We start from the raw sequence: 57,671 nt of genomic DNA, 5'->3' as shown, positions 1-57,671 counted from the left end.
TTAATATCCTGCTCCAGGACGAACTACCCCGCAGTGCCAAGACTTTTTACGAGAAAAGGGATTCAGAAAAATATGCACTTACGCTGCCCTTTGATAATTTTAATATTAGTTTCCCGTCTGCGCTTTCAAGGGGGCAAAATGTCTACAACCTCATGTCTAAGCTAACGCTGCATTTGGAGGAAAATCAGGATTTTGAGGCTTTGCCTATTCCTTTTTTCGCTGTTGCTGCCAACATTGAAACGGGGAAGGAAGTTTTGCTTGATGAGGGGCATCTCCCGCAGGCCATTTCGGCAAGTGCAGCCATCCCAAGCCTGTTCAGTCCCGTGATCATTGACGGACAATTGCTGGTAGACGGGGGAGTTGTAAATAATTATCCGGTAGAAGAGGTGAAGCGCAGGGGGGCAGATATCATTATTGGTGTCGACGTGCAGGACACCCTTATGAAAAGGGATGAACTCAGGTCGGTTTTTGATATCCTCACCCAGGTAAGTAACTTCAGGACCATCACCGATATGCGCGACAAAATTGAAAAGACAGATGTTTATATAGATCCTGACATCAAACCTTTCTCTGTAGTTTCTTTTGAAAAAGGCCGGGAGATCATTGATGAAGGCGAGGCCGCTGCGCGGGCAATGTTACCCAACCTGAAGGAGATCGCGGCCAGGCAGAAAGAAAAGCCGGCACCGCAGAATTACATTTCACCTGTAGAATCTTTGTACATCACCGGGGTACAGATAGAAGGGAACACATCTTATCCCAGGGCGTATATTATGGGGAAATTGAAAATTCAGTCGCCCGATACTATTACCTACAGAGATTTAAACCTTGGCATCAATAACCTTTCGGCCACCAGGAACTTTAACCGGATAAATTACCGGCTTGCCCCTTCAAACGGAGGTCATGCCCTTGTGCTGCAGCTCGAGGAAAATTCAAGTAAAACCCTTTTGAGAATGGGTGTGCATTATGACAACGTCTATCACAGCGGTGTACTCCTTAATATCACCCATAAAAGCTTTCTTGTGGCTAATGATGTAAGTTCCCTTGATGTGGTCCTGGGAGATAACTTTAGGTATAACTTCAACTACTATATTGATAAAGGCTACTATTGGAGCGTGGGGTTTAGATCAAGGTACAATAGCTTTAGCAAAGGAGTTTCGTTTGACCTCGCTAACGAGAATTCGGGGTTTGAAAGCGAAGGGATCAATAAACTGGAGATAGACTATGAAGATCTTACAAATCAGCTTTATTTAGAGACGCTTTTTCAGCAGGTATTTTCTTTTGGGGTAGGGCTGGAGCACAAACATCTTAGTGTAACTTCAGAAACGCTTAATACCTCAGGTCCTGCACAGCCGTCAAATGGAGAGTTTGATGACAGCTCTTATTATGCTCCTTTCGGATATTTGCTTTACGACAGCAGGGATTCTAAATATTTTCCCACACGCGGGGTTTATTTTGAAAGTGATTTTCACTGGCACCTCCTGTCGTCGAGAGATAATTTTTCACCATTTTCTGTCACAAAGGGAACTCTTGGAACTGCTTTTTCTCCTGTAGATCAGTTGGCGGTAAGAATTTCTTCGGAAGCGGGGTTCAGGATTGGTAGTCGTTCGAATAATATTTTTGACTTCTTTTTGGGCGGTTACGGCAATGACTTCATAAACAATTTTACCTCTTTTTACGGCTATGAATTTATAAACCTTTCGGGAGATAGTTTTACTAAAGGTTTGCTGGAGCTTGATTACAAATTTCTGGAAAACAGCCACCTTATTCTTAGCGCTAATTTTGCTAATGTTGAAAATGAACTTTTTGAAGGAGGGAAATGGATCAAGTGGCCGGAGTATTCGGGATATGCTATAGGATACGGCCTGGAGACCTTTTTAGGTCCTGTTGAGGTAAAATATTCTATTTCCCCCGAAAGGAAGGAAAGTCAGTGGTATTTTAGCCTGGGCTTCTGGTTTTAGAGGTCCTTTAACGGATATTTAGCTAAAAATTGTTCATATTTGTAGCTGTTCCTTCAGGAGTTTTGAGACTCATTACGGAAATTTACGAAAACGTTTTCATTAAAATAAACAACATGCCTTTTTATCACACCCTCGGAAAAATTCCGCATAAAAGACACACCGTCTTTAGAAAGCCCGATGGAAGCCTGTACTATGAACAGCTTTTTGGAACTATTGGCTTCGACGGAATGTATACAAATATGTATCACGAGCAGCGGCCTACGCAGGTAAAAGAGATTAAAGGGAGCTATGATGTACAGCCGAAGGTGGCTACTGAAAAGAATATACAGTCTTACAGGTTTAAAGGTTTCCAGGTAAAACCAGACCCAGATTACCTGAAGAGCCGAAAAGTGGTGCTTACCAATAGCGATGTAGATATTGCCCTGGCTGCGCCACAAAAATCTACAGAAGATTATTTCTATAAAAATGCAGATTCAGATGAGTTGCTTTTTATTCATAAAGGCAGCGGGAAGTTAAGAACCCACCTGGGAAACCTGGATTTTAAATACGGAGATTACCTGCTAATTCCCCGCGGAACCATTTATAAACTTGATTTTGATGATGAAGTGAACAGGTTGTTCATTGTAGAATCGAGAAGGCCAATTTACACCCCAAAACGCTACCGTAATTATTTTGGGCAGTTGCTGGAGCATTCGCCTTTTTGCGAAAGGGATATTAGAAGGCCTTATGAGCTGGAAACAAATAATGAAAAAGGGGATTTTTTGATCAAGATCAAGAAACAGGGGAAAATATTTGATATGGTATACGCATCGCATCCGTTTGATGTAGTAGGTTACGATGGTTACAATTATCCCTATGCTTTTTCTATTCACGATTTTGAACCTATTACCGGCCGAATTCACCAGCCGCCACCGGTACACCAAACTTTTGAGACTGATGCCTTTGTGGTGTGTTCTTTTTGCCCCCGTCTTTACGATTACCACCCCGAAAGTATACCGGCGCCTTACAGTCACAGCAATATAGACAGCGATGAGGTTTTATATTACGTAGACGGCGATTTTATGAGCCGGAATGATATTGAAGCCGGGCATATTTCTTTGCATCCGGCGGGTATTCCTCACGGGCCACACCCAGGAGCGGTAGAGCGTAGTATAGGCCAGACTGAGACCGAAGAGCTGGCAGTGATGGTAGATACTTTTAAGCCCTTAATGGTGACCGAAGATGCCATGGAGATTGCAGATGACTCTTACCATAAATCATGGCTTGATCATTAAAAATAAAACCTTTCAAAAATGGCATTTTTGAGGGTTCAATAAATAACACTTTAAAGAAACATGTCGCACAGCGGCCTAAAATATATTTATTTATGTCTACTGAAAACACAACAGAAATAAAAAAGACCGTGCCACAGGCAGAAGATTTCCTGCCCATAATGGGTACAGATTATGTTGAACTCTATGTGGGGAATGCCAAGCAGGCAGCCTACTACTACCAACAGGCCTGGGGCTTTCAGCCTGTAGCTTATTCGGGGCTTGAATCGGGCAGCAAAGACAGGGTTTCCTATGTACTGCAGCAGGGGAAGATCAGATTGGTGCTTACCAGTCCTTTGCAACCGGGAGGCGAAATAAATGCCCATATAGACAAGCATGGAGATGGCGTTAAAGTAGTAGCCCTGTGGGTAGATGATGCCCGTAAGAGTTATGAAGAGACTACAAAACGAGGTGCGAAATCTTATTTTGAGCCTAAAGAGGTGAGTGACGAACATGGGCATGTAGTGCTTTCGGGAATTCACACCTATGGTGAAACAGTTCATGTGTTCGTGGAAAGAAAAAATTATTCGGGGCCATTTATGCCGGGCTACAAGGAATATAAACCCAATTTCCAGGTAAAGGATGTAGGTCTAAAATACATTGATCACATGGTAGGAAATGTGGGGTGGAATGAAATGAACAAGTGGTGTGAGTTCTACGCTAAAGTAATGGGCTTCGCACAAATGGTTTCTTTTGATGATAAGGATATTTCTACGGAATACACCGCCTTGATGAGTAAGGTGATGAGTAACGGTAACGGCCGTATCAAATTTCCTATTAATGAACCCGCCGAAGGAAAGAAGAAGTCCCAGATAGAAGAATACATTGATTTTTATAATGGAGCCGGCGTACAGCACATCGCTGTGGCTACAGATAATATCATAGAAACGGTTACTGCTTTGAGAGACCGGGGAGTTGAATTTCTTTATGTTCCCGAGGCATATTACGACGATGTTTTAGATCGGGTGGGAGAAATAGATGAAGAACTCGAGCCGTTAAAGGAGCTTGGGGTTTTGATAGATCGTGATGATGAAGGTTACCTGTTACAGATATTTACCAAGCCGGTTCTTGACAGGCCAACCATGTTCTTTGAGATCATTCAGAGAAAAGGAGCTCAATCTTTTGGAAAAGGTAATTTTAAAGCCCTTTTTGAAGCTATAGAAAGAGAACAAAATTTGCGGGGAACACTATAAATTAGATACCAACTCATTGATAATGTAGATTAAGACTTAAAAAAATAGGTTTTTACAAAAAGTTGCGTTAAAGTTATTTTTTTAGTTGTGTAATAGCTACTTATATAAGACTTTTGCACCGCAATTTTGGAGTGGTTACCAGGATTGGGAAAAAAATTACTTTTTTTTCATAATTTAAGTTTTAGTTGGTTAATAAGATTAAAAGCCCCGTCATTCGTTTGACGGGGCTTTTTGTTTTTAATACATTTGGAATAGAAATTGTAATTGTCATATCAAAACAACCTACGTGTATAAAATGAAGAAGATTACAGCGATTATAATTTCACTTATAGCTCTCAATGTTTCGGCTCAGTCCCATCAGGCTTTTGACGCCGGCGAATGGTTTAGGTTCCGTATTCATTACGGCATGTTTAACGCGAGCTTTGCCACCCTTGAAGTGAAGGAGACCACCTTAAGGAATAAACCTGTTTACCATGTAGTGGGACAGGGAAAATCTACCGGCTTATTGCACCTGTTCTTTAAGGTTGATGACAACTATGAAACCTTTATGGATAAGAAGAGTGGTGCTCCTCTCAGGTTTATAAGACAAATAGATGAGGGTGGCCATACCCGTGATCTTCTTGTAGATTTTGATCATGACAGTAATACCGCCCATGTTTTTAATAGAAAACGCAACACCAGGAATACCTACGCTATTCCCGAGAATGTTCAGGATATGCTTTCTTCTTTTTATTACCTGCGTAATAATCTTGATGTAAGTGCTATTGAAAAGGGAGAGATGTTTAGCATTAAAATGTTTATTGATGACGAGAATCACGATTTTAAGTTAAAATTCCTGGGGAGGGAGGTCGTAAAAACAAAAATGGGTAATATTGCGGCATTAAAATTTCGGCCCTACGTGTTAGCAGGAAGGGTTTTTGAAAAGAAAGAAAGCCTTACCATTTGGGTTAGTGATGATAAAAATCGCATGCCCCTAAAGATCAAAGCCGATCTTGCTGTAGGTTCTCTGAATGCTGATATTGATGCTTTTAAAGGCTTGAAATATCCGTTGAATATAATAATGAATTAAATATGAGCGTCATACAGCCCGAGATAGCCGAAAAGGTGCGGCAGCTGGAAGAAAAATTCCGAAATTCTGGCCAGGACCTTGGCTCTTATCTCGATGGTCTACTATACGACAAATACCTTACCTACTGGGATTATATCGAACTCGATACCCTTTTGAGCCTGCAAAAACCCAAAACTCATTTTCCCGATGAGGAGATCTTTATAGGGTACCATCAAATTACAGAACTTTATTTTAAGCTGGTGCTCCATGAAATGAAGCAGCTGGTTGAAGTTGAAGAGCTCAATGCCGATTTCTTTACTGAAAGGCTTAATCGTATTGTACGATACTTCCACATTCTAGCCCATTCTTTTGATGTAATGATTAAGGGGATGGACCGGGAGCAGTTCCTTAAATTCAGGATGGCCCTTTTACCGGCCAGCGGATTCCAGTCTGCCCAGTTCAGGATGATAGAGATTTATGCAACTCCACTACAAAACCTGGTGTTGCAGGCAAATCGGGAAGCATATCGCGCTAATACTAACCTTCAGGAGGTGTATCAAAACATCTATTGGAAGCGTGGCGGGATTAGTTCAGATACGGGAGAGAAAACACTTACCCTTAAGCAGTTTGAACAAAAATATGATGACGAGTTCTTGCGGCTAGCTCATAAGCTTCAGGGTAAAAACCTTCTTGCACTATATGACAAACTTCCGCAGGAAGAAAAAAACAATAAAAATCTTATTTCGGCGTTGCGTAATCTGGATGTTGCAGTCAATGTAAACTGGCTTCTGGTTCATATTGGTGCAGCGCAACGCTACCTTGTGGTGAAGAAACACGCTGTAAAAGCTACGGGAGGTACAAACTGGAAAGAGTTTTTGCCGCCCAGTTTTCAAAGGATTTTCTTCTTTCCCGAACTTTGGAGTGAAGAGGAAAAAAAGGAATGGGGTAGACAATGGGTAGAAGAAATGATAAATTAATAAAATATTGAAAGTGAAAAGACTTGGTTACCTGCTAATGTTGATGATGGTTATGACTGCCTGTAATAACCACAATGAAAAACCCGAAATAGCCGATAACACTGTTAAAGTAAAGGCGCCAGCTATTGTAAAAGAGTTTGGTTTTGTATTAAATGATTATGAAGTGGTGCGCGACACCATACGTTCGGGTGATAGTTTTGGACTTATTCTCGGCACGCATGGGGTAGACCCGAATAAGATTTTTGAAATCGTTAACAAAGTGCGGGATACCTTTAATCCGCGTAAAATAGTTCTTGGCAAGCCCTATGCAATTTTAAAGAGCCGGGATTCGGCTGCAACTCCAAATGTATTTATTTATGAGAACGACCTTGTAAATTATACCGTGGTAGATCTACGCGACAGCATTTCGGTATATACTGCCAAAAAGCCCGTTACCATTACAAAAAGATCAGTTTCTGGAGTGATAAATTCCAGTTTGACCGAGGCTATACAAGACGAGGGGCTAAGCTATCTTATTGCACATGAAATGAGCAATATTTACCAGTGGAGTATAGATTTTTTCAGGTTGCAGAAAGGAGACAGGTTTAAGCTGGTCTACAACGAGCGTTACATTAATGACAGCATTTATGCCGGGATCGAGAATATTGAAGCTTCGGTTTTTTACCATGAAGATAAGCCTTATTACGCTTTTAATTTCATGGTAGATTCTACTTCGGGAGAGCGTGATTATTACGATGAAAAAGCTCGCCCGCTACAGAGTTTCTTTTTAAAGGCACCGCTTAACTTTACCCGTATTTCGTCTCGTTTCAGCCCTAGAAGATTTCATCCGGTGCAGCAAAGATGGAAGGCTCATAAAGGTACAGATTACGCAGCACCTCATGGTACGCCAATTTGGAGCACAGCAAATGGTGTGGTTATCGCATCTTCCTACACTGCCGGAAATGGTAATTATGTTAAGATAAAACACAACGGCACCTATACCACCCAGTACCTGCACATGTCAAAACGTGCGGTAAAGCAGGGGCAGCGTGTAAAGCAGGGAGATATTATTGGCTATGTAGGTAGTACAGGACTGGCCACCGGGCCGCATGTTTGCTACCGCTTCTGGAAGAATGGCGTGCAGGTAGATCCATTCCGTCAAAACCTTCCGGCAGCCGAGCCTATTGAAGATAAATACATCCCGTCTTACTTTGCGGCTATTGAGCCTTTGAAGACGGAGCTGGGAAAAATTGAATTTAAAGAACCTATTTAAAATGACTAACACTAATCCAATCCATACCAAAGCCTGGAAAAAACTTCAGGCTCACTTTTCTGAAATAAAAGATCTTAACCTAAAGGAAGCTTTTCAAAAAGACCCTAATCGGGCCGATGCCTTTACTCTTAAGTGGGAAGATTTTTATGTAGACTACAGCAAAAATTTAATTACTGAAGAAACACGTGACCTCCTTACTGCTCTTGCTGAAGAAGCCGGATTAAAGGAGGCTATAAATGCCCTTTTTGAAGGGGAAGAAATCAACAGGACCGAGGGGCGTTCCGTATTGCATACAGCCTTGAGAAGCAAAGCTGATGCCGATGTGAGAGTTGACGGTGAGAACGTAATGCCTGAAGTCTATGAGGTCAAAGAGAAGATCAGGGAGTTTTCTTATTCGGTTATTACAGGTGCCAAAAAAGGCTTTACAGGTAAGGCTTTCACCGATGTTGTGAACATTGGGATTGGGGGCTCAGACCTTGGCCCGGTAATGGTTACTGAAGCACTTGAGTATTATAAAAACCATCTGAAAGTACATTTTGTATCTAATGTTGATGGAGACCATGTACAGGAGGTAATTAAAGACCTTAATCCTGAGACTACCCTTTTCATTATCGTATCTAAATCTTTCTCAACTCAGGAAACTTTGGCAAATTCCACTACAATTAGAAAGTGGTTCACCAAAAAAGCACCGGCCGATGCTGTGGCTAAACATTTTGTAGCTGTTTCGAGTAATGTAAAGGCGGTAGAAGAGTTTGGGATTGAAACTCAGAACATTTTCCCCATGTGGGACTGGGTTGGAGGCCGTTTTTCTCTCTGGAGCGCTGTGGGGCTTTCTATAAGTCTTTCTATAGGGTATGACAATTTTAATGCGCTACTCGAAGGTGCCCGAAAAATGGATGAACATTTTAAGGAGACATCGTTCGAAAAAAATATTCCCATTCAACTGGCACTTTTGACAGTCTGGTACAACAACTTCTTTAAAGCTGAAACCCAGGCAGTCATTCCTTATACGCAGTACCTTCACCGTTTCCCTGCTTACCTGCAACAGGCAATTATGGAAAGTAACGGAAAAGGTGTAGATCGCAATGGAAACGAGGTGAACTACCAAACCGGAAACATCGTTTGGGGTGAACCCGGTACTAATTCGCAGCATGCTTTCTTCCAGCTTATTCACCAGGGAACAAAACTTATTCCTGCCGATTTTATTGGCTTCAGAAAGTCTCTCCATAACGAGCAGGAGCATCATAATAAGTTGATGGCAAACTATTTTGCACAGACCGAAGCTTTACTGCAGGGAAAATCTTCAGAAGAAGTTCGAAAAGAACTGGAGGATAAAAATACTTCCGAAGAAAAGATTGAAAAAATATTGCCATTTAAGGTTTTTAAGGGGAATAATCCTACCACCACTATTCTTGTAGATCAACTTTCTCCTGAAAGCTTTGGAAAGCTAATTGCATTGTACGAACATCAAATTTTTGTTCAGGGTATTATCTGGAACATATATAGTTACGATCAATGGGGGGTAGAACTGGGCAAGCAACTTGCAACTGCAATTCTTGATGAAATCGAGAAAAATGACGTGGGAACGCATGATTCTTCCACTACGAATTTGTTAAAATTTTATCTTTCAGAATAACAGTTAGTTAGCTAAATATTCATTTATTAAACAACCCTCTGGTAAACAGGGGGTTGTTTTGTTTTGTCTTTGTTGAAAACCTCTTGTTTTTTGTGAAAAATTCTTAACCTTTAGTTAAAGGATATTTTTAAAGAAAGTTGTTCTTTTGCAGCAACTTTATAAACACAAACTAACAAATTACACAATGAGAAAATTTTTAGCGTTAGCGTTATTTTTAACGTCAGCTACAATTTTTGCACAAGGAACAATTACCGGTACGGTAATCGATTCTGACATGGATGCGCCGCTACCGGGGGCAAATGTACTGGTAGTGGGCACCAACGCAGGTGGCATGACCGATTTTGGTGGAAAATTCAGTATTCAGACTGATCGTACATCGGGAGTTGTAGAAATTACTTACGTAGGATTTGAAGCAATTCGCGTGCCATTTACAGTTCAGAATGGACAAACTGTTGATCTTGGCAGAATTTTAATTTCGCCAGATGCTGATGCATTAGAAGAAGTGATCATTACTTCTTATTCTATTGCGATTGATCGTAAAACTCCGGTGGCTGTTTCTACGATTAAAGCTGAAGCAATTGAGCAAAGATTGGGAAATCAGGAATTTCCTGAAATTTTAAAATCCACTCCGGGAGTTTACGCAACCAAAGGTGGTGGTGGTTTTGGTGATGCAGAAATTAGACTGAGAGGTTTCGATTCTGAGAACATCGCCGTGATGATCAACGGGATTCCGGTGAACGACATGGAAAATGGTCGTGTATACTGGAGTAACTGGGCTGGTCTTTCAGATGTTACAAGATTTATGCAGGTTCAACGTGGACTTGGAGCTTCAAAAGTTGCTGTGCCTTCTATTGGTGGAACAATTAACATTGTAACTAAAACTACCGATGCAGAAAAAGGTGGAAGCGTTCTTTACTCTTTAGGAAATGACGGGTATAATAAAGTGGGCGCAACACTTTCAACCGGAAAAATGGATAATGGCTGGGCAGCAACTGTATCTGGTTCCAAAACTGAGGGAGATGGATACGTTGATGGCACACAATTCTCTGGTTTTTCATACTTCGTAAATGTGGCTAAAGAACTTGGTGAAGATCATGAACTTTCCTTTACTGCCTTTGGTGCACAACAGGAACATGGTCAACGTCAAAATGCTGAGCAGTTAATAACTTACAGACAAAGCGAAAGCGGTACCCGCTTTAACAGAGACTGGGGTTATCGTGATGGGCAGGTGGTGAGTATTGAAGACAACTTCTTCCATAAACCACAAATATCTCTAAACCATTACTGGGATATATCAGATAACACAAAATTGTCAACAGTTGCTTATGCTTCCTTCGGTTCCGGTGGAGGTGGTGGATTTGGTGGTGTCGACAAGTTTGGCCTTAAATCAAAATACAGAGACGGCTTTCTTCAGCCTGTAAACCTTGATCTTATTGTAGAAGAAAACGTAGAGCTTGGTGCTTTAGGTTCAGAAACTTACTTGAGAGCTTCAAGAAACAACCATGAGTGGTACGGTCTTCTTTCTACAATTTCTTCCGAAGTAGTAGAAAATCTTGAAGTAACGGGAGGTATAGATTTAAGATACTACGAAGGTGAGCACTATACTGAACTTACCGATTTATTAGGAGGTCAATATGTTTTTGATGATGCTAACGTAAATAATCCTTTAAATGCAGCTCAGGTTGGAGATAAGATTGATTACTATAATGATGGTCTTGTAGGATGGCTTGGTGCTTTTGCACAAGCAGAATATTCAAAAGATAAGCTTTCTGCTTTTATTAACGTTGCCGCTTCAAATACTTCTTATAAAAGAATTGATTACTTTAGATATGAAGTAGGAAATCAGGAAACCGAATGGGTAGATTTCTTTGGTTACAGTGCAAAAGGTGGTGCTAACTACAACCTTACTGATACTCACAATGTTTTTGCTAACATTGGCTATTTTGAAAAAGCACCGTTTATGAACGCTGTATTTCTTAATAATACAAATGATATAAATGAAGATGCTGAGAATCAAAAGATCTTTAGTGCAGAATTAGGATACGGTTTTAGAAGCCGTAACTTTAGAGTAGATCTTAACGCTTACTACACAAAATGGGATGACAAGACATTAACTGAAACTTTCCGTCAGGAAGATGGAACTTTTGGTTCAGCAAACATTCTTGGTCTTAATGCGCTTCACCAGGGTATCGAGTTAGAAGTTAACTATCGTCCATTCGAAAACCTTACTCTTAATGGTATGGCTTCTATTGGAGACTGGACCTGGGAAAATGATGTAACAGGAGTTGCGGTAATTGATGAAACAGGACAATTTCTACGCGAAGTGAACCTTTATGTTGAGGGTCTTAAAGTTGGTGGTTCTGCTCAAAATAGTTTTGCTGCCGGTGCCGATTTCGAGCCCATGGAAGGTACTCACATTCGTTTAAACTGGAATTACTTTGATGCCCTTTATGCAGACTTTGACCCTGCAAGACGTGATGACGCAACTTTAGGACAGTCATACGAAGTACCTGCCTATGGTTTGGTAGATTTTGGAGTCACTTACAATTTCGACTTTGGCGGATTTGATGCTACATTGATTGGAAACGTAAACAACGTATTGGACACAGAATATATTTCTGTAGCCAGAGACAGTGGTTTCTTCTATGGTTTTGGAAGAACCTTCAACATCGGAACAAAGCTTAATTTCTAAAAAAAGAAAAATGAAAAAATTAGTTTATTTATTAATGATGGTCATAGGGGCGACTTTTACCAGTTGCGAACCTATGGATGACGTTCATGCTGAGATCGATGAGATTATTGCAACCGATCCTTTGGTAGGTATTCTTGAGTACACACTTACCGAAGAGGATTACACAGCTATGGGACTTAAGAATGAATATTTTGCATCAGTAGACAGTGCCAATATTGAGATAACCGAATATTTAGGTGAAACTTACCCACTTTGGGGGAGTAAATCTTTAGCTTCTATCACTGCTAATGTGGCAAATCCTTTAATTGAAGTTGATGAAGCCGTAGAATACACAGTTACTGAAGAAGATTATGTTGCCTTAGGTTTCGACTTTAAGAATTTTGACAGTGCAGATGATATGGTGAGATTCTTAAGCAATAAATTTCCAGATGCAGAAACCGGAGAGACAGTAGAATTGACCTATGAATATTACTCTGGTTCAACAAATACTGAAACTAAAAGATTTGTGAAGGCCCAGAATACTTGGTTTCCAGCTGTACTTTTAGAAAAAGGAGATTATAATGAAATGGGGCAGAGATATGCGAATTTCTCAAATCGGGAAGATGCTGAAAATCTTCTTCCAAATTTTCTAAAATTAAGATTTCCTTATGCTCTTGAAGGTGAAAAAAGAGCAGTTATTTATGATCTTCATCTAGGTGGCGGTAAAACAAAGGAGATACTTCAGTTATTAGATTTTAATGGTTTAAAGTGGACTACCACTGGCGGCGTTATTGAAATGTTGCTACAGTATGGCCACAATGGTGAAGTTTGGGAACCAGATAACACTATTATCTATACATTAACTCCTGCAGATTATACTCTTACCGGAAATGGAAAATACGGTAACTTCAACTATTGGGATCAGGATGATTATGATGCAGCATTTGAAAATATCATTACTGTTCTGGAGGCAAGATTCCCAGAAGCTGAAATAGGCCAGAAGTTCCTCGTTTACTTTATAGGTTATGCAGGAGCACCTGCTACATATAGCGTAAATGTCATCGTAAATGATGAAGGGGAATTCGTCCTCAACGAATAACAGCAAAACACTTCAAACCGTCACTCTTAGTGGCGGTTTTTTTTTATCCATATTTACAAGAATGAAAAAAAATATTTATTCACTATTAGTCAGTTTTTTATTCCTATTTGCCTGTAGTACAGACGATGATAATAATAAAGTACCTAATCCGCCTGTAGATCCCGAGGTTCCTTCGGAAGAAAGCATTTATGTGATTCCCGATGCCCTGGTTGGGTATTATGACAGTGTCGATTTTACACTTTCTACTGAAGAGCTTTATGATGAACTTGCAGTTCTTACCATAGAGAAACATAAAAATATTCTGGGGTATATAGATCGTCATGATTACCTCTATGATGCCGATGAAGATCCATCCAATCCTGCAAATGTCCTCTTATTATATTCGGGCGAAAGCAGAAGTAAAGATGAGTACCAATCTTCAGGAAATCCTAATGATGTTCAAACCTTCAACACAGAGCACGTTTATCCAAAATCTCTTCTTGAGGGTGACGCCATTGCCGACCTTCACATTCTGCGGGTGGCCGATATTGAAATAAATGAGTCAAGGTTGAACTTTCCTTATGTTGATGGCGATGGACAGTATAAACTGGTTAATAATAACGCTTTCTATCCAGGTGATGAATGGCGTGGAGATGTTGCCAGGATGATCATGTACATGAACCTTAGATACAATGAGCCTTTTGACGAAGTTGGTGACCTTGACCTGTTCCTGGAATGGAATGCTGAAGACCCTGTTTCCAATTTCGAGATCCAGAGAAACGAAGTTATTTTCGATGCCCAGGGTAACAGGAACCCTTTTATAGATAACCCTCACCTGGCAACCAACATTTGGGGTGGAGACGAGGCTGAAAACCGCTGGGATGGCGAAGCCGATTCTACAGATGATGAAGCTCCATCTGTTCCTGAAGGTCTTACTGTAGATGAAAAAGGTTTCGAAAATATCAAGATCTCCTGGAATGCTTCAACAGATAATGTTGCGGTAACAAAATATTATATTGAAGTGAATGGAGCGTACTATACAACTGTTACTTCAACAACTGCTAATATTATTGACCTGGCACCCGGAACAACTTACTCCATCACAGTAGCTGCTGGAGATTCGGCTGGTAACGATTCCGATGAAAGTACAGCTCTTGAAGTAACCACCATTGCCGATGAAGAGGCACCATCTGTGCCACAAGATCTTGCTGTGACAGGATCCAGTTCTTCAAGTATCTCATTGTCCTGGACTGCATCCTCAGATAATGCAGTTGTTCAGGGTTATGATATTTACATTGATGGTGAATTCTATAAGAATGTAGAAACTGTAGAATATACTATTGCCGGTCTTGATGCCGATCAAACTTATTCATTTACTGTTGCAGCTGTAGATATCTACAACAATACTTCAGCTCAAAGTACTGCTGTTGAAGGTACAACAGATGCTGATACAGGTGATTCTGAAGGAGCTTCTTCAGTAATTATTTCTGAATATATTGAAGGTTCTTTTGGATTTAATAAAGCTCTTGAAATTGCCAACTTTTCAGATGATTCTGTAGATCTTGATTCTTATTCGCTTATGAAGATCACCAATGCAGGAGAAACCTGGGATAATGAATTTAGCCTTGCCGGGTATACCTTAGAGGCAGGAGAAGTTCTCGTAATTGTGAATGTTGATGCCGACAGGCAGGGTCTTCTTGATGCTGCCGATATCAAAACCGATCACCAGGTTGTAAACTTCAACGGGAATGATCCAATAGGACTTTTCCTTGACGGTGTACTGGTTGATATGCTGGGTGAAAAAGGAGGTGCCGATTTTGCAAAAGATGTGAATCTTAGAAGAAAACCCGGATCCACACCCAATACTACCTTTGTGCCCGATGAGTGGGAAACTTTCAGCGATGAGAATACCGAAGGTCTTGGAGCCTTTTAAATTGTGAAATCCATCATACAAGCCGCTCCTTTCCTGGAGCGGTTTTTTTATTTAAATAACTTATCTTTACCCCAATAAATCTACTATTATGCACGAAACTGTACTCTTTATCCACTCCTGGTGGGCGTATCTGGTCTTGCTGGTCCTTCTTGTTGCAACTGTGAATTTTATCATTGGCATTTCCTCGAAAAAAGAATATGCTGCAACAGATTTTCGATTGGCTTTATTTTCGCTAATTGTGTCGCATATCCAGCTTCTTATTGGGATTGTTCTCTACTTTATTTCTCCCTATTTTAAAGCCTTTGGGCAACTGGGAATGGGAGAGGTAATGAAAGATTCCACCTTGCGACTTTACCTTGTGGAGCACCCGCTTATAATGGTTATTGCTGTGGCATTGATCACTATTGGATATTCAAAACACAAAAATAAGCGCCTGTCTAACCAAAAATTTAAAACACTCGGTATATTCTACGGTCTTGCCCTGGTTTTTGTGCTTTCGCGAATTCCATGGTCTGCCTGGTTCTAATCGGCTTCTTTGGTTAGGATGATGTACACCGGAAAGTGATCACTAAATCCACTCGTAAATCCTGACTGTCCAAAACTTCGGAAAGGATAATTCTTATAAGTCCCCTTAGAGGTAATAAGAAACAGCGGATTAAAAATATAAGCCCTGAAAAATGTCAGTTTTTCAGGGCTTTTTTCTATTAAAGATTTTGATACCAGAATCTGGTCAAACAAATTCCACTGGTCGCGATATGCCGAAGTTCCGGCTCCTTCCGAAGCAATTGCAGCAAAAGGATTGTATAATCCACCAAATTCTACCTGCTCCTTCTTTGCCCTGGCTCCCAGGATTTTGTTCAGGCTGGCATTGGCTGGATCATCATTAAAATCTCCCATATTTACTATCATGGCATAAGGATCCTGCCTTTGTAGAGAGTCTACAATGGATTTATTAAGCCTCGCAGCCTCTGCTCTCTTATAACTGCTTAGTTTTTCCCCGCCACTGCGCGAAGGCCAGTGATTTACAATAAAGTGAATATCCTCGCTGTCTATAGATCCGCTCACTACCAGTTGATCTCGGGTAAAATCCCTTTTAGAAGTGTTTTTTGCCTCGTAGATCAATAGCGTATGTTTCTTCCAGTCCTTTAACTTAAAGGTATTTGCTCTGTAGAGTAGTGCGACATCAATACCCCTTTCATCTGGAGAGTCGCTGTGCACGATCTGGTAATTATAGGGTGCCAAAAGTGGCATTTTTACGAGGTCTTCCAGCACCTGAAGGTTCTCGATCTCACATAGCCCCACAATTGCTGGGGGTGATGGCAGCTCCTCTCTTCCCATGCTGCTTATCACCCGCGCCAGGTTCTCCAGCTTCTTTTGGTATAGTTTTTCTGTCCATCTGTACTTGCCCGAAGGTGTGAAATCTTCATCAAAAGTGTCTGGGGAATCGTAAATATCGAAGAGGTTTTCAACATTATAAAAACCGATACTGTAAGCATTATAGTCCCTTTTTTCCTGTGCTTCTGCCAGTTGATAAGCAAGAATGGAGATGCTAAGGATCAATAAATTAAGTGATTTTTGCAGCACCGGATTTTCTTTTGTTAAAAATGATAGGAATCAGATTAAAGATAGAATAAAAAATGTATTATTGCTCCATAAATGCCTCCCCTGTAATGTTTTATGAAAATATTTTCTTTTGGGAGGATCCTGTTTTCTTTCCTGTTTCTGTCTGCAGCTGCTTTTGGGCAGCAGGTTAGCGGTGTTGTGATCGATCAGGTTTCGGGAGAGCCTCTTAGTGGCGTTTCTGTTACTATTTCCAATGCTGTCGTGGAGAAAACTTCAGATATTGAAGGTGTTTTTGTTTTTTCTGAAGGGCTTCCGCAGGGAGAGCAAATTCTTACACTCTCCAAAAATGGCTTTTTCAGCAAACATTTTCCGCTTAAAATTACTTCTGAAGATATAAACCTCGGCCAGATTCCTTTAGTTCCCAACCTGCCCGAAATGCAGCGGCAAACCGAAATCATATCTCTTGGCGACCACGAGCTGGACGAAGAACAAAGTGTATCAAATATTTCGTGGCTCTTGCAGGCTTCTAAAGATGTTTTTCTGAATGCAGCTGCTTTCGACTTTAGTCCCAACTTTTTTCGGCCTCGCGGTTACGACAGTGAATATGGGAAAGTACTCATCAACGGTATAGAAATGAATAAAATTTTTTCCGGAAGGCCGTTGTGGAGCAATTGGGGCGGATTAAATGATGTGCAACGCAACCAGGAATTCTCTAACGGCACCACCCCTTCTTCGGTCTCATTTGGAGGGCCGGCCGGTACCACGAATATCATCATGAGGGCTTCTCAATATACCCACGGCGGCAAATTTTCTTATGCCGTGGCCAACAGGTCGTATTCCGGGAGGGCTATGGGCAGCTACCATAGTGGTTTATTGGCTTCAGGCTGGGCGTATTCTTTTTCTGTGGCAAGGCGTTTTGCTGAAGAAAGTTTTGTTGACGGGACTATCTATGACGCCAACTCATTTTTTGCTTCCGTAGAAAAGAAAATCAATGATTCGCATAGCCTGAATTTCACCGGATTCTACACTCCAAACAAACGCGGCCGAAATTCGCCCAACACTCAGGAAGTTTTTGAGTTGAAAGGGAACAGCTACAATGCGTATTGGGGATGGCAGGATGGAGAGATTAGGAATTCACGGGTGCAGGTTGTAGAGGAACCTGTATTTATGCTCAACCATTCCTGGACTGTGAATAAAGCTCTTGAAATAAATACCGGTGTCGCATACCAGTTTGGGAAGATTGGGAACAGCAGAATTGAATATGGCGGTAGCCGGTTATATCGTGAGGGTACCGAAGATATCTTTTTGGGCGGGGGCAGCAATCCCGACCCTGCCTATTATCAAAAGCTGCCATCTTACTTTCTAAGATTCACAGATGCACAAAATTTCAGGGAAGCTTACCTGGCAGAGCAGGAATTCCGGAGCTTTGGGCAAATTAACTGGGGTGAACTCTATCTTGCAAATGAATCGGCTACCGTAGCTGGCGGTAACGCGGTTTATGCTCTTTATGAAGACAGGGTCGATGACCGGCAAATTTCTGCAGCCTCAAATTTCAGGTATGTGGTCTCTTCTCAACTTGCAATCACGGGAGGTGTAGATTTCAGGCAGCTTGAAAGTGAAAATTTTGCTTCGGTACTTGATCTCTTTGGTGCAACCTCTTTTTTGGATGTCGATGCCTTTTCAACAGGATCAAAGGCGCAGAATGACCTCAAGAATCCAAATAAATTAGTTTCCGAAAATGACATTTTTAAGTACCACTACAGCTTTGATGCCACGAAAGGCGGCGGATTTCTTCAGGCGGAGTTTAACCTTCAGAAAATAGAGACTTACCTGGCTATCGAAACTTCGGCTACCACTTACCGGCGCACCGGCCACTTTCAGAATGGCAATTTCCCCGACAATTCCCTGGAAGAAAGCGAAAAAATCAACTTTGGGAATTACGGTGTGAAGGGCGGGATCACCTATAAATTGAATGGCAGGAATTACTTCAGTACTAATCTTTCTGGGTTTACCAAACCTCCGGCGTTGCGAAATAGTTTCTCAAATGCGCGGCAAAACAATGATGTGGTTCTTGGGCTCAGGAGTGAAAAAATAATGACTGCCGATGCAGGTTACCAAATCCGAATGCCTTTTCTCACCGGAAGAATCACCGGATTTTATGGTCTATTTGAAGACGCTACCGAAGTTTCCTTCTATTATGCCGATGGGCTTGCAGGTTCAGGAAGAGACGTAACCAACGCCTTTGTTCAGGAAATTATGACCGGTATAGATAAGCGGCATGTGGGGGTTGAATTTGGGCTGGAAATTCCGGTTACTACTACCCTAAAAATACGCTCTGCGGGTTCAATTGGTGAATACATGTACCAAAGTAATCCCAATATCTACCTCACTTCAGATGATTTTACTGAAGTCCGCCACATGGGGCAGACTTTCCTGGAGGGATACAGGCTTCCGGGTGGTCCGCAGCGAGCAGTACAGGTAGGGTTTGAATATCGGGATCCTGCGTATTGGTGGGTCTCGGCTTCTGCCAACTTCTTTTCTAAATCCTTTATAGATGTTGCCCCTCTTCCACGGACCAAAAATTTTGAGACCGACCTTGATGGCTTGCCGCTGCTGAATTTTGATGAATTCATAGCAAAACAATTATTGAAGCAGGAAGAATTTGAAAGCTACATGCTGGTAAATGTGGTGGGAGGTAAATCCTGGAGAATTAAGAACAGGTTTTTTGGCATTTTTGCCAGCCTCAACAACATACTGGATACCACCTACAAAACCGGAGGTTATGAACAGTCCCGCAACGTCAATTACACGCTGCTTAAAGCCGATATGGAGAGGGATAAACCCCTTTTTGGATCTAAATACTGGTTTGGCCCCGGCACTACTTATTACGCTCACGTTTATTTAAGATTCTAAAAAATGAAGAGAATTTTGCCATTTTTGAGCCTGTTGATTATTGTTTCCTGTGCTCCTGAAGATGATTTTACTGCACCTGCCGTGACGATTACTCCTGTAGAGACCAACATTGATCTACAGGCGGTGGTGGGAATGTTTATGCAAGATCAGGAAAGGGTTTTGAGCTTTGATAAAGATCTCGTGCTTGAGGCTTATGTGGTTTCCAGCGATGAAGCCGGGAATTTTTATAAAGAAATGGTGGTGCAGGACAAACCGGAGCAGCCCAGAGCAGGGTTAAATATTAAACTGAACATGACCTCCTACTACCAGTTCTATAACTTCGGAAGAAAAGTGTATATTCACCTTAACGGCCTTAGTGTTGGGCAGGTGAACGGCATAGCAACACTTGGCGTGGCCGACGGAAACCAGATTGTAAATATTCCTGAATCGCAGGTTACTTTGCATATAAGCAGAAGTGCAGAGGTAGCTCAAATCACCCCGAAGCTCATAAAAGCTTCAGAATTTGGTGATGTACTGGAGAACCTGTACGTGCAAATTGAGAATGTGCAGTTCAATAAATTGCTGGTCATCCCTCAAAATCCTGCAACTTATGCAGCAGAAGAAAATGATGAGTTTGACGGCGAAAGGCTGGTAGAGAGCTGCGCGGGAGATTTTCCCTTTATAATTAGCACCAGTACCTATGCCGATTTTGCTGCTCTAAAGCTGCCCACCGGTTCGGGGAGCGTGCAGGGAATTTTGACCAGAGATTTCTATGATGAAATTTATACCATTTATATGAACCTTCCGGGAGATATAAGCTTCAGCAATAACACGCGCTGTGATCCTGAAACTTATAATTGCGGCCTGGCTACATCAGGAGGAAGCAAAATCCTGTTTGAAGATGATTTCAGTTTACAGAAGAACAATAAACCTGTTGATGGAAAAGGCTGGAAAAACATTATCCAGGAAGGTTCCCGCCCATGGGAGGCTTTTACTGCCACAGGGGCAAACGCTTCCCTCGGCCGATCGGCCAGGATGAGACCGGCAGGTTCGGGTGATGCCCGCAGCCTTAGCTGGCTTATTACGCCAAAGATCAATTTTGATACTAATTCGGCAGAAGTACTCAGATTTAAAACTTCTACAAGTATGGCAAATGGCAGTTTTATGGAAGTGCTTATTTCTATCGACTGGGATGGTTCCGAAGAGAACCTTTTAAAAGCGGAATGGAAAATCCTTTCGGCCGCAAACATAGCAGCAAATAACGATTTCTTTGGCGATTGGATTTCCTCGGGCCTGGTTGACCTTTCGTGCGTAACAGGTAAAGGTTTTATCGCCTTTAGGTATACCGGGAGTGACCATTCGTATTACAACGGCATCTATGAGCTTGACGATGTTCTTATTACTGCTGATTAATACCTTATGAGAAAACTTATATTTGCGTCAAAATAAATACGGGTGCAACAAGAAATAAATCTTCAGGTTTCTCCTGAAACTGCCGCAAATACCGAAGCCTTAAAACATCATCTTTCGAGGGAGAAGGGAATTCCTTTTTCTGAAATAAGACATGTAGAGATCTTAAAAAGGAGCATCGATGCCAGGCAAAAGAAGATCAAAGTAAATTTAAGGGTGCAGCTTTACCTGCAGGAAAACTTTGAAGCAGAAAAGATCAATAAACCGGAATATAAAGATGTTTCGGCTGCCCAACCCGTGATCATTGTGGGAGCCGGGCCTGCCGGATTATTTGCCGCCCTTCGTTGCATTGAACTGGGTAAAAAACCCATTGTTATTGAAAGAGGAAAAGATGTTCGTGCTCGCCGCCGTGACCTCAAAAAGCTGAATATTGAACATATAGTAAACGAAGATTCCAACTACTGTTTTGGAGAAGGAGGCGCCGGAACTTACTCTGACGGGAAACTCTACACCCGAAGCAAAAAACGTGGGGACGTTAACAGGATCCTGGAACTTTTTGTTGCCTTTGGTGCCACCCGCGAAATTATGGTTGAGGCGCACCCTCACATTGGTACAAACAAGTTGCCTGCTATTATTGAAAATATCACCCGCACGATTATTGAACATGGTGGAGAAGTACTTTTTAACGCGAGGGTAGTAGATTTTGAGGTGAAAAATGATGAAATCGCTGGTGTGCAGTTGCTTGACGGAAGAAAAATAGCTGCGAAAAAGGTCATTTTAGCGACGGGACATTCGGCCAGGGATATTTTTACGCTACTGTACAACAAAAAGATCTATATAGAAGCAAAACCTTTTGCCCTGGGCGTAAGGGTAGAGCATCCTCAAAGCCTTATTGACCAAATCCAGTACCACACTGCAAACCGTGGAGAATTCTTGCCTCCTTCTGCCTACAGCATTGTAAAACAGGTTGAAGGCCGGGGAGTTTATTCCTTTTGTATGTGCCCCGGCGGGATCATTGCACCCTGTGCCACCTCCCCGGGAGAGATCGTGACCAATGGCTGGTCTCCCAGCAAGAGAGATCAGGCGACGGCAAACTCTGGAATAGTGGTGGAAATAAGACCTTCAGATTTTGCAATTTTTGGAGATTCACCATTGGCAGCTCTCAAATTTCAGCAGGAAGTGGAGAAAAAAGCCTGGCTCGCCGGCGGAAAAACTCAAACCGCCCCTGCACAAAGGCTGGTGGATTTTAGTAAAGGCAAAACCTCCGGAAATCTTCCGCAGACCTCCTACAAACCCGGAATTACTTCAGTAGACTTAGGAGAAGTGCTGCCAGATTTTGTTCATAAAAGCCTTCAGAAGGGATTTGTGGAATTTGGCAAAAGCATGAAAGGCTACTTTACCAATGAAGCTGTAGTGCATGCTACCGAATCCCGAACTTCCTCGCCCGTGCGTATTCCACGTGATCCTGCAACTCTTGAACATGTGCAAATAAAAGGGCTTTATCCCTGTGGTGAAGGTGCAGGCTATGCCGGTGGAATAGTTTCGGCCGCTGTTGATGGAGAAAAATGTGCTGAAAAAGCGGTTTTGGCAATAAACAATAAACAATAAACAATATTCAATGGTTCTCCTCCGCTTTCAGGTTCGGTTTTCCAGGTTTTCCCTTTCGTTTGTTCCTTCCGAAGTGTTGTGGTACAATTTTTCAAGGGGCACACTGGTTAATCCGTGTACGACTGTAGAAGCTACAACAATGAGGCTGGGAATGATCCAGACTTCCTCAAAATTAGCTTTGTCTTTAGTAAGCACGGCATAGTAAAGGGCTGCGACGCCTATAGGCCCAAACCAGCCCATGATGAGAACACTGTAAATTTTCTTCCGGAACTGAGGCATGAAGGGCATCAAAATGAGCAGCGCCGGGAGACGCCTAAAAAGGAGAATGAGAACAACGATCAACACCGGGGTCCAGCCCAGGGCATACCAGTCCTGCCAGGGCAGCATGAGCCCCAGAATAAAAAATACGGGAACGGTGGTGATCCTTTCCATAGTCTCCTGAATTCTCTCTTGTTCGAGATCTTCATTTGCAGTAATATCTTTTGCAAAAGCAAAGCCCCGGCAAAAACGGCAATAATAGGGTTCATTTGAAGCAACTCAAAACCCGACAGGAGCAACAGGGCTACTGCGATTGAAAAAGATAAAAGCGTCTTATGGTTGAGGTAGCCGGCCTTATGGGTCTTTTTAAGAAGATAACCGCAGCCGTAGCCCACGCCATATGCCAAAATTGCACAGAGAATGCTCTCATACCATAGCACTTTTACGAACCATTGCCCCAGGTCACCACTGCCTTCTGCATTTAACAGGTAAAGGGCAAGAAAAACAATTGGAAAGGCAAGTCCGTCATTCACTCCGGCTTCAAAAGAAAGTGTATTTCGCAATTTTGCCGGCAGGAATTTTTGAGCTTTTTGGCCGGTGATAAGTGTAGACGCCACTACAGGATCGGTGGGGGTTATTATAGCACCCAGTAGCAGGCATTCAAAAATATTCAGATTTGGCATCAGTAAATAAAAGACTCCGCTGGCCAGCACCCACATAAGCAGCATTCCGAAGATCACCAGGATAGAAAGGGTAGTAGCATTTTTCCTAAAAATGTGGCTTGGAAGCCGCAAAGCAGTTGCCATTAATGCCATTGCAATGGTGAACTGGCAGGCTACTTCAAGAATATAAAATTGGGTAGGAGAATCAATGATCTGTATTAGGTTGAGCACAGCGGGCCCCAATATTACACCCAGCGAAAGTGCCAGTAAGGGTTCGGTAATTGAAACATTTTGGATCTTTTTAAAAAATGCACCTACAAGTATGATCAATAAGCTTATAAAGAATATGATAGTCATTGCATCCATTGGTGCCCTGTTTTTAGCTGTTATTTTAAAGGTAAGCAGTTGCCGCTGCTATTTTCTTAAGAATTTTTTAAAATGTTGGAATACCAGGTGGTCTTTGCTGCTGTATTTGCTGGCGAACACTTAAAGTTCCCTTAATGCAATGGTGCAGTTAGCTGCTTTCTATTATCTTGTATAGTAGGCAGATACTCAAAAAACATTCTTTATGCTTTTAAACAAAGACAATACATGCGCCAGCTAATAATTAAAATTGCAAAAGGACACAAGGACGAAGTTTTAAAATCTATTGAAGAATTCGAGGGTAAGAATACTATTTATTTACCTCAGGACGAGCAGGATGTATTTGTTATTTATTTGCCAAACAGAACAGTTAATAATTTTCTCAAGCGTATTGATGAGTATGAAGAACCGGAAATAAGTCTCATTCCGCGGGGGGTGATCACTTTGTATCCGCCGGCTTCAGAATCTCCCGGGCAGGTGGCCGATGTACAGCCTAAAAGTTCGTTGGAAATTTACCTGGGCGGCATTCAAAGTGTAGGTTCTGTAAAAGGCCTCATTGGTTATTCTTTTGCCGCCGGGATTATTGTGTGGATAGGACTTTACACCACAACAATTTTTCTTTTAGTGGCGGCAATGTTAGTTGCTCCTTTTGCAGGTCCGGCTATGAATGCGGCACTGGCCACTGCAGCAGGAAAGATGCCTTTGCTTAAAAGCAGCCTTAAACGTTACGGTATGGCCATAGGAATAGGAATATTGGCCAGTTTTTTAATGACCGTAATATTTCCTCTTGAAACCTTGACGCCGTTAATGGTAGAAGTGAGTCATGTGTCAAAAGTGGCACTTTTACTACCTCTTATTTCAGGTTTTGCGGGGGCAATAAATATAGTGCAATCAGAAAGGGACAGTCTGGTTTCGGGTGCGGCAGTGGGCATCCTGGTTGCTGCTTCCCTTGCGCCACCTGTAGGACTCGTGGGTGCCGGAATTTACATGATGAACTGGGAAATTGTATGGAGCAGCGTTTTCAGGATCATCCTGCAACTGCTGGGAATTCATTTGGCCGCCACACTTGTTTTCTATTTCTTCGGAAGAGTTACTCCGGGAGGGGTTCGTTTTCTTAAAGGGAATAAAAAGCTCACCTACCTTACCACAGCCATTGTAACACTGGGAATTGGAGCAATGATGGTGTGGCAGTTCAGTCAGCCTCCTTTTCTTCGGAAGGCCAGCATGAATACAGAGCTTACTGAAGAACTTGATAAAGAACTCAATAAGCTTGACTACATTGAGGTGATAGGAAAGGATGTGAATTTCACAAATACCATGATCAATGGAAATCCTACAGTGAGCTACAATATAACCGTGCTTCCCAGTGATACTACTTTATCAGAAAGTGTTCTTAAAAAGAGGATAATCAATCATCTTAAAGAAAACCTGCGCCACCAGGAAGACAATATTTATGAAGTCTTTCAAGTCAATGTAGCTGAAGATTAATAATCTGGAATAAATTATGGACGACACTACTTTTTTATGGAACGGACTCCAGCCTTTGGTGCGCATCGTAATAGTTGGTGTTACGGCTTACCTGTCTATAGTTCTTATCTTGCGGATATCTGGGAAAAGGACCCTGGCAAGCATGAGCGCCTTTGACTTTGTAATTGCGGTTGCGGTAGGTGCTGTTTTTGGACGGACCCTCACCACCAAAAACCTTTCAATTTCTGAAGCCCTTACAGCCTTTATTTTACTGGCGGTGCTTCAGTTCGTTTTTGCATACTTCGAAAATAAGTCAGATACTTTTAAAAATATATTCAACACCAAACCCAGGCTTTTGTATTACAATGGAGAGTTTCTTGAGAAGAACCTGCACAAGGAGAGGCTCGATAAGAGCAAGGTTCTTAGTGCCGCCCGAAAAAAGGGCTTTGGCAGCATGAATGATGTTGCCGCGGTGATTCTTGAGATTGATGCCACCCTTTCGGTAATTGGGAAATCAGAGGAGGGTGAAAACTCAACGTATAGCGAACTGGTAGAGAAAAATGATCTTTAAAAATGTAAGAAAGCATCTTCTATGTGCTCCAGCCGGGTTCCTGCCTTATTTTTAATTATGGCAACAATATCAAACCGCACTTCTACATCCAGGTTGTGCTCATTGACAAAATAGTCTATCGCCTTAACCAGCTGATTGATCTGTTTCTTCTTTACGAAATCCTGCGGATCCCCAAAAAAATCGGGCGTACTGCGGGTCTTTACTTCAACAACTGCCAGGATGTTGTCTTTACGGGCAATGATATCAACTTCCGCCTTTTGGTACATGAAGTTTCGGGCCACAATTTCATAGCCGGTTGCCAGAAGATGTGCTACAGCAAGTTCTTCTCCCCGTTTACCTAATTCATTGTGCTGTGCCATCAGTTTTTAAATCCTTTGTAAAACAGGGTGTCAAAAATGTCATTTTTGGCACCCTGTTTAGGTATAGGTTACTTCAATTTAAGACCTGCTTTCCTTTTGATAGATTACGGCCCTCACCTTCAGGTCAAGGTTGATAATATCCTCTGGATTGGCTTCTATGATGTGATCTCCATAAAAGTTTTTTGGAGGTGCATCTACCGGGGTTAAGAAGACCCTTACATTAGAATCATTCATCTTCCCGTCCTTCCAGTCTACAGCCCCGCTGTAATCCCAGCCAAACCCGTAGAAATCTATGGGCCCGTTGTTGATCTTTACCAGGTCTTCATAGCGGGTGCCAACGGTAATCCCTTCACCTGTATGCCAGCGGCCATCTTTTTCAACATAGATTTGATGCGGCAGGTTTTGGGTTTTATCTTCCCAGATAATAAGGAGTTCGTCATTGGTCCCCGGATAAAGAATACTGTAAGCCCGCTCTACCGTACCCTCGTCAAAAAGGTCAATTCCTTCAGAGATTTCTGCTTCAGGATAAATGCTTGCTAACCGGTTTTCGCTAATGACTTCAGCTAAATTTTCAAGCTGAAATCTTTCCGAAGAAGTGGCTGTGAGTTTTCGGCTTTTACAACCTGAAATTGATATTATGAGCGCAAGGAGGAACAGTTTCTTCATTTCTACTTTTTTACTAAAATGCAGAAGATTTGTCGCATCGGCATTGCCTTTTACTAAAATTTAACGTGTAATCCCCTGCACTTGCTTAACTTTACAGCCTTTAATTTTGAGAATGGAATTACCAAAAAGATATACGATTACGGCGGCCCTGCCGTATACTAACGGGCCTATACATATTGGACATTTGGCAGGCGTTTACGTACCTGCCGATATATACGCGCGCTTCATGAGAATGCAGGGGCGCGAGGTGGCCTTTGTGTGCGGGAGTGATGAACACGGGGTGCCTATTACCATAAAAGCAAAAAAAGAAGGCATTTCTCCACAAGATGTGGTAGATAAATACCATAAAGTAATTAAAAGAAGCTTTGAAGACTTCGGAATTTCTTTCGATAATTATTCGAGAACTTCGGCTAAAGTTCATCATAAAACAGCTTCCGAATTCTTTAAAAAGCTGTACGATTCTGGTAAATTTACTGAAGAAACCACCCAACAACTCTACGATCCTGAAGCTGAACAATTTTTGGCCGACAGGTTTGTGGTGGGTACCTGCCCAAAATGTGGTTTTGAAGAGAGTTATGGCGACCAGTGTGAAAAATGTGGAACCAGCCATAACGCTACAGATCTTATCAACCCAAAGTCGGCCATCACTGGCTCCACTCCGGTCTTGAAGGAAACCAGGCATTGGTTTTTGCCGCTAGATCAATACGAAAGCTGGCTTAAGGAATGGATCCTTGAAGGGCATAAAAAAGACTGGAAATCTAATGTATACGGACAGGTAAAATCCTGGATAGACGACGGGCTGCGACCACGTGCGGTGACCCGCGATTTGGACTGGGGGATTCCTGTACCCGTAGAAGGTGGCGAAGGCAAGGTGCTGTATGTATGGTTTGATGCCCCTATAGGCTATATTTCGTCTACTAAAGAGTGGGCAGAGAAAACCGGCAGAGATTGGGAACCGTTCTGGAAAGATGAAGACACCAAGCTTGTACATTTTATAGGGAAAGACAATATCGTATTCCATTGCGTTATTTTCCCGGCCATGCTTAAGGCTGAAGGCAGTTTTATCCTTCCGGAAAATGTACCTGCAAACGAATTTTTGAACCTGGAAGGCAACAAGCTTTCCACTTCAAAGAACTGGGCGGTATGGCTGCATGAATATCTTGAAGAATTTCCTGGTCAGCAGGACGTGTTGAGGTATGCCTTAACTGCTAACGCGCCGGAGACCAAAGACAATGATTTTACCTGGAAAGATTTTCAGGCAAGAAATAACAACGAGCTGGTTGCCATTTTTGGAAACTTTATCAATCGGGTGGTAGTGCTCACCAACAAATATTACGAAGGAATAGTTCCTAAACCCGGAGCATTTTCTGAAGTTGACGAACAAACTTTAGCCGAATTAAAAGCCTATCCTGCAGTGATTGCAAGTTCTATTGAACGATACAGGTTTAGGGAAGCCCAGGGCGAACTCATGAACGTAGCCCGCCTCGGAAATAAATATTTGGCCGATGAAGAGCCATGGAAGCTTATCAAGACCGACGAAGAAAGGGTGAAAACCATCATGTATGTGGCGTTGCAGATAGCCTCGGCACTGGCCAGTCTTAGTGAACCCTTCCTGCCATTCAGTTCACAAAAGCTGAAAAATATATTAGATTATAGCCGCTCTACTTCGGAAGCAGTGATCAACACCAGCGGAGTTGTTTTTGGAGAAGAGCAGGAGGAAAGCGAATGGGAAAAGATTAGCGCCGGAAAAGAGCTTTTAGAACCCGGACATGCAATTGGGAAAGCCGAATTACTTTTTTCAAAAATAGAAGACGAACAAATTCAGAAGCAATTGGATAAACTGGAAGCAACAAAGGCAGCAAACAAAGCCGAAAACAAAAAAGCCGAACCCCAGAAGGAAATTGCCACTTTTGAAGATTTTTCAAAAATGGACCTGCGAGTGGGCACAATAGTCGAAGCCGAAAAGATGCCAAAAGCCAACAAGCTTTTAGTGCTGAAGGTAGATACCGGAATTGATGTACGCACCATAGTTTCAGGTATTGCCGAAAGCTTTAAACCTGAAGATATTATAGGAAAAAAAGTAACCGTGCTTGTGAACCTTGCACCGCGTAAACTGCGCGGGGTGGAGAGTGAAGGTATGATCTTGATGACCCAGAACAAAGAAGGAAAGCTCGTATTCGTGAATCCCGATGAAGAGGGAGTGAAAGAGGGTACAGTGATTTCGTAGGTCTCGACTCCGCTCGACCTGACAATGCATTGTCTCCCCGAGCACCTCGGCTGCGCTCGGCACAGGCTCTGTCGAGGGGTTTCTTTCTAGAACGATCTTCAATTTGAAAAGATGAAACTGTATTATGTCTATATCCTTGAATGTTCCGATAAACTCCTTTATACGGGTATAACAAATGATATTTCCAGAAGACTGGAAGAACATAATGCTGGATTAAATAAAAACAGCTTCACCTATAAAAGGAGGCCAGTAGAAGTAATATTTCACCAGGAGTTTACTAATGTAATTCAGGCAATATGGTTTGAAAAGAAGATCAAAAAATGGAGCGCTCAGAAGAAAAGAGCTTTGGCTAATGAAGATGAGATACTTCTGAAGCTTTTGGCTGAGTGCCGGAATGAAAGTCATTCTAAAAATAGGAATATTAATAATTAGGAGATTGCCAGTGAGCTTATCCTGAATAATATTTAGAAAGGATTGAGGTCTCGACTTCGCTCGACCTGACAAATGAATTGTCTCCTTTACACCATTTAGTCTCCCCGAGCGGAGTCGAGGGGTTTCTTGAGAAAAAGAATTAAAAAAAACGATAGGAGGTTTGCATTCCGCTCGACCTGACAAAAAAATGCTCAAAATCGCTTTCCATCCCATTTACTTTCTGCCTTTGCCCAAAGGCCATCGTTTCCCGATGGAAAAATATGAACTGGTGCCACAGCAATTACTTCACGAGGGCACCTGCACCCAGGAAAACTTTTTTGAACCTGTATTCCCCAACGAATCTGATATTCTTGCTGTTCACGATAAGAATTATGTAGAGGCGCTAAAGAATCAGACGCTGAGCTACCGCGAAGCCAGGAGCATTGGCTTACCTCTGTCTAAAAAACTGGTGGAACGGGAATTTCTAATTACCTCGGGCACTATTAAGGCGGCAGAATATGCTCTGCAACATGGCATTGCAATGAACATTGCCGGTGGCACCCATCATGCTTATTCAAATCAGGGGGAAGGCTTTTGTATGTTTAACGATCAGGCGGTGGCGGCGAAATGGCTGCAAAAGGAAAATCTAGCAAAGAAGATCCTTATCGTCGATTTAGATGTACACCAGGGAAATGGAACGGCAGAAATCTTCCAGAATGATCCTTCGGTCTTTACTTTTTCTATGCACGGGAAAAACAATTATCCCTTTAAAAAGGAAAAATCTGATCTCGATATAGAGCTGGAGAACAATACCGGCGATGAAGAATATCTAAAGATCCTGAAAGAAACCCTGCCCCGACTTATCGAAGAACAAACCCCTGATTTCATCTTCTATTTAAGCGGAGTGGACATCCTGGCTACAGATAAACTTGGAAAGCTGGGCTGCACCCAGGCCGGTTGTAAGAAAAGAGACCGATTTGTACTGCAAACCTGCCATGACCTGAGAATTCCGGTTGAAGTGAGTATGGGCGGCGGCTATTCTCCCCATATTAAAAATATTGTGGAGGCACACGCCAACACTTTCCGGCAGGCACAGGAAATCTATTTTTAAAAAATAACAAGCGCAGGGAGTTCCTGCACTTGTTACTCAAAAATGGCATTTTTGACACCTATTTTTCCGGCAGGATCAATTCTCTGCATACAACTTCGGTTACATATTTTTTGATGCCGTTCTTGTCTTCATAGCTTCGGCTGTTCAGTTTTCCTTCGAGCTCAATTTCCCTGCCTTTAGGAACCTGCTGCTCCACCATCTCGGCCATTTTGCCCCACGCGACGATATTATGCCATTGGGTATCGGTCACTTTTTCTCCTTTATGATTGGTGTAGGTCTCTCGTGTGGCAAGGGAGAATTTTGCCAGTTTTCGACCGGTACTTAATGTGATGATCTCGGGCGTCTTGCCCACGTTGCCCGACAGCTGTACGTTGTTTTTTAGCGTGTTCATAATTGTATGAATTATCGTTAATAGATCCTTATTTTCCGAGAAGCAGTACCTCATTGCAAACTACTTCTGTTACATATCTTTTTATGCCGTCTTTATCCTCATAGCTGCGGCTGGTAAGTTTGCCTTCCACACCTATTTCTTTACCTTTAGGCACGTAGTTTTCAATAAGATCGGCAGTTTTGCCCCAGGCAACTACGTTGTGCCATTGCGTATCGGTTACTTTTTCGCCTTTGTTGTTCTTATAGGTTTCATTGGTGGCGATAGAGAATTTGGCAAGCTTCTTACCCGATTCCATGTTTACGATCTCTGGTGCGTTCCCTACGTGTCCAATAAGCTGTACTTTGTTTCTTAGTGTGTTCATGATGTCAAAATTTGTTTTAGCTGAAATTCATTTGTTCATTTCAACGAGACAAACCTACTACCGGTCTCAAATGTTATTCGGTTGATACTGATTTGTTTTCGTTTACATCCGTTTGTAAGTGTTTGTAAACGAATAATTTTTGCAGCATAAATTTTTGTATTATTACAAAACTGCTGTGTTACCAACCATTTGAGACCAACCAAGAATGAATCAAAGAGCCTTCTGGAAATACTACCGGGATTTCAATTTTTTCAACCTCATTTTCTCTGTGATCTCGGGAATTTATTTTGGAGCGGTAAGCGGTACGCTAATCTTTCTTAGCTTCGGAATGTTTATTGGCTATCTTGGTTACGAAACCTTCAGAAAAAATGAATATTACCTGTATTACAACCTCGGATTTACAAAAAGATTCCTTCTGAAGAAGGTGTGGATCTGCAATCTCATTTTTGTGACTCCGCTTCTAATTATACTCTTCCTTTTTCTATGAAACAGTTGTAGCACATTAACCAAACTCACTCAAAAAAATGAACACATACCTACTGATTGGAACATTTCTCCTGTTCGGAGCAGCAATCTTCTTCAAATTCAATTCAACACGGACAGCTGACAACTGGAACATTCCTAAAAATAAAATTTCTACACTTCAAAAGATTGATTCACAACAGCAGCGGACTTTAAAGCTGGTGGTTACCTATGACTATGGGGAAACGCTTGAAACAATATCCGAAAATACTACTCCCGAAATTATACAAGATTTAATGGAATCAATCAACTGGAATGTATTTCATATTGTGCAACTTGAAGATAAAAATGGTAACGCTTTACACGTAAGTGGAAGTTTAGAAGAAGATGGATTAGCTTCGGGATACGTGACTGAGAATGACCATTTACTCAAATCTGTACCACCAACATCAGTGGAGGAAATGACAACAATTTTAATTGATTTCCTGGAGAGTGAAAATAATTGGAGAAAGAAGTATAAATACGAATAAAACGTGCTACAACAACACATAAAAACAATGCTGAAATCTGTCTCAAATCGAAACTTTATGCTCGCTTGCAACGCTTGATTGTCCTGCGGACAATCAAGCTCGCCAGCTCGCACTGTTTTTATATGAGAACGCTCGAAGTAAGTAAGCTGAGTCATAGCTTCGGAAAAAATCAGCTTCTGTGTGATGTTGCCTTCAGCTGTAAAACGGGTGAGATTATTGGCCTTTTTGGCAGGAATGGTTCAGGTAAATCTACTTTGCTTAAGGCGGTAATGGGAATTATAAGTGTAGATGCTGTAAGTTTAACGCTTGATGGTGTGAAGGTGAAAACTTCCGAAGTAATTCCGAAGAAAATGACAGGCTATTTGCCTCAGGACAGTTTTCTCCCCAAAGAGCTGAAGGTGCGCGATGTGATTCCCCTTATTTTTCCTGAAGGCGAAGCGCAGGACAGGATATTTTACTCGCCGGGAGTCGCTGCTTTTGAAAACAAAAAAGTCGGCAAGCTCTCTGCCGGACAATTAAAGTACCTGGAATTGCTGTTGCTGGCTCACATGCCGCATCCTTTCCTGCTGCTAGACGAGCCTTTTTCTATGGTGGAGCCGCAGTATATCGAAAAGATCAAAGAGTTGCTGTTTTCGCTTAAAGCAACTAAGGGGATTGTGGTTACAGATCATTATTACCGCGATGTGCTGGAGATAGCAGTTGATAATTTTATTCTGAAAAAAGGGGAATTGCACAAGGTGGAGAACGAGGAAGACCTGGCAACGCACGAATATTTAAAAGTTAGAAATCAATGAAACCAGCTTCGGCAAAAGAAATAAGAGACGAATTAAAACACCAGGACCGGGAGGAGCTTTTGCAAATTGTGCTTCGCCTGTCGCGTTTTAAAAAGGAAAATAAAGAACTGCTTACCTATCTCCTGTTTGATGCACAGGATGAAGAGGAATACAGGCAGAAGGTGAAAATGGAGATGGATGCAGAATTTGCCTTAATCAACCGCAGCAATACTTATTACACAAAGAAGGGTATTCGTAAGATCCTCAAAAATGTCAAAAAATACAGTCGATATTCGGGGAAAAAGGAAACCGAAGTAGAATTGCTGATCTATTTTCTTCAGAAGATGAATGACTTCAAACCTTCCATCCGCCGTAATAAGATCCTGAAAAGCCTTTATGAACGGCAGCTGGACCTGGCGAAAAAGAATATGGAGAAGCTGCACGAAGACCTGCAGTACGACCTGAACCTGGAGCTGGAGAAGCTTAAATAGTATTTAGTAGTTAGTATTGAGTATTGAGAATTGAGTATTGAGAAATTTTAAGCACCAAGCACCAAGCACCAAGCACCAAGCACCAAGCACCAAGCACCAAGCACCAAAAACCAAATTCCAGTATAGTTCAATGTTCCAAACTGGTAACTTTATTGGCAACCCGAAACTTTTTTAATTGTTTATTGATAATTGATCACTGTTAATTGTAAACATGACTTTCCCAAACTTACAAAAACCCGCTTAAAGCTACGTCAGATCACAGAAGCAGATCTGGAGAATGTCTATAGTGGACTCTCCAATCCAGATGTTATAAAGTATTACGGTGTAAATTACAACAGTCTTGAAGCGACCTGGGAACAGCTGGAGTGGTATGCAGAACTGGAAAGGACCCGAACGGGCATATGGTGGGCGATAATTTCTGCTGAAGACAATAGCTTCTGCGGGGCAATTGGGTATAACAACCTGAGCAGGGAACACAAAAAAGCAGAACTGGGATTTTGGCTGCTTCCGAAGTATTGGGGAAAGGGATTTGTGCAGGAGGCGCTGGAAGTGGTGCTGGAATATGCTTTTCAAAAGTTACATCTCCACAGGATTGAAGCCTTTGTGGAAACCGAGAACATCAGTAGCCAAAATACCCTCCAAAAATGCCATTTTCAGCAGGAAGGTGTTTTAAGAGATTCAGAAATAAAGAACGGCAGGTTTATTAGTGTGGCTGTTTTTTCACTTATCAATAACCAATAAACTATAACCAATTAATAATGGGCAGAAATTAAAAGGCTGAGTGAGAAGGTCTGAGTAGATAAAAATTATCTGTGCATCTGTGGCCTTTTTTCAATGAGCAATTATCAATAAACAATTAAAGGTTTGAGTAAGCAGGTCTGAGTAGAGAGAAAATATCAGTGCATCTGTGGCCTTCTTTTCAATTAACAATAAGCAATTAACAAGGAACAGGAATTGTTTGCGGTCTTTGCGCAACCTCCGCGGACTTTGCGTGATAAAACCTGAGTAAACAGGTCTGGGTGGAAAGAAAGATTCATGAATTCGTGGCCTTCATTTCAATTAACAATTATCAATAAACAATGAACAGGAATCTTGGCGGCCTCTGCGAATTCCTTTGCGTCCTTTGCGTGATTAAGCCTGAGTAATCGGTCTGAGTGGAAAAAAAGATTCGTGAATTCGTGGCCTTCTTTTTCAATTAGCAATTATTTAATAAACAATGAACAGGAACTGAATTAATCAAAAATTACTATTTTTAAAAGTATGGAAAAAGGCTGTCTTGAATGTGGAGAAAAAATTGTGGGGAGAACAGATAAAAAGTTCTGCAGCGATTACTGTCGCAATGCATATAACAACAATCTCAACAAAGACAGCAAGAATCTGGTGCGCAACGTTAATAACCAGTTGCGCAAAAACTACCGTATTCTCGAAGAGCTAAATCCCGATGGGAAAATTAAACTTTCCAAATCAAAACTGCTTACCAAAGGCTTTAATTTCGATTATTTCACCAGCATATATACTACAAAGACCGGGAATACCTACTACTTCGTTTATGACCAGGGATATCTGCCGCTTGAAGGGGATTTTTATGCACTTGTAAAGAGGATCTAAGAGCCCCAGCTTTGTCCTTTCAGGGCAAGTGCTGCCCTAAGAACATCACTCTGGCTTAATTGCCCTACAAGTTTGCCGTTGCTTACTATAGGAAAGCGACGAAACCTATGTTCAATGAATTTTTTTGCTGCTTCAAGCACATTCATTTCAGCATCTATAGTAATAGCGTCGCAGGTCATTCGTTTTTCCACAAGGTTGTCATCCATCGGCAGATTATAATACCTGCTGTCTGAGATATGTTTTATACAATCCCCTTCAGAGATCACTCCCTGCAAATTATAATCCTCGTCCACCACACAGGCACCCGATATTTTATGATGCATTAGTTGCTCCATCACTTCAATAACAGTTTGATGTTTTCTGAAGGTCACCAGGTCTGTCGTCATATAATCTTTCACGCACATTGGAGTACTTGCAGCTTTTTCGGGCTCGGCCCTTCTTCCTTGAAAACTCTTTATTCCCATAGCACAAGTATTTGATTGTTAGCTCTTAAAATATGAATTTCCTACAATAATATAAAGGGAGTTGGCAATACTTTAAGATTTTTGGACAGCCAGCTTAGTTGTTGAACTGCTTTTAAATATATTTGAATATGGCTAAAAATATTCAGGCACTTATTGCGCTTCTGGTTCTTATTGCAGGTATCACCTGGAGTGTGCAGGGAACACGCCCCTATGTAGATTTAGATAAAGAAGTACCAGCTAATGAATTCTCTACGGCCCGGGCTTTTAAACACGTTCAGGCATTGGCGCAGCAACCTCACTATGTGGGTAGTGCGGCGCATTCACATGCCCGAAATTATATTGTAGATCAACTTGAAAACCTGGGGCTTCTCATTGAAATGCAGGAAGGGTTTACCCTTAATAAAACAGGTACTTTAGTACGTTCACAAAATATCCTGGCACGAATAGCAGGCAAGGGTGAGGGGCCGGCGCTGCTTCTTATGTCACACTATGATAGTGCAATGCATTCTTCGCCGGGCGCCAGTGATGCAGCCAGCGGCGTGGCAACCATACTTGAAGCTATCAGGGCGTATCGTGCTTCGGGGAATGTTCCCGCTAATGACATTATCCTTCTTTTTACCGATGCCGAAGAGCTGGGCCTCAACGGTGCCGAATTGTTTGTAAAAGAACACCCGTGGGCTGCAAATGTTGGGCTGGCCCTCAATTTTGAATCTCGTGGTAGTGGAGGGAATTCTTTTATGCTGCTTGAGACCAATGGTGGAAATAAAGCCTTAATTGATCTTTTTACTGAAGCCGAAGTCCCTTATCCCGTCACAAATTCCCTGGCTTACAGCGTTTATAAAATGCTGCCCAACGATACCGATCTTACTGTGCTGCGCGAGCAAGGGAATATCAACGGACTCAATTTTGCTTTTATCGATGATCACTTCGACTATCACACGGCTACAGATATTCCTGAAAATCTTGATGCACGTACGCTGGCCCACCAGGGCAGTTATTTAATGCCCTTGCTGAAGTATTCGGCTTCGGCACCACTCAGCAGTCTAAATTCTGAAGAAGATGTGCTATTTTTTGATATTCCAGGCCTCAATTTAGTAACGTATCCATACAGCTGGGTCTTTCCCCTGTTGTTCATTTCGCTTCTTTTGCTACTTGCCGTAATTATCTTTGGGATGCTGAAGAAAAAGCTGAAGGTGAAACCAATGCTGAAAGGCTTTTTGCCATTGCTGCTATCGCTTTTCCTGGCTGGGTTGGCAGGTTATTTCTTTTGGGAATTCGCCCTTTGGTTTTACCCGCAGTACCAGGAAATGGAGCACGGCTTTACTTACAATGGTTACTGGTACCTTGCAGCCATAATCTTCCTGGCCCTCGCCATTTGTTTTTACGTTTATCACAGGTTCCGGAAGCCTCAAAATACACATGAACTCCTGGTAGCGCCGCTTATTTTGTGGTGGATTATAATTGCCCTGGCTGCAGTCTACTTAAAAGGGGCGGCATATTTCGTGCTTCCGCTTATGTTTGGAATTGTACAGCTATTCATTTTGATCCTCGATTTAAAATGGAAATTGATCCTCCTGGCCTTTTTGAGCCTGCCGGCCATCTTTATTCTCATGCCGTTCATCCTGTCGTTCCCGGTTGCATTGGGGCTTAAAATGCTCTTTCTGTCGGCTGTTCTGGTGGTGCTTTTATTCGTGCTGTTGTGGCCGGTTTTTGGAGCGCTAAGGAGTAATCAGCTTTTTGGGTTCGTGTGTTTTGTGATTTTTATAGGGCTCTTCCTTGTTGCACATTTTAAATCGGAATTCAATGAGGCACGTCCACGGCCCAACAGCCTGGTCTACGTGGCCGATAAGGATAGGAATATAGCCACCTGGAACACTTATGATGCCGGGCTCGATACCTTTACTGCAGCTTATTTTGAAGATGCTGAAGTTGCACAACAAGAGAATTGGTTTGGGAGCAAGAACGGCAGCAGTTTTAGTAAAACTGCCCCGGCACCACAAATTATGCTGCCTGCACCCTATATCTCTGTTCAAAAAGCCAGTAACGAAGCTGAAGGAGAGGATGTGTACCACGTAAAAATTGCTCCAAACCGGGAGATCAATCGAATGGCCCTTTTTGCCGATAAAGCCGTTAATTTTAAATCTTTTAAAGCCAACGGACTGGAAGCAGGTTACCTTCAACCCGGCCAGAGTGAGCTTCACGTTCACAAAAGCAGGTGGAGGGACCAGTTGTTGTCTTATTACGCCGTTAGTAAAGACACCCTGCGCCTGGAAATGACTGTTGAAGAGGGACTGCAGCCCAAAATCACCCTCTTGGAGGCATCCTATGACCTGTTTGAGAATACGCAGTTGCAGGTGCCTGCCCGCGATGAGGCTATGATTCCGCGGCCTTTTGTGCTGAATGATGCTGTTGTGGTGAAGAAAACGTTTATTTTAAAGTAAAGCACCAAATTTCAAGCACCAAATTCCAAAATAGACACAAAACAAATTACAGATATTAATGTCATCAATCGTAAAATATTTTTTCTCACGTCACACGTCTGTTCTAACTTCGTACTTCTAAAATCTAACTTTTCATAATTTGAAAAACATCTCCATACTCGGAACCGGCTGGCTGGGATTCCCGCTGGCTAAAATGCTAATGGCTGAAGGCCTTTCGGTAAAGGGCTCTACAACTTCTGCTGAAAAACTTCCGGTTTTAAAACAGGCAGGTGTTGAAGCTTTTCAAATAAAAGTTACTTCGGAAGGTGTTGAGGGAAACATTGAAGATTTCCTTTCCAAAAATGGCATTTTGATCGTTGATTTTCCCCCTGGACTTCGCAAGAACCCGGAAGTAAATTATTCCGAAGCTATAAAAAAGCTGGCTGAAGCTATTGAAACTTCAGGTGTCAAAAAGGTCATTTTTGTGTCTTCAATTTCCGTTTATGAAGAGACAGAAAGCTTTCCTGTTTATACCGAAGATACTCAACCAAATGCCACTTCAGCTTCTGGGAAAGAGATCATTTCCGCAGAAAAAATTCTTCTTGAAAATGCCATTTTTGACACTACAGTAATTCGCTTTGGCGGACTCTATGGTGCGGGACGGCACCCTGTGAAGTACCTTGCCGGCAGGAGCGGACTCGCAAATCCGTTAGGGCCTGTAAATCTCATTCACCTGGAAGATTGCCTGCAGGTGATAAAAAAGGTACTCGAAAATGACATTTTTGGAGAGGTATACAATGCTGTTTTTCCCCTGAATCCGCCGAAGGAGAAATATTATCAGCAAAAAGCACGGGAAATGGAGTTGGAGCTTCCGCAATTCGATCAATCCCGGCCATCTGTGGGGAAAGTGATTTCAGCTTCAAAAGTGATGCGGCAGCTGGGAGTAGAATTCAGCGCCGGAATTTGATGAATATCGACGGCACGGATTGCAAATCCGCGCCAGCTGTTCATGTCTTTTCACGATGAGGTTTGTTGGTTGAGATTTGTGTCCGGTATTTTTATTCATATGATTGCTGCTGGTCAGTATCGGCCCAGATTGCAAATCCGCGCCAACCAATTAACTACTCTTTTGGAATTTAGAATTTGACATTTGGTGCTTGAAGATTGGATTTTGGTGCTTCTTAATAGGATATTTTAATCTTAATAACTTTTGAAACTTTGCAGTGGCATCATACCTCCGTTTTTTTAGATTTGAGGTTTTGAAAAATTCGAGGATAGCCTATGAGCGCATTTGTGATAAGTAAAAGAGATAATGGGAATTATAAGTTCACTTTTGCCTCCCGGAAGGGAAAAACCATCTTCACCAGCATTGCCTGCAGGGAAAAAACCGACTGTGAAAAGATCATAGAGACAATTCAGGGGGAGCTCGATTCTTTCACATTCAGGAAGGCCAGAACGGGTTCGGGAAAATATTTTTTCAGGATTACCCGCGGCGGATTTGTCCTGGCCACCAGCCGAAAATTCTCTACGGAATTAATGCTTCAAAAAGGTATTGATCAATTCTTAAAGTATGTCCCCGAAGCCGAAACACTGGATTTCTCTTTAAATGAAGATGTTTTTGCTGAGGTTGAAGAAGAAGAATGATCTTTCTTATTAATTGAATATTTTTTGGGGAATTGCTGTGGGAATTGCTGTGGAGACGTTGCATGCAACGTCTGTACTTCTCCATTTCTTCTCCATTTCTTCTCCATTTCTTCTCCATTTCTTCTCCATTTCTTCTCCATTTCCTCCATTTCATTCATTTTCTCCATTTCTTTCCCCATTCTTTTCTCTTCTATTCTATCTTCTCTTCCTCATTCTTTCTGCATTTTCTCATTCTCTTCCTCATTTTTCTTTCCTTTTTTCTCTATTTTCTTTAGAACATTTTCGGGGGTGAAAAAGGTGCCTAAAATGTCATTTTTGAGAGGAGTTTTTCTTCTGAAGAAAAGCAATCGGCTTCAAAATATCTTTCCGAAGAAAATTCAGATTAAGTTTCGAGAACAGGGGATTCACTTTCCTTTTTCACCAGGAACATCACATAAACCAGCAGGCCACAGGCAATTAAAGAAAGCAGGATCATGACGTTCCATGTGAGGGCGTACCCGAATTTGTTGATCATCTGCATTCCGGAATTGTGGCCAAAAATATGTCCTATTGAAAAGGCGATACTGTACAAAGCCATGTAGGATCCCTGTTTTCCACCTTCGGCTCTTTTGAGGGCAAAGCTGTTTGAAAACGGAAATGCGATCATTTCGCCAAGGGTCAAAAAAATCATTCCTACAAGCAGAATTCCCACCCATCCTGTAAGATTGATAAGCATAAAACTGATGGCGACAAGTATAGAGCCCGTGATGACGTGGAAAAGCGTGGAACGGACTTTTGCTTCCAGGTATTTGATGAGGGGCATTTCAAACAGGAAGATGAGGAAACCGTTTAAGCCCAGTAAAACTCCAATCTCGAACTCGCTTAGAAAATGCACTTCGGCGTAATATAAGGGGATGGTAGAGAAATACTGCAGAAAAACAAACCCAAACAAGATCATGGCACCAATGAAAACCAGGTAAGGTTTGTCTTTCATCATGGACTTCGGAATGCTGAGGATCTCTTTAGGATTTTCAACAGCTTTCTTAGGATGAAGCAGTTTTAGGAGCAGAAAACCTGCTGTGATACAGGTGATACCATCTACCCAGAAGAGTCCGCCGTAACCGGCACCTGCAATGATCAATCCGCCAACGGCGGGACCTGCGGAAAATCCGAGATTGATAGCGAGCCTTATTAGTGTGATAGATCGAGTGCGGTTTTGAGGTTTGCTGTAGGCGTTAATGGCGACAAAAACTGCGGGCCTAAAAGTGTCGGCTACCAGCATTACGATAAAGATTCCGGCGCAAATTCCCCAGAAAGTGGTGGGAAACTGCAAAAAGATAAATAGGACGCCCGAAATGAGCAGGCTAAAGGCCATGGTTTTGTAGTGGCCAATCCTGTCGACAAGTTTCCCGCCCAGCCAGGAGCCGGCGACGGAACCCAGGCCAAAGAAAGTGAGGATCCAGCCTACTTCTTCGAGAGAAAATCCGCGGTTTTTAGTCAAGTACAGCGAAAGGAACGGAATCACCATGGTTCCCGCACGGTTGATGAAGGTGATAAACGCCAGCAGCCATACCTCCCGCCTCAGGTCGCTGAATGATCCTATATACGCCTTAAATAATCGCTGTAACATTGCTGAAAATAAAAGGCTGAAATTAAATTAAAAATGGATTGGTTTGGTTGCTGCTGCCAGTATTTTTTTAGTAGCCGCAGTTTACAGTTTTAGAAGTTCTTGCTACTGCGATGTTCACTATGGGGCAATTATATCTGTTTTTTGCTTAATTCATGGAGTTTTAAGATGGTTTTCCAATTCCTGGTGGTAGCTCCAACTTTTAATTTCTTCTCAAAAAAATTGTTGTTCAGTTTTGTTTGGTGGTATTTACCTTCGCAAAAAATGAATACCTCTTTTTCTGCGATTTTAAATTTATCGGGGTCGTAGTTAAAGGTTTGTGTTTTTTCTAAATTTTCTTTCGAAGGTTTTTCCTTTAAAAAGGTCAGATGTAATTGATTGATGTCTGTATTTTTATCATAAAACGGATTCTTACGATTCAAAGTCTGCAGTTCTTCTGAATCCCGAACAATGACAGGTACTTCAAACCCAAATTTTTCTTTAATAGCATCTTCAAGTAAATCTTCCAGCTTAGTGTTTTTTAGTTGAGAATTGAAAAGGAGATTGCCACTTTGTATGTAAGTTTCTATTTGTTCCAACTCCAATTTTTCACATAAGGCTTTTAGATCGGCCATCAGGATCTTTCTTTTTCCACCAACATTTATTCCTCTTAAGATTGCGATTTTTTTGTTCATCTGGATGTTAATTGGGGTTAGTGAAATATCATTTTTGGAAGGTACAGGTTTTTTTAGGTAATTTTTTTATGATCAGTGGAATTTGTCTTCTTTCCATTTTGCCGGATTATTTTTGATGTAGTTGGAAATGTTTTGAAAAGAAATTTCATTCCGGATGATGATATCATAGAAGCGGGTTTGCCATTCAAAATCAAATTCCAGCCGGTGGGCATGTTTTGTAGTGGCCGATTTATATGATCTTATTATTGTTGAGATGGAATTGGATTTTGGGGAAATCTTTGCCATTTGGGAGTGCTTCTGGGGATGCTCCTGAGACGTTGCACGCAACGTCTGTACGGGATCATTCAAATGATTCCCCCGGGAATCATTTTTTGGATCTAATCGATCCCCAATTCTTCCTTCTTCAATATTTTCTTTGGAAATATTTTCTTTCGGGATTTCCGGATTATTAAGGATCAGAATGCCGTGGATGTGGTTGGGCATCACTACAAAATTGTCTAAATGCACGTAGGATGTGTGGTGCGGAATTTCATGCCATAAGATATCTGCAATCACACCTGTGGGAGAGAATTCCATTTTTCCGTTTTTAATCTCCCCGAAGTAATGTTTTCTATTAGCCGTGCAGATGGTGATAAAGTACGCAGCATTCCATCTGTAATCCCAGCTTTCGAGTCGGGCAGATTTTATCCGGTATTTGTTTTTAAAAAGGTCGGCCATCGGGGCACCTGCTTAATGATTGTGTTGCTAATTCCGGTTGAATTAATCTTCTTCCAAAGTGAATTAAGATATAAAAATTTAAATATCAATTGTCTATGAGATGAAAGTTTCTGTAAAGAGAGGGGGTAAAATGCCATTTTTGAGAGGTGTTGATGGGGGATGGTGCGGCTTCGGCTTCGGAGACGTTGCATGCAACGTCTGTACCTTCTTTTTTTTGAATAATTCCTGGCGGAATTATTTTTAATCCCGCAGGGATTAATATTCTTTTTCCTGCGGAAAAAAAGAAAGCCCCTCCGGAAGAGGGGCTTAAAATGTCATTTTTGAAAGGTATTACCAGATCTTCACTCGGTTTTCTGGAGCTACGTACATTGGATCTCCTTCCTGGATATTGAAGGCTTCGTAGAAGGCATCAATATTCTGAAGTGGCACGTAAGCCCTGTATTCTCCCGGGGAGTGTGGATCTGTTTTGATCCTGTTGCGTAGTGCTTCTTCTCTCATCTTGGTTCTCCAAACGGTAGCCCAGCTCATAAAGAATCGCTGCTCGGGGGTGAATCCGTCTATTTTTCCGGGATTTCCATGCTCTTTCAGGTGGATCTGGAGACCGTCATAAGCTGCGTTTACACCTCCAAGGTCACCAATGTTCTCACCTAAAGTGAATTTTCCGTTGATATAAACTGAATCCAGTACTTCAATGGCGCTGTACTGGTCGGCCAGTCTTCCGCCAAGGTTTTCAAATTGTTCAAGGTCTTTCTCGCTCCACCAGTTGTTCAGGTTGCCATCGGCGTCAAAACGCGAACCACTGTCGTCAAAGCCGTGAGAGATCTCGTGGCCAATCACTGCTCCAATTCCGCCGTAATTCACAGCAGCATCGGCTTTATAATCGTAGAAAGGTGGCTGTAGAATGGCCGCCGGGAACACGATCTCATTGTAAAGCGGGTTGTAATAAGCATTCACAATTTGTGGCGCCATAAACCATTCGCTCTTGTCTACAGGTTTTCCAAGTTCGGCGATATCTTCTTCCACGCTCCATTTTGCAATGTTGAGCATATTCTGGAAGTATGATCCTCCATTTGCAGGTTCTTTGATCTCTATGCTGCTGTAATCTTTCCACTCATCGGGATATCCTACCTTGATCTTTGTGGTGCCCAGTTTTTGCTTGGCCTTTACCTTGGTGCTGTCGCTCATCCAGGTAAGGTTGTCAATCCTGTTTTCAAAAGCTTTTACCACGTTTTCAATCATTTCTTCAGCTTTTTGTTTTGCTTCAGCCGGGAAATGTTCTTCTACGTATAGTTTTCCAAGAGCTTCTCCCACAGTCTGGTTGATTGTAGCAAGGGCACGCTCGTTACGTGGAAGTTGTTTTTGTGCACCACGAAGGGTCTTTTCATAGAATTCCCAGTTGGCATCTTCAATTTCGGTAGTTAGCATTCCTGCTGCATCGTTGAAAAGAGACCATCTAAGATATTCTTTCCAATCCTCTACATTTTGGGAAGCCAATGTCTTTTGAACGGCTTCCATGTAACGGGGCTGGCTCACTATAATGGTATCTACGCCGGTAACACCAATGGCTTCAAAATAACTGTTCCAGTTTACTGCCGGAACTTTATTCTGAAGTTCGGTAACTGTCATTGGATTATAAGTATTTCGGGCGTCACGACGCTCTACCTTGTCCAGCATTGGTTGCGCAAGCGCAGTTTCAAACTCGAGGATAGTTTCTGCCTTTTTTGCTGCCTCTTCTTCAGAATCACCTAAGTACTGAAGCATTTTGGTAACATGAGCTACATATTTCTCACGCTTATCTTTTGAATCTGCATCTTCAGCAATGTAATAATCCCTGTCTGGCAGGCCAAGACCTCCCGGAGATAAGTAAGCTGCGTTCATGTTAGAATTCTTTGCATCGGCACCTACACCAAAGCTGAAGAATCCGCCGCCGCCATACATTTGCATCTCCTCAAGATAAGTCTGCACGTCTTCTTTGGTCTTGATAGCCGCAATCTTGTCGAGGTAAGGCTGAATAGGCTGAATGCCCTGCTCGTTACGGGCCACGGTATCCATGATAGTTTTGTAGAGATAAACTGCCTTAGCCTGGTCGCTGTTGCCGTCAAGGCTGTCGCTGTTCGCTGCACCTTCTAAAAGAGCAAGTGCATCGGCATCGGTCTTTTCGCGAAGTTCGTTAAAACTTCCCCATACGGTTTTGTCTTCAGGGATCTCGTTAGTGTCCAGCCAACGGCCGTTCACGTACCTAAAGAAATTTTCCTGCGGAGTCACGGTGGTGTCCATATAGGCAAGATTGATCCCGCGTGGTTCTTCGGCTTCAACTTCTTTGTCGTTCTTACAGCTGGTGAAAGCTGCTGTAGCCATAAAAGAAAGGAGAAAACCTTTACTTATTCTGTTCATATTTTTGGTAAATTTTAATTGTGGCGAAAATTAGTGAAAAGGAATGAATATTTAGCTTCTGCCACAGCTACTTATTGAGCTCTTAAATGAGACATTAATTTCCTGTCAAAATCGGCTTTTAGAGAGGTAACAGCATCTACATTCTCATTTGGAATAGCAATGGATAGCACGTAATGTTTGATCTTCCATTTCCCCGACTCATTTACAGCGACCCCACTCCCACGGCAAATGCCCATTTGAGTATCCAGGAGTTCATCGAACCAAGCGGTTTCTCCATCTTCAGCAAAAAAGATATTTCGTTCCAGGGTTGAGAAGCTCCAGGCCTTCCCGCGGTCAAAATATGGCTTTGACCATTGCATGAATTCCTGTTTGTTCCAGTTCTCTGTAGGATCTGTCCCTATAAAAACAGATTCATCAGCCATTAAGTTGAAGTAGTCTTCATAATCGGCCTGGGCAGCCGCGGCGTGCCAGTTCTCCAGCAATTGGTTCACCTGAGTTTGGGAAGTTTGCCCAAAAGCAAAGCTTCCGAAGAAAAACAGGAGTGTCAAAAATGGAATTTTTCGCATAGGTTTTTAGGTTTTTATAATTTATAGTCTGTAGACTTTAGTGGGTAGACGGGATAAAAATTGATAATAATTAAGTTCTTATAAATTTTCCTTTTCGGCATCAAGCGCAACGAAATTTTTAATGGCCTCGTTGGGTTCAATGATGTTATACCCGCTCCAGAAATCGGGGTTGTATGTTTTAAAGGTTTTATACTCAAAATCATCGGTTGCAGCAATATTATCGAAGCTTCCGGGAGCCATGGCTTCGGTTTGATATACTACCAGCTGTAGCTTCACGATTTCGCTCACCCTAAGATCGAGGTCAAGGTCGAGTTCATTTTGTTTGCGGCGGCCTTTAACGTGTTTGTTCTTTTCAATAATGGTGAGTGGCCGCTTAATTCCCACGGTTTCCCCGGTTTCGCGCTCCAGGTAACTCAGGTTGTATTTTCCGGCTTCGTCTTTTACAAAGATCATCTTGCCGCGGTAAACATCATCGGCAGTGCTAATTCCAAAGAGACGAAATTTCTTTAATGGCTTCACATTTTCGTATTCCAAACGATGTACCCCATAATCTAACGTATTGACGTACATCCTGCCTTTAAAATCGGCTCCTCTTTTGGGTTCAAAATCTATGACGTAAACGGTATTGTTGTCAATATACGCGTAGCCGTTGAGGTTGTATTTGTACTTGTTCGACTTGTCAAAAAGGTTAAAAGTAATGTCCTCTTTCCAGAACATACCGTTCATAAGCCTTTTTACATTAGCACCTGAACTCTCCTGTAGATACTTTCTGCTTTTAACCCTGGCTTTTTCTTTTTCTTCGGGAGTTTTTTCTTCCTTTTTTTCTGATACTACCAGTCCTTCTTTCAATTCGTCTTCATCTACCTTAAACCCTATGATCCCCGATTTTATCTTCAGGTAAGAACGTTCTTTTAAGGTGTTCATGAAGAGCGTGTTGAAATTTTCGGTAATCTCCTCCAGGTTTTTCATGCTCTGCGGATTGTAAAGGTTTGCCGCTTTGATGATGTTGACCTTCTGGGTGTCATAGTTCCCGTACATGTCGGCCAAAACTTCTTTATACGAATCGGAAACTTTAGGGATTTTTGCAGAGATCTCATTCATGAGGTCCTGATCAATCCCTTCAATCGTGCTCTTATCTACCTCCATATTAAACCGGCGTACATAACTGGTGCCAGATTGTCTTAAGAAGACCCTCTTCTTGCTGTTGTCAAAGTTGTAGTTGTGATTAACCTCTTCTTTGACTTTTTCTAAAATTTCTTTTGCTGAAAGGTTCTTGTTAGAAAGGAAGACTTCGCCCAGTTCAATAGATGCGGGTTTTAGGTAAATAATTCCTTCGGAAATTTCAGCGGGGGTAACCTCAAGGAGTTCGTACCCTAAAGAGGAGATCTTCACTATTTCGGGAAGTTTATCTTCTTCGGCATTATAGCTGAAGTAGCCTTCTTCATTGGTAACGAGTCCGCGGTTTTCACCAAAAACAACATTCGCGTAAGGGATAGGTTGTTTAGTACCGGCATCAAGCACTTTGGCTTTGATTTCCTGTGCCTGAACAAAAGCAGCCTGGAGAAACAGAAAGAATACTAAGAGGGATTTCATTGAGAATGTTTTGTTTATAGACGTCATTCTGAAGCAATTGTTACAAAATTTTAGCGGTGGCAGGATTAACAAAAAACTAACTTAATACAATTGGCAGCAGGAACAAGGGTTGTTACCTTTAGAAAAACACCTTTTTTTATGACACGATCTTTCTGGAAATCAGCCGCCCCGAACACGAACTTCCCCAAACTGAATGAAAATATTAGTGCCGAAATAGCCATTATTGGGGGAGGGATTACCGGCATTACAACCGCATACCTTTTGGCAAAATCGGGTAAAAAGGTAGTGCTTCTTGAAGCAGGTACTATAAGTGGAGGAACCACTGGCGATTCTACAGGAAACCTCTACGCTATGGTAGATAAGCGCCTGCATCACATTCAAAGCAAATGGAATGAAGATACAGCTTCAAGAGTGGCGCAATCGCGGGGACAGGCAGTAAACCTGGTAGAGGAACTGGTAAATAAATACCAGATTAATTGCAGTTTTAAGCGCGTGCCGTGGTATCTATTTAGCGAGACAGAAAAAAAGGACGAGACCATAGAGAAGGAGATCAAAGCTGCTGCTCATTACAGGTTGCCGGTAGAAGAAGTACACGACTTACCCATACCTGTAAAAGTGAGTATGGCGATAAAGGTAGAAGGGCAGGCCCAGTTCAATCCTGCTGCGTTTGTGAGGGGGCTTGCAGAAAAAATTGACAGTGCAAATTGCAGGATCTTCGAAAATTCGGAGGTCCACCATATTGAAAAGGAGGAAGATCTTGTACTTTCAACCGATAGCGCTAAAGTAACTGCCAAAAAGGTCATTTTAGCCACCCATACTCCCAAGGGAATTTATGGCTTGCAAACCGCACTTTATCCTTACCGGGAATATGCAATTGCAGCTAAATTAAACTCAGGTGATTTTCCCGATGGTATTTACTGGGACACAGAGGCCGACTTTCATACTTCAATGCGCACATACAGCAAGGGAGAAGATAATTATGTGCTGGTGTTAGGTGGCCATCACAAAGTTGGACAGGAGGATGATTACAGCTGTTTCTTCAAAAAGTTGGAACAGAATGCCAGAAAACATTTTGATGTTGCTTCAATAGATTATGAGTGGAGTGCACAGCATTACAAACCTGCAGATGGGTTGCCGTATATAGGCGAAAGTTCTGATGACAATATTTATATCGCCACAGGTTTTTCTACAGATGGACTTACGTATGGGGTGCTTTCGGCTATGATCTTAAATGACCAGCTTAATAACAGGGAAAATGAGTGGAGTGATCTCTATAAAGCATCCAGGTTCACCCCTGTTAAGTCGGCAAAGAATTTCATCAAGGAAAACCTCAATGTAGCCAAACAATACATCAAAGACCTGCCTGGAAAAGCTGAAGCCGGTTCTTTTGATGAAATTGCTGCCGACCAGGGAAAAGTAGTGGAAGTAGAGAATGAAAAATGGGCTGTTTTTAAAGATGAAAAGGGACAGGTACATTGCCAGTCGGCCGTTTGTACCCATATGGATTGTATAGTAGACTGGAACGATGCCGAGAAAAGCTGGGATTGCCCCTGTCACGGAAGCAGGTTCAAGGCAACAGGAGAAGTGATTGAAGGTCCTGCCTTTTTACCGCTGGCGCCTAAGGATCCTGCAGCGAGGGAGAAAGAATAGTTATTTACCGCTCAGGTGATCAATGCTTAGTAAAGTTCCAGGAGGCAGTTTTATTTTAGATTATACAATATTTAATATACCTTTTTCCTTTAAAAGGTTTACCGCTTATTGCACAGATTCGCCAAGATGTTTTTTGAAAAATTGTTGTGAATTTGGTGTTTGAATATTTAAAAAAGTCTTGCCTTTAGTCTCGTGATTCTTGTTTCCGTTTAAATCACTGCCTTTCAACATTTCTGCGAAATAGGGGAATGGTTCCGGTACTGTCGGGTTCCAGGGGCTCTTGAAATTCCCGGTCAAGTTCCGTTTCAAAATTTTCAGGGGTCTTCAGGAAAAGTTCGTTGAGCTGCAACTTGAAATTATCAAATTCGGTGATCATGTCTTCAGCAAGATCAAGTATTTCGTCGGGGTTCTTTTGTTTTTTATTTGAAAGTTGATGGAGTATCTGTGCTTTGGTATAGAGAACATTGGCACGGGCTTCAACCGCTGTGCTTTTTAAAGAATCAGGAATGGTGGTACGCAGGTTTTCCATGATCTGTACGAGATTATTTGCCGAGCTGAGTATTTCCTGCCCTGTACTGTTTTCTAAATTCTGAATTTCGTTCTGTGCAGTGGCGTATGCGAGCCACTCTCCGGCAACCTCCCTGGCTTTAGGTAAAAGATTTACCGAGCGGGTAGTGTTTACCTCCAAAGGATCTAAAAATGATTTTTCAGAATCAATTGGAGAAACCGGTGCTTCCTGTTTTTCTCCGCAGGAAAAGAAGGAGACAAAACTCAATAACAGAACAATTTTTCTCATTTTCTAAAGATATGCTTTTCGTACAGTTTTTTTAAGTCATTATATCCAAAATGGCCCCGGATTTAGGACCAGGGAATTTCTCATCTTTCCTGAATTGAATATCTTTGCTGCTACTTAAAAAAAGAAACTTTTATGGCTTCAAAGATATTGATAATTGGTGCTTGCGGGCAAATAGGAACCGAACTTACTATGGCCCTGCGGGAAAAACAGGGAAAAGATAATATAATTGCCTGTGACATTAGGGAAGGAAGCAAAGAGCTGATGGCTTCTGGCCCTTTTGAGATCGCCGATGCTACCAACTATCATCAAATTGAAGACCTTGTTATTCAATATGATATTGATGAAGTATACTTAATGGCAGCAATGCTGAGTGCTACAGCCGAAAAGTTTCCCATGAAAGGCTGGGCATTGAACATGGATTCTTTGTTCCACGTTCTTAACCTTGCAAAAGATGGAAAAGTGAGCAAGGTTTTTTGGCCGTCAAGTATTGCTGTATTTGGGCCTACCACGCCTAAACAAAATACTCCTCAAACCACTATCATGGAGCCAACTACGGTTTATGGAATAAGCAAACAGGCCGGGGAGCGCTGGTGTGAATATTATCACAGGAAATTTGGCGTTGATGTAAGAAGTATCCGTTATCCGGGGTTGATTAGTTATAAGACACTGCCCGGCGGTGGTACTACAGATTATGCTGTGGAGATTTACCATGAGGCCCTGAAAACCGAAAAATATACCTCTTTCCTAAAAGAGGATACCGAGCTGCCTATGATGTTTATGGATGATGCTATTAGAGCCACGATTTCTTTAATGGAAGCCCCGGCTGAGAATGTGAAAATAAGATCTTCTTACAATCTTTCTGCTCTTAACTTCACTCCAGAGACACTTGCTGCTTCAATACAAAAACATATTCCTGATTTTGAAATTTCTTACGATCCCGATTTTAGACAGGCAATAGCCGATTCGTGGCCATCAAGCATTGATGATTCTGCTGCCCGCCAGGACTGGGGCTGGAGGCATGAATTTGACCTCGAGAAAATGACTTCCCAAATGTTGGAAGGAATCAAGGAAGTACATCATGTATAAAACCAAAAAAAGTCCTGCACAGTGTGCAGGACTTTTTGATTGAGCTAAAAACTAATATGATTAGTTGATTACGCGCACTCTAGTTGCGGTCAATCCTTTTCTTCCTTCTTCTTCCTCATACTCAACTTTGTCTCCTTCATTAAGAGTTTCTCCGTTAAGTCCTGTAACGTGAACAAAGATGTCTCTTCCTGTGTCGTCGTTGGTGATGAATCCGTAACCTTTTGATTCATTGAAAAATTTAACTGTACCTTCCATTGTAAAAAAATAATAATTAATAAAGTACAAACATAATCCAATTATTGAAACAGGGGTTAATCAAATTGTTATTTATTTCTAAAAATTTTAAAACGTGGCAGTTACTTCTTTTTCCGATCGTTCATTTTCTTCAAATTTTCATCGGAAAGCGTGTAATCTTTTAATTTTTTTCCACGCCAGCGAAGTACCAGGAACATGGGTAAGAGAAAGAAAACTGTTGCAAGCACAGAGAGCCCAACAATCCTGTCTCCTAATGCCTGATCATCCTGCATAATATAAAACCCCGCTAAAAAGGAGATCCCGATTAAAATGGCCACTATCTGGGTAAGAATGGATAAAACTTTCATACGGTTACTTCTATTAACTTCTTCCTGTAGGCAGTAAGAAGCTTAGATTTTGATACAAACCCAAGATACTTATTCTTTCGCACTACCGGAAGGTTCCAGGCATCAGTTTCCTGAAATTTTTTCATTATGGTTTTTGGGCTGTCTTTTTCTTCATCAATAATATCGGGTGCTGCCTGCATAAGTTCTTCAATCTTTACGCTGTCGTAAAGTTTTTTGTCAAACATTATTGGTCTTATGTCGTCCAGCAATAGCACACCCATAAAGTTATTGTCGCTATCTACCACGGGAAAAATATTCCGCGATGATTTTACCACACCTTCCTTCACAATCTCACCCAAAGTCATGCCTGTCTTTAAAGTAACAAAGTTCCTTTCTATAACCTGCTTTATATTCATGAGGGTAAGTACTGCATGATCTTTATTATGTGTGATCAGCTCTCCGCGTTTTGCCAGTTCACTGGTGTATACTGAATGTGGCAGGAACCTGGTAGTGATCATAAAAGATATTGCTGAAGTGATCATGAGCGGCACAAAAAGTTCGTATCCATGAGTGAGCTCAGCAATCAGGAAGATGGCAGTAAGAGGTGCGTGAAGCACTCCCGCCATTAGCCCGGCCATTCCCACGAGGGTAAAATTACTTACCGATAATGGACTTCTTAATACATTAATGTGGTTCATGAACAAAGCAAAGCAATGCCCCATGGTGCTTCCCATAAATAGAACGGGAGCAAATATCCCTCCAATTCCACCGGCGTTAAAAGTAAGCGAAGTGGCCACAATTTTGAAGATCACCAGCCCGGCAAGGAGCGCAATGATTACCCAAAAATTGTCTAGGTATTCATTGAATAAGCTACTGCCCAAAGCTTCAAGATAATCTTCTTGCAGCAAATTATTTATTACATTATAACCTTCTCCATACAGCGGCGGAATGAGAAAAAGAAGCACTCCCAGTGCTCCTCCTCCCACAAGTAAGCGGTGAAAAGGAGAATCCAGCCGTTTAAATAATTTATTGATCCAGAAATAAACTTTTGTAAAGTAGATGGAGCAGAGGCTTGCCAATACGCCCAGGAGGATGTAATAAGGCACATCACTCATTTCAAAGCTGTCTTTAAGGCTAAAAGGCAAAATAATATCTGAACCAAAGAAAAAGTATGAAGTAAGTATAGCAGAAACTGAAGCCAGTAACAAAGGTAGAAGGGAGGCCAGGGTGAGGTCCAGGCTAAAAACTTCAATGGCGAATACAATTGCCGCAATGGGAGCCTTGAAGATACTTGACATGGCACCGGCTGCCGCACAACTAATGAGTAAGGTGCGGGTCGCCTGGTTCATGTTAAAAGCTCTCGAGATATTTGAACCCAGGGACGCTCCTGTTGCTACTGTGGGGCCTTCAAGCCCTACAGATCCTCCAAACCCTACCGTGATAGGTGCTGTGAGTATGGAGGCATACATTTGCATGGGCTTCATAAGCCCTTTTTTCTTTGAAATGGCGTACAAAGTTGAAGGTATACCGTGCCCTATGGGATGTCTTATCCCATACCTTGCTATGAATAGTGTAAGTGCCAGCCCAACTATAGGAAAGATGAAGTAGAAAGCATGATGATAGTTTACAATTAGCTCCCCTTCAAGTAAACGCTGAATAAAGTGGGTGAGGTTCTTGATCACCACAGCTGCCAAACCTGCAGTAAAACCTATGAGGGCCGCCAGTATCATTACAAACTGCTGCAAAGAAAGGTGTTTGGTTCTCCAAATCAAAAACCTTGTAAATAACGGATTCCTGCTTTTAGTACTCATAGTAATAAAGAAAAAAATGTCCTGACAGGCAGGACATTTATATTAGGAATTAACTTGTAACTTTAAGTTTAGCTCTTTAAGTTGATCTTCACTTATTCTTGCCGGAGCATCTATCATCACATCGCGGCCCGAGTTGTTTTTAGGGAAAGCGATGTAATCACGTATAGTTTCCTGTCCACCCAGTATGGCAACAAGCCTGTCAAAACCAAAGGCTATACCGCCATGTGGTGGTGCGCCATATTGAAATGCATCCATGAGGAAGCCAAATTGAGCCTTAGCTTCTTCGGGTGTAAATCCAAGATGGTTAAACATCATTGCCTGCGTATTCTTGTCATGAATTCTTATGGAGCCTCCTCCAATCTCGTTTCCATTGAGCACCAGGTCATAGGCATTGGCTCTAACTTTCCCGGGTTCGGTGTCAAGTAATTTGATGTCTTCGGGTTTTGGGGAAGTGAAAGGGTGGTGCATGGCGTGATACCTTCCTGTTTCTTCATCCCACTCCAAAAGGGGAAAATCAACCACCCATAGCGGTGCAAATTCGTCGGCTTTTCTTAATCCCAGTTCATTGCCCAGGTGCATTCTTAGTGCACTTAACTGGGTTCGGGTTTTATCGGCATCACCTGCCATTACCAGGATAAGGTCTCCTGCTTTTGCTCCTGTTCTCTCTGCCCATGCTTTTAGATCTTCTTCCGAATAAAATTTGTCAACCGAAGATTTTAGAGATCCGTCTTCGTTGTATTTTACCCAAACCAATCCGTTAGCACCAATCTGAGGTCTTTTTACCCAGTCAATAAGTTTATCGATCTCTTTTCTTGTATAGGAAGCAGCACCGGGAACCGCAATTCCTACTACCAGTTCCTGTTGATCAAAAACATTGAAGCCTTTGTTCTTGGCCAGGTCATTAAGTTCGCCGAATTCCATTCCAAAACGAATGTCGGGTTTGTCATTTCCGTATTTCTTCATGGCCTGCTCATAGGTCATGCGCGGGAATTTGGTAATCTCAACGCCTTTAACTGCTTTGATGAGGTTACGTGTAAAATCTTCAAACATGTTTAAGATATCTTCCTGCTCCACAAAAGCCATTTCACAGTCAATTTGTGTGAACTCCGGCTGCCTGTCTGCACGCAAATCTTCATCTCTAAAACATTTTACGATCTGGAAATATTTATCCATTCCGCCTACCATAAGCAGTTGCTTAAAAGTTTGTGGCGATTGCGGTAAAGCGTAAAACTGTCCTTCATTCATGCGGCTGGGCACCACAAAATCTCTCGCACCTTCGGGCGTAGATTTAATTAATACGGGAGTTTCAACCTCAATAAATCCTTTTTCTGATAAAAGTTTACGCACTTCCATAGCCACTTTACTGCGGAAGATGAGTTTGTTCTTCACCGGGTTACGTCTTATGTCGAGGTAGCGATACTTCATCCTAAGGTCTTCGCCTCCATCAGTTTCATCTTCTATAGTAAACGGCGGAAGTTGAGCCGAATTAAGAATATTTAATTCTGAAACCAGGATCTCCACATCACCAGTCGGCATGTTTGGGTTTTTGGATTCCCGCTCAATGACTTCTCCTTTCACCTGAATCACAAACTCACGACCCAGCTGGGAAGCTTTTTCCATGATCTCTTTTGGGGTGCGTTTCTCGTCAAAAATAAGCTGGGTAAGGCCATACCTGTCCCGTAGATCAACCCACACCATAAATCCTTTATCCCTGGTCTTTTGTACCCATCCTGAGAGGGTTACTTGCTTTCCTTGGTCTTCTATTCTTAATTCCCCGCAGGTATGACTTCTGTACATAATCGTTTTGATCTTTTAGAGGGGCAAAAATAAGAAGAACTCACGGGATTGAAAGAAGATTGGAAAAAGTAATCGAGAAAATTTGAATCTAAATTTAAAGAGGTGCCAAAAATGGCATTTTTGGGAGGTCTTCCCGAAAATGATTTTGGCTTTCAGGCTTTTGGCTTTTAACGTGGAATTAATTGCCAATGATTATAATTTTTTCCCGCTGATCATTTAGAGCACAAACATTTTTTCGCCACGAATCCACGAATTTTCTGTTTTTTTCTGAAGTTTTTAGTAAATGAATACTTTGGGCTCTTGAGAAATGTCTGCCACAGATGCACAGATGATTTTATTTAAAAATTTCTATTTCGTTCCTGCCTGTGACAAGGCATAAATTGGAATTTGGTACTTGACTATTTCTTATTTATTACGTGAGGTTGGCGCGGATTTGCAATCCGTGTCGTGTACAATCTTTATTTGCCACGAATCCATGAATTTTCTCTGTTTTTTCTGAAGTTTTTTGTGAATGAAAATTTTGGGCTCTTGTGAAATTTTTACCACACATTCACAGATGATTTTTTTTAAAAATTTCTATTTCGTTCCTGCCTGTGACAAGGCATAAATTTGAATTTGGTGCTTGAGTATTTCTCTTTATTATGTGAGGTTGGTACGGATTTGTAATCCGTGCCGTGTACAAACATTTTTTCGCCACGAATCCACGAATTTTCTGTTTTTTTTCTGAAGTTTTTTGTGAACAAAACTTTGGACTCTTGAGAAATTTCTGCCACAGATGCACAGATGATTTTATTTAAAAATTTCTATTTCGTTCCTGCCTGTGACAAGGCATAAATTGGAATTTGGTGCTTGTATATTTCTTATTTATTATGTGAGGTTGGCGCGGATTTGTAATCCGTGCCGTGTACAAACATTTCTTTGCCACGAATCCACGAATTTTCTGTTTTCTTCTGAAGTTTATTGTGAACGAAAACTTTGGGCTCTTGTGAAATTTCTGCCACAGATGCACAGATGATTTTATTTAGAATTTTTTGTTTCGTTCCTGCGGGAAAGGATCTAGATTGGAATTTGGTGCTTGACTATTTCTTATTTATTACGTGAGGTTGGCGCGGATTTGTAATCCGTGCCGAGCACAATCTTTATTTGCCACGAATCCACGAATTTTTTCTTTGCAATCCGGGCCGTGTACAATCTTGGGACAGGAAGTGAATTGGATTTTTTCAGCTAAAATTTCAGCATAAAAAAAGCTGCACATCACTGCGCAGCTTTTCTATTAATATCAATATAATCTAGTGGTGAATTCTTGTGAAATGCACCTTATCATTAATAGCATTAAGGATAAAGTTGTCATCAAGACCATTCACGATCCAGGTTTCAATTTTGGCTTTTTGAGTGATCTCGGCAGCCGAAACTTTTGATTCCATTCCGCCGGTACCGTGAGTTGATTTTGTCTCGCTCATTACTTCCTTCTTGAGCTCTGCCAAATCGCTTACCTTACGGATGGTTTCCGGAGTTTTAGCTTCAATTGTACCTTTTTTGTAGACACCATGCGTATTAGTGGCAATGATAAATAAATCTACATCAAGTAAAGCCGCTGTTTGCGCAGCAAGATTGTCATTGTCACCAAACTTTATAGCATCGGTAGAAGAAGTGTCATTCTCATTAATAATAGGAATGTAATCATTCTTTACCAGCACATTTACAGTGTTGATGATATTTTGACGGGAATCTTCATTGCTAAAGTCGTTTGGCGATAGCAAACACTGCCCTATCAACAACCCAAGTTCCCTGAAGCTTTCCTGGAAAATACGCATAAGGTGCGGCTGGCCAATAGATGCTAAAGCCTGCTTTACATCTATGTTCTCGCCACTGCGTTCCAGGTTCACAAATTGCTTGGCTACAGCTACAGCCCCCGAACTGATGATTACGAACTCGTAATCGTCTTTTAAGGCGGCAATCTGCCGGCCTATATCTTCAATTTTTCCTCTCGAAATATGGTCGGTTTCTTTGGTTAGTGTATTAGAACCTAATTTTAAAAGTATCCTCTTTTTCTTCTTTGGAGTTTCCATTTGTATATTATTCTGTTCTAAAATTTTATCGAGTTTGTCCATTTCCGTGAATATACCATTTGTTGGTTACTAGATGCTGAAGCCCTATTGGCCCCCGCTGGTGTAGTTTATCTGTACTAATGGCAAGTTCTCCACCAAGTCCTAATTGTCCGCCATCAGTAAATCTTGTTGAAGCATTGTGGTAAACCGCTGCATTATCAACATTTTCCATGAATTTCTGTGCTTCCTTGTCATCTTTTGAAATAATAGATGCCGAATGCCCGCCAGAATATTTGTTGATCTTGGCAATAGCTTCAGTGACCGAATCTACTTCCCCAATCAATGCTTTATAGTCGAGAAATTCTTCATACCATTCATCTTCACTTTTAAGAGGTCGGGTGCCATCTAGATCTTCAAGAGACTTGTCGGCAATTACTTCTACATTGTGCTTCTTCAGGGTGCTTAAAAGTTCGTTTATGAACTCTTTTTTATTCGGAAGCCTTGAATCGATCAATACTTTGTCTACGGCGTTACAGGCAGAAATTTTCCCTGTTTTTCCGTTTAAGATCACATCAATAGCAATA

At 41.8% G+C, this 57,671-nt stretch carries 51 protein-coding genes (2 of these 51 cut by a window edge); 30 read left to right on the top strand and 21 right to left on the bottom strand.

Translation table 11 applies throughout. The features are described 5' to 3' along the window. From OQ279_RS01935 to OQ279_RS01885, 11 genes are all read left to right on the top strand, one after another. A protein-coding gene (locus tag OQ279_RS01935; protein WP_266068079.1) for a patatin-like phospholipase family protein crosses the window boundary here: on the top strand, positions 1–1,958 show its 3' portion. The gene continues 265 nt to the left of window position 1, outside the view; only the last 1,958 of its 2,223 coding nucleotides appear in the window; its start codon lies off the left edge, out of view; it ends in the stop codon at positions 1,956–1,958. 113 nt (positions 1,959–2,071) lie between these two features. Further along, positions 2,072–3,232, top strand: coding sequence for a homogentisate 1,2-dioxygenase (locus OQ279_RS01930; RefSeq protein WP_266068078.1), 1,161 nt, complete (start codon positions 2,072–2,074; stop codon positions 3,230–3,232). Between the two features lie 92 nt (positions 3,233–3,324). Then, positions 3,325–4,461 carry a 4-hydroxyphenylpyruvate dioxygenase gene (hppD, locus tag OQ279_RS01925; RefSeq protein ID WP_266068077.1) on the top strand — a complete coding sequence of 379 codons (1,137 nt, stop codon included), beginning with the start codon at positions 3,325–3,327 and terminating at the stop codon, positions 4,459–4,461. A 295-nt stretch (positions 4,462–4,756) separates the two neighbouring features. Beyond that, complete coding sequence (locus OQ279_RS01920; RefSeq protein ID WP_266068076.1) at positions 4,757–5,530, top strand: DUF3108 domain-containing protein; 774 nt, start codon at positions 4,757–4,759, stop codon at positions 5,528–5,530. Positions 5,531–5,532: 2 nt separating this feature from the next. Then, complete coding sequence (locus tag OQ279_RS01915; protein ID WP_266068075.1) at positions 5,533–6,486, top strand: tryptophan 2,3-dioxygenase family protein; 954 nt, start codon at positions 5,533–5,535, stop codon at positions 6,484–6,486. 13 nt (positions 6,487–6,499) lie between these two features. Beyond that, positions 6,500–7,738, top strand: coding sequence for a peptidoglycan DD-metalloendopeptidase family protein (locus OQ279_RS01910; RefSeq protein WP_266068074.1), 1,239 nt, complete (start codon positions 6,500–6,502; stop codon positions 7,736–7,738). 1 nt (position 7,739) lies between these two features. After that, complete coding sequence (gene pgi / locus OQ279_RS01905; protein WP_266068073.1) at positions 7,740–9,374, top strand: glucose-6-phosphate isomerase; 1,635 nt, start codon at positions 7,740–7,742, stop codon at positions 9,372–9,374. 184 nt (positions 9,375–9,558) lie between these two features. Beyond that, positions 9,559–12,066 (top strand): TonB-dependent receptor, encoded by a 2,508-nt coding sequence (locus tag OQ279_RS01900; RefSeq protein WP_266068072.1) that lies wholly within the window; start codon positions 9,559–9,561, stop codon positions 12,064–12,066. Between the two features lie 10 nt (positions 12,067–12,076). Next, positions 12,077–13,144: a hypothetical protein gene (locus OQ279_RS01895; protein ID WP_266068071.1), complete on the top strand. Its 1,068-nt coding sequence runs from the start codon at positions 12,077–12,079 to the stop codon at positions 13,142–13,144. Positions 13,145–13,205: 61 nt separating this feature from the next. Continuing rightward, complete coding sequence (locus OQ279_RS01890; protein ID WP_266068070.1) at positions 13,206–15,056, top strand: endonuclease; 1,851 nt, start codon at positions 13,206–13,208, stop codon at positions 15,054–15,056. A gap of 88 nt (positions 15,057–15,144) precedes the next feature. Beyond that, positions 15,145–15,582, top strand: coding sequence for a hypothetical protein (locus OQ279_RS01885; protein WP_266068069.1), 438 nt, complete (start codon positions 15,145–15,147; stop codon positions 15,580–15,582). Here the strand turns inward: OQ279_RS01885 and OQ279_RS01880 are convergent. Next, positions 15,579–16,640, bottom strand: a complete 1,062-nt coding sequence (locus OQ279_RS01880; RefSeq protein ID WP_370866484.1) for an endonuclease/exonuclease/phosphatase family protein — start codon at positions 16,638–16,640, stop codon at positions 15,579–15,581. The two genes, OQ279_RS01885 and OQ279_RS01880, sit on opposite strands and share 4 nt — an antisense overlap. 93 nt (positions 16,641–16,733) lie before the next feature. Here OQ279_RS01880 and OQ279_RS01875 point away from each other — a divergent pair, with 93 nt between their 5' ends. Genes OQ279_RS01875 through OQ279_RS01865 form a run of 3 tightly spaced genes read left to right on the top strand, consistent with a single transcriptional unit; the run spans position 16,734 to position 22,529 of the window. After that, positions 16,734–19,532, top strand: coding sequence for a carboxypeptidase-like regulatory domain-containing protein (locus tag OQ279_RS01875; protein WP_266068068.1), 2,799 nt, complete (start codon positions 16,734–16,736; stop codon positions 19,530–19,532). Positions 19,533–19,535: 3 nt separating this feature from the next. After that, entirely contained in the window at positions 19,536–20,924 is a 1,389-nt protein-coding gene (locus OQ279_RS01870; protein WP_266068067.1) for a DUF5689 domain-containing protein, read from the top strand. 42 nt (positions 20,925–20,966) lie between these two features. Beyond that, on the top strand, positions 20,967–22,529 hold the full coding sequence (locus OQ279_RS01865; protein WP_266068066.1) for an NAD(P)/FAD-dependent oxidoreductase: 1,563 nt from the start codon (positions 20,967–20,969) through the stop codon (positions 22,527–22,529). Between the two features lie 27 nt (positions 22,530–22,556). On the opposite strand, the gene OQ279_RS01860 is transcribed toward OQ279_RS01865, so the two are convergent. Then, positions 22,557–22,916 carry a cation:proton antiporter gene (locus tag OQ279_RS01860; RefSeq protein ID WP_266068065.1) on the bottom strand — a complete coding sequence of 120 codons (360 nt, stop codon included), beginning with the start codon at positions 22,914–22,916 and terminating at the stop codon, positions 22,557–22,559. Then, positions 22,868–23,815, bottom strand: coding sequence for a cation:proton antiporter domain-containing protein (locus OQ279_RS01855; RefSeq protein WP_266068064.1), 948 nt, complete (start codon positions 23,813–23,815; stop codon positions 22,868–22,870). The genes OQ279_RS01860 and OQ279_RS01855 overlap by 49 nt, the downstream gene beginning before the upstream one ends. Before the next feature lie 225 nt (positions 23,816–24,040). Here OQ279_RS01855 and OQ279_RS01850 point away from each other — a divergent pair, with 225 nt between their 5' ends. Beyond that, a complete protein-coding gene (locus OQ279_RS01850) occupies positions 24,041–25,300 on the top strand; it encodes a DUF389 domain-containing protein (protein ID WP_266068063.1) in 1,260 nt (419 codons plus the stop codon). 16 nt (positions 25,301–25,316) lie between these two features. Beyond that, entirely contained in the window at positions 25,317–25,850 is a 534-nt protein-coding gene (locus OQ279_RS01845) for a DUF421 domain-containing protein (RefSeq protein ID WP_266068062.1), read from the top strand. Here OQ279_RS01845 and OQ279_RS01840 read toward each other — a convergent pair. Together OQ279_RS01840 and OQ279_RS01835 are read right to left on the bottom strand one after the other, a co-directional pair. Beyond that, positions 25,847–26,209 (bottom strand): YraN family protein, encoded by a 363-nt coding sequence (locus OQ279_RS01840; RefSeq protein WP_266068061.1) that lies wholly within the window; start codon positions 26,207–26,209, stop codon positions 25,847–25,849. The genes OQ279_RS01845 and OQ279_RS01840 overlap by 4 nt on opposite strands. A 78-nt stretch (positions 26,210–26,287) precedes the next feature. Next, complete coding sequence (locus OQ279_RS01835; RefSeq protein WP_266068060.1) at positions 26,288–26,875, bottom strand: hypothetical protein; 588 nt, start codon at positions 26,873–26,875, stop codon at positions 26,288–26,290. A gap of 112 nt (positions 26,876–26,987) precedes the next feature. Here OQ279_RS01835 and metG point away from each other — a divergent pair, with 112 nt between their 5' ends. From metG to OQ279_RS01820, 3 genes are all read left to right on the top strand, one after another. Next, complete coding sequence (metG, locus tag OQ279_RS01830) at positions 26,988–29,102, top strand: methionine--tRNA ligase (protein WP_266068059.1); 2,115 nt, start codon at positions 26,988–26,990, stop codon at positions 29,100–29,102. Positions 29,103–29,213: 111 nt separating this feature from the next. Beyond that, complete coding sequence (locus tag OQ279_RS01825; protein ID WP_266068058.1) at positions 29,214–29,534, top strand: GIY-YIG nuclease family protein; 321 nt, start codon at positions 29,214–29,216, stop codon at positions 29,532–29,534. A gap of 187 nt (positions 29,535–29,721) precedes the next feature. Continuing rightward, positions 29,722–30,624 carry a histone deacetylase family protein gene (locus tag OQ279_RS01820; protein WP_266068057.1) on the top strand — a complete coding sequence of 301 codons (903 nt, stop codon included), beginning with the start codon at positions 29,722–29,724 and terminating at the stop codon, positions 30,622–30,624. Between the two features lie 58 nt (positions 30,625–30,682). On the opposite strand, the gene OQ279_RS01815 is transcribed toward OQ279_RS01820, so the two are convergent. Together OQ279_RS01815 and OQ279_RS01810 are read right to left on the bottom strand one after the other, a co-directional pair. Further along, positions 30,683–31,015, bottom strand: coding sequence for a single-stranded DNA-binding protein (locus OQ279_RS01815; RefSeq protein ID WP_266068056.1), 333 nt, complete (start codon positions 31,013–31,015; stop codon positions 30,683–30,685). 28 nt (positions 31,016–31,043) lie between these two features. Then, a complete protein-coding gene (locus tag OQ279_RS01810; RefSeq protein ID WP_266068055.1) occupies positions 31,044–31,376 on the bottom strand; it encodes a single-stranded DNA-binding protein in 333 nt (110 codons plus the stop codon). Positions 31,377–31,581: 205 nt separating this feature from the next. Between OQ279_RS01810 and OQ279_RS01805 the strand changes: the two genes are divergently transcribed. From OQ279_RS01805 to OQ279_RS01780, 6 genes are all read left to right on the top strand, one after another. Then, a complete protein-coding gene (locus tag OQ279_RS01805; RefSeq protein WP_266068054.1) occupies positions 31,582–31,863 on the top strand; it encodes a hypothetical protein in 282 nt (93 codons plus the stop codon). Positions 31,864–31,900: 37 nt separating this feature from the next. Then, entirely contained in the window at positions 31,901–32,368 is a 468-nt protein-coding gene (locus tag OQ279_RS01800) for a hypothetical protein (protein ID WP_266068053.1), read from the top strand. 122 nt (positions 32,369–32,490) lie between these two features. Then, complete coding sequence (locus tag OQ279_RS01795; protein ID WP_266068052.1) at positions 32,491–33,162, top strand: ATP-binding cassette domain-containing protein; 672 nt, start codon at positions 32,491–32,493, stop codon at positions 33,160–33,162. Further along, positions 33,159–33,632, top strand: coding sequence for a hypothetical protein (locus tag OQ279_RS01790; protein ID WP_266068051.1), 474 nt, complete (start codon positions 33,159–33,161; stop codon positions 33,630–33,632). Before OQ279_RS01795 ends, OQ279_RS01790 begins: the two co-directional genes overlap by 4 nt. A 189-nt stretch (positions 33,633–33,821) precedes the next feature. After that, a complete protein-coding gene (locus OQ279_RS01785; protein ID WP_266068050.1) occupies positions 33,822–34,373 on the top strand; it encodes a GNAT family N-acetyltransferase in 552 nt (183 codons plus the stop codon). Between the two features lie 519 nt (positions 34,374–34,892). Continuing rightward, entirely contained in the window at positions 34,893–35,240 is a 348-nt protein-coding gene (locus OQ279_RS01780) for a hypothetical protein (protein ID WP_266068049.1), read from the top strand. On the opposite strand, the gene OQ279_RS01775 is transcribed toward OQ279_RS01780, so the two are convergent. Further along, positions 35,237–35,704, bottom strand: a complete 468-nt coding sequence (locus OQ279_RS01775; RefSeq protein WP_266068048.1) for a CBS domain-containing protein — start codon at positions 35,702–35,704, stop codon at positions 35,237–35,239. The two genes, OQ279_RS01780 and OQ279_RS01775, sit on opposite strands and share 4 nt — an antisense overlap. A 128-nt stretch (positions 35,705–35,832) precedes the next feature. Between OQ279_RS01775 and OQ279_RS01770 the strand changes: the two genes are divergently transcribed. From OQ279_RS01770 to OQ279_RS01760, 3 genes are all read left to right on the top strand, one after another. Continuing rightward, positions 35,833–38,145: a M20/M25/M40 family metallo-hydrolase gene (locus tag OQ279_RS01770; RefSeq protein WP_266068046.1), complete on the top strand. Its 2,313-nt coding sequence runs from the start codon at positions 35,833–35,835 to the stop codon at positions 38,143–38,145. A 139-nt stretch (positions 38,146–38,284) separates the two neighbouring features. Then, positions 38,285–39,091, top strand: coding sequence for an NAD(P)H-binding protein (locus OQ279_RS01765; RefSeq protein ID WP_266068045.1), 807 nt, complete (start codon positions 38,285–38,287; stop codon positions 39,089–39,091). Positions 39,092–39,405: 314 nt separating this feature from the next. Then, positions 39,406–39,768: a DUF1508 domain-containing protein gene (locus tag OQ279_RS01760; RefSeq protein ID WP_266068043.1), complete on the top strand. Its 363-nt coding sequence runs from the start codon at positions 39,406–39,408 to the stop codon at positions 39,766–39,768. A 382-nt stretch (positions 39,769–40,150) separates the two neighbouring features. On the opposite strand, the gene OQ279_RS01755 is transcribed toward OQ279_RS01760, so the two are convergent. From OQ279_RS01755 to OQ279_RS01730, 6 genes are all read right to left on the bottom strand, one after another. After that, a complete protein-coding gene (locus tag OQ279_RS01755; RefSeq protein ID WP_266068042.1) occupies positions 40,151–41,377 on the bottom strand; it encodes an MDR family MFS transporter in 1,227 nt (408 codons plus the stop codon). A 128-nt stretch (positions 41,378–41,505) separates the two neighbouring features. Then, positions 41,506–42,048, bottom strand: coding sequence for a DUF1697 domain-containing protein (locus OQ279_RS01750; RefSeq protein WP_266068041.1), 543 nt, complete (start codon positions 42,046–42,048; stop codon positions 41,506–41,508). 72 nt (positions 42,049–42,120) lie between these two features. After that, complete coding sequence (locus OQ279_RS01745) at positions 42,121–42,765, bottom strand: transposase (RefSeq protein ID WP_266068040.1); 645 nt, start codon at positions 42,763–42,765, stop codon at positions 42,121–42,123. A 330-nt stretch (positions 42,766–43,095) separates the two neighbouring features. Beyond that, positions 43,096–45,159 carry a M13 family metallopeptidase gene (locus tag OQ279_RS01740; protein ID WP_370866483.1) on the bottom strand — a complete coding sequence of 688 codons (2,064 nt, stop codon included), beginning with the start codon at positions 45,157–45,159 and terminating at the stop codon, positions 43,096–43,098. A gap of 71 nt (positions 45,160–45,230) precedes the next feature. Beyond that, positions 45,231–45,725, bottom strand: coding sequence for a nuclear transport factor 2 family protein (locus OQ279_RS01735; protein ID WP_266068039.1), 495 nt, complete (start codon positions 45,723–45,725; stop codon positions 45,231–45,233). A gap of 78 nt (positions 45,726–45,803) precedes the next feature. Continuing rightward, positions 45,804–47,318 (bottom strand): carboxypeptidase-like regulatory domain-containing protein, encoded by a 1,515-nt coding sequence (locus OQ279_RS01730; RefSeq protein WP_266068038.1) that lies wholly within the window; start codon positions 47,316–47,318, stop codon positions 45,804–45,806. A 138-nt stretch (positions 47,319–47,456) separates the two neighbouring features. On the opposite strand from OQ279_RS01730, the gene OQ279_RS01725 reads away from it, so the two are divergent. Next, entirely contained in the window at positions 47,457–48,968 is a 1,512-nt protein-coding gene (locus OQ279_RS01725) for an FAD-dependent oxidoreductase (RefSeq protein WP_266068037.1), read from the top strand. A gap of 214 nt (positions 48,969–49,182) precedes the next feature. Here the strand turns inward: OQ279_RS01725 and OQ279_RS01720 are convergent, their stop codons facing one another. Continuing rightward, complete coding sequence (locus OQ279_RS01720) at positions 49,183–49,764, bottom strand: hypothetical protein (RefSeq protein WP_266068036.1); 582 nt, start codon at positions 49,762–49,764, stop codon at positions 49,183–49,185. A gap of 132 nt (positions 49,765–49,896) precedes the next feature. Here OQ279_RS01720 and OQ279_RS01715 point away from each other — a divergent pair, with 132 nt between their 5' ends. Then, the gene (locus OQ279_RS01715; RefSeq protein ID WP_266068035.1) at positions 49,897–50,850 is read left to right on the top strand and encodes an NAD-dependent epimerase/dehydratase family protein; all 954 of its coding nucleotides are present in this window, start codon (positions 49,897–49,899) and stop codon (positions 50,848–50,850) included. 60 nt (positions 50,851–50,910) lie between these two features. Here OQ279_RS01715 and OQ279_RS01710 read toward each other — a convergent pair whose 3' ends face one another. The 6 genes from OQ279_RS01710 to OQ279_RS01685 form a co-directional block, all read right to left on the bottom strand. Further along, complete coding sequence (locus OQ279_RS01710) at positions 50,911–51,105, bottom strand: cold-shock protein (RefSeq protein WP_228914110.1); 195 nt, start codon at positions 51,103–51,105, stop codon at positions 50,911–50,913. 101 nt (positions 51,106–51,206) lie between these two features. Further along, a complete protein-coding gene (locus OQ279_RS01705) occupies positions 51,207–51,452 on the bottom strand; it encodes a hypothetical protein (protein WP_266068034.1) in 246 nt (81 codons plus the stop codon). Continuing rightward, complete coding sequence (locus tag OQ279_RS01700) at positions 51,449–53,242, bottom strand: chloride channel protein (RefSeq protein WP_266068033.1); 1,794 nt, start codon at positions 53,240–53,242, stop codon at positions 51,449–51,451. Before OQ279_RS01700 ends, OQ279_RS01705 begins: the two co-directional genes overlap by 4 nt. Positions 53,243–53,284: 42 nt before the next feature. Continuing rightward, entirely contained in the window at positions 53,285–55,039 is a 1,755-nt protein-coding gene (aspS, locus tag OQ279_RS01695) for an aspartate--tRNA ligase (RefSeq protein WP_266068032.1), read from the bottom strand. Between the two features lie 1,289 nt (positions 55,040–56,328). After that, entirely contained in the window at positions 56,329–57,150 is an 822-nt protein-coding gene (gene proB / locus OQ279_RS01690) for a glutamate 5-kinase (RefSeq protein WP_266068031.1), read from the bottom strand. Next, a protein-coding gene (locus OQ279_RS01685) for a glutamate-5-semialdehyde dehydrogenase (protein ID WP_266068030.1) crosses the window boundary here: on the bottom strand, positions 57,134–57,671 show its end. The gene runs 659 nt beyond the window's last position; the window shows 538 of its 1,197 coding nt (coding positions 660–1,197); its start codon lies off the right edge, out of view — the gene reads right to left on this strand; its stop codon occupies positions 57,134–57,136. Before OQ279_RS01685 ends, proB begins: the two co-directional genes overlap by 17 nt.

The sequence above is a fragment of the Salinimicrobium profundisediminis genome, from assembly GCF_026241755.1.
In the GTDB taxonomy this organism is placed as follows: Bacteria; Bacteroidota; Bacteroidia; order Flavobacteriales; family Flavobacteriaceae; genus Salinimicrobium; species Salinimicrobium profundisediminis.
The sequence above is the reverse complement of the archived record's forward strand: the minus strand, read 5'-3'. Positions and strand labels throughout refer to the sequence as shown.

What these genes read in the sequence shown, in the direction of transcription:
- OQ279_RS01930 (WP_266068078.1), top strand. Translation starts at nt 2,072, where the DNA reads ATGCCTTTTTATCACACCCTCGGAAAAATTCCGCATAAAAGACACACC.
- hppD (WP_266068077.1), top strand. Translation starts at nt 3,325, where the DNA reads ATGTCTACTGAAAACACAACAGAAATAAAAAAGACCGTGCCACAGGCA.
- OQ279_RS01920 (WP_266068076.1), top strand. Translation starts at nt 4,757, where the DNA reads ATGAAGAAGATTACAGCGATTATAATTTCACTTATAGCTCTCAATGTT.
- OQ279_RS01915 (WP_266068075.1), top strand. Translation starts at nt 5,533, where the DNA reads ATGAGCGTCATACAGCCCGAGATAGCCGAAAAGGTGCGGCAGCTGGAA.
- pgi (WP_266068073.1), top strand. Translation starts at nt 7,740, where the DNA reads ATGACTAACACTAATCCAATCCATACCAAAGCCTGGAAAAAACTTCAG.
- OQ279_RS01900 (WP_266068072.1), top strand. Translation starts at nt 9,559, where the DNA reads ATGAGAAAATTTTTAGCGTTAGCGTTATTTTTAACGTCAGCTACAATT.
- OQ279_RS01895 (WP_266068071.1), top strand. Translation starts at nt 12,077, where the DNA reads ATGAAAAAATTAGTTTATTTATTAATGATGGTCATAGGGGCGACTTTT.
- OQ279_RS01890 (WP_266068070.1), top strand. Translation starts at nt 13,206, where the DNA reads ATGAAAAAAAATATTTATTCACTATTAGTCAGTTTTTTATTCCTATTT.
- OQ279_RS01885 (WP_266068069.1), top strand. Translation starts at nt 15,145, where the DNA reads ATGCACGAAACTGTACTCTTTATCCACTCCTGGTGGGCGTATCTGGTC.
- OQ279_RS01875 (WP_266068068.1), top strand. Translation starts at nt 16,734, where the DNA reads ATGAAAATATTTTCTTTTGGGAGGATCCTGTTTTCTTTCCTGTTTCTG.
- OQ279_RS01870 (WP_266068067.1), top strand. Translation starts at nt 19,536, where the DNA reads ATGAAGAGAATTTTGCCATTTTTGAGCCTGTTGATTATTGTTTCCTGT.
- OQ279_RS01860 (WP_266068065.1), bottom strand. Translation starts at nt 22,916, where the DNA reads ATGCTGCCCTGGCAGGACTGGTATGCCCTGGGCTGGACCCCGGTGTTG.
- OQ279_RS01855 (WP_266068064.1), bottom strand. Translation starts at nt 23,815, where the DNA reads ATGGATGCAATGACTATCATATTCTTTATAAGCTTATTGATCATACTT.
- OQ279_RS01850 (WP_266068063.1), top strand. Translation starts at nt 24,041, where the DNA reads ATGCGCCAGCTAATAATTAAAATTGCAAAAGGACACAAGGACGAAGTT.
- OQ279_RS01845 (WP_266068062.1), top strand. Translation starts at nt 25,317, where the DNA reads ATGGACGACACTACTTTTTTATGGAACGGACTCCAGCCTTTGGTGCGC.
- OQ279_RS01840 (WP_266068061.1), bottom strand. Translation starts at nt 26,209, where the DNA reads ATGGCACAGCACAATGAATTAGGTAAACGGGGAGAAGAACTTGCTGTA.
- OQ279_RS01835 (WP_266068060.1), bottom strand. Translation starts at nt 26,875, where the DNA reads ATGAAGAAACTGTTCCTCCTTGCGCTCATAATATCAATTTCAGGTTGT.
- metG (WP_266068059.1), top strand. Translation starts at nt 26,988, where the DNA reads ATGGAATTACCAAAAAGATATACGATTACGGCGGCCCTGCCGTATACT.
- OQ279_RS01825 (WP_266068058.1), top strand. Translation starts at nt 29,214, where the DNA reads ATGAAACTGTATTATGTCTATATCCTTGAATGTTCCGATAAACTCCTT.
- OQ279_RS01820 (WP_266068057.1), top strand. Translation starts at nt 29,722, where the DNA reads ATGCTCAAAATCGCTTTCCATCCCATTTACTTTCTGCCTTTGCCCAAA.
- OQ279_RS01815 (WP_266068056.1), bottom strand. Translation starts at nt 31,015, where the DNA reads ATGAACACGCTAAAAAACAACGTACAGCTGTCGGGCAACGTGGGCAAG.
- OQ279_RS01810 (WP_266068055.1), bottom strand. Translation starts at nt 31,376, where the DNA reads ATGAACACACTAAGAAACAAAGTACAGCTTATTGGACACGTAGGGAAC.
- OQ279_RS01805 (WP_266068054.1), top strand. Translation starts at nt 31,582, where the DNA reads ATGAATCAAAGAGCCTTCTGGAAATACTACCGGGATTTCAATTTTTTC.
- OQ279_RS01800 (WP_266068053.1), top strand. Translation starts at nt 31,901, where the DNA reads ATGAACACATACCTACTGATTGGAACATTTCTCCTGTTCGGAGCAGCA.
- OQ279_RS01795 (WP_266068052.1), top strand. Translation starts at nt 32,491, where the DNA reads ATGAGAACGCTCGAAGTAAGTAAGCTGAGTCATAGCTTCGGAAAAAAT.
- OQ279_RS01790 (WP_266068051.1), top strand. Translation starts at nt 33,159, where the DNA reads ATGAAACCAGCTTCGGCAAAAGAAATAAGAGACGAATTAAAACACCAG.
- OQ279_RS01780 (WP_266068049.1), top strand. Translation starts at nt 34,893, where the DNA reads ATGGAAAAAGGCTGTCTTGAATGTGGAGAAAAAATTGTGGGGAGAACA.
- OQ279_RS01775 (WP_266068048.1), bottom strand. Translation starts at nt 35,704, where the DNA reads ATGGGAATAAAGAGTTTTCAAGGAAGAAGGGCCGAGCCCGAAAAAGCT.
- OQ279_RS01770 (WP_266068046.1), top strand. Translation starts at nt 35,833, where the DNA reads ATGGCTAAAAATATTCAGGCACTTATTGCGCTTCTGGTTCTTATTGCA.
- OQ279_RS01760 (WP_266068043.1), top strand. Translation starts at nt 39,406, where the DNA reads ATGAGCGCATTTGTGATAAGTAAAAGAGATAATGGGAATTATAAGTTC.
- OQ279_RS01755 (WP_266068042.1), bottom strand. Translation starts at nt 41,377, where the DNA reads ATGTTACAGCGATTATTTAAGGCGTATATAGGATCATTCAGCGACCTG.
- OQ279_RS01750 (WP_266068041.1), bottom strand. Translation starts at nt 42,048, where the DNA reads ATGAACAAAAAAATCGCAATCTTAAGAGGAATAAATGTTGGTGGAAAA.
- OQ279_RS01745 (WP_266068040.1), bottom strand. Translation starts at nt 42,765, where the DNA reads ATGGCCGACCTTTTTAAAAACAAATACCGGATAAAATCTGCCCGACTC.
- OQ279_RS01740 (WP_370866483.1), bottom strand. Translation starts at nt 45,159, where the DNA reads ATGAACAGAATAAGTAAAGGTTTTCTCCTTTCTTTTATGGCTACAGCA.
- OQ279_RS01735 (WP_266068039.1), bottom strand. Translation starts at nt 45,725, where the DNA reads ATGCGAAAAATTCCATTTTTGACACTCCTGTTTTTCTTCGGAAGCTTT.
- OQ279_RS01730 (WP_266068038.1), bottom strand. Translation starts at nt 47,318, where the DNA reads ATGAAATCCCTCTTAGTATTCTTTCTGTTTCTCCAGGCTGCTTTTGTT.
- OQ279_RS01725 (WP_266068037.1), top strand. Translation starts at nt 47,457, where the DNA reads ATGACACGATCTTTCTGGAAATCAGCCGCCCCGAACACGAACTTCCCC.
- OQ279_RS01720 (WP_266068036.1), bottom strand. Translation starts at nt 49,764, where the DNA reads ATGAGAAAAATTGTTCTGTTATTGAGTTTTGTCTCCTTCTTTTCCTGC.
- OQ279_RS01715 (WP_266068035.1), top strand. Translation starts at nt 49,897, where the DNA reads ATGGCTTCAAAGATATTGATAATTGGTGCTTGCGGGCAAATAGGAACC.
- OQ279_RS01710 (WP_228914110.1), bottom strand. Translation starts at nt 51,105, where the DNA reads ATGGAAGGTACAGTTAAATTTTTCAATGAATCAAAAGGTTACGGATTC.
- OQ279_RS01705 (WP_266068034.1), bottom strand. Translation starts at nt 51,452, where the DNA reads ATGAAAGTTTTATCCATTCTTACCCAGATAGTGGCCATTTTAATCGGG.
- OQ279_RS01700 (WP_266068033.1), bottom strand. Translation starts at nt 53,242, where the DNA reads ATGAGTACTAAAAGCAGGAATCCGTTATTTACAAGGTTTTTGATTTGG.
- aspS (WP_266068032.1), bottom strand. Translation starts at nt 55,039, where the DNA reads ATGTACAGAAGTCATACCTGCGGGGAATTAAGAATAGAAGACCAAGGA.
- proB (WP_266068031.1), bottom strand. Translation starts at nt 57,150, where the DNA reads ATGGACAAACTCGATAAAATTTTAGAACAGAATAATATACAAATGGAA.